At 42.0% G+C, this 57,671-nt stretch carries 47 protein-coding genes and 1 other RNA gene (2 of these 48 running past the window's edge); 30 read left to right on the top strand and 18 right to left on the bottom strand.

The features are described from left to right. Window positions 1–887, bottom strand: the 5' portion of a protein-coding gene (locus tag WA256_RS02475) for an FAD-dependent oxidoreductase (protein WP_130167033.1). It extends 283 nt beyond the left edge of the window; the window shows 887 of its 1,170 coding nt (coding positions 1–887); the start codon lies at window positions 885–887; the stop codon falls past the left edge of the window. 258 nt (window positions 888–1,145) lie between these two features. On the opposite strand from WA256_RS02475, the gene miaB reads away from it, so the two are divergent. From miaB to lnt, 5 genes are read left to right on the top strand one after another with little or no spacing between them, the layout of a single operon-like run. Continuing rightward, window positions 1,146–2,591 (top strand): tRNA (N6-isopentenyl adenosine(37)-C2)-methylthiotransferase MiaB, encoded by a 1,446-nt coding sequence (gene miaB, locus WA256_RS02470; protein ID WP_054551657.1) that lies wholly within the window; start codon window positions 1,146–1,148, stop codon window positions 2,589–2,591. Window positions 2,592–2,640: 49 nt separating this feature from the next. Next, on the top strand, window positions 2,641–3,693 hold the full coding sequence (locus WA256_RS02465; protein ID WP_054551658.1) for a PhoH family protein: 1,053 nt from the start codon (window positions 2,641–2,643) through the stop codon (window positions 3,691–3,693). Beyond that, on the top strand, window positions 3,690–4,145 hold the full coding sequence (gene ybeY / locus WA256_RS02460; protein ID WP_054551659.1) for an rRNA maturation RNase YbeY: 456 nt from the start codon (window positions 3,690–3,692) through the stop codon (window positions 4,143–4,145). Before WA256_RS02465 ends, ybeY begins: the two co-directional genes overlap by 4 nt. Before the next feature lie 22 nt (window positions 4,146–4,167). Further along, the gene (gene corC, locus WA256_RS02455; RefSeq protein ID WP_054551660.1) at window positions 4,168–5,052 is read left to right on the top strand and encodes a CNNM family magnesium/cobalt transport protein CorC; all 885 of its coding nucleotides are present in this window, start codon (window positions 4,168–4,170) and stop codon (window positions 5,050–5,052) included. Further along, a complete protein-coding gene (gene lnt / locus WA256_RS02450) occupies window positions 5,033–6,586 on the top strand; it encodes an apolipoprotein N-acyltransferase (RefSeq protein ID WP_304637662.1) in 1,554 nt (517 codons plus the stop codon). The genes corC and lnt overlap by 20 nt, the downstream gene beginning before the upstream one ends. 51 nt (window positions 6,587–6,637) lie before the next feature. On the opposite strand, the gene WA256_RS02445 is transcribed toward lnt, so the two are convergent. From WA256_RS02445 to WA256_RS02430, 4 genes are all read right to left on the bottom strand, one after another. Further along, on the bottom strand, window positions 6,638–7,552 hold the full coding sequence (locus WA256_RS02445; RefSeq protein WP_335988793.1) for a hypothetical protein: 915 nt from the start codon (window positions 7,550–7,552) through the stop codon (window positions 6,638–6,640). Window positions 7,553–7,908: 356 nt separating this feature from the next. Beyond that, window positions 7,909–8,385, bottom strand: coding sequence for an FKBP-type peptidyl-prolyl cis-trans isomerase (locus WA256_RS02440; protein ID WP_063527285.1), 477 nt, complete (start codon window positions 8,383–8,385; stop codon window positions 7,909–7,911). Then, the gene (locus WA256_RS02435) at window positions 8,382–10,784 is read right to left on the bottom strand and encodes a Lon protease family protein (RefSeq protein WP_055196909.1); all 2,403 of its coding nucleotides are present in this window, start codon (window positions 10,782–10,784) and stop codon (window positions 8,382–8,384) included. The genes WA256_RS02440 and WA256_RS02435 overlap by 4 nt, the downstream gene beginning before the upstream one ends. Before the next feature lie 69 nt (window positions 10,785–10,853). Beyond that, on the bottom strand, window positions 10,854–11,312 hold the full coding sequence (locus WA256_RS02430; protein WP_054551664.1) for a zinc ribbon-containing protein: 459 nt from the start codon (window positions 11,310–11,312) through the stop codon (window positions 10,854–10,856). Window positions 11,313–11,498: 186 nt separating this feature from the next. Here WA256_RS02430 and leuS point away from each other — a divergent pair, with 186 nt between their 5' ends. The 13 genes from leuS (at window position 11,499) to lipA (ending at window position 24,208) form a co-directional block, all read left to right on the top strand. After that, window positions 11,499–14,087, top strand: coding sequence for a leucine--tRNA ligase (leuS, locus tag WA256_RS02425; RefSeq protein ID WP_175079005.1), 2,589 nt, complete (start codon window positions 11,499–11,501; stop codon window positions 14,085–14,087). A 1-nt stretch (window position 14,088) separates the two neighbouring features. Further along, entirely contained in the window at window positions 14,089–14,577 is a 489-nt protein-coding gene (locus WA256_RS02420) for an LPS-assembly lipoprotein LptE (protein ID WP_062564351.1), read from the top strand. Beyond that, the gene (gene holA, locus WA256_RS02415) at window positions 14,577–15,617 is read left to right on the top strand and encodes a DNA polymerase III subunit delta (protein WP_062564350.1); all 1,041 of its coding nucleotides are present in this window, start codon (window positions 14,577–14,579) and stop codon (window positions 15,615–15,617) included. The genes WA256_RS02420 and holA overlap by 1 nt, the downstream gene beginning before the upstream one ends. 12 nt (window positions 15,618–15,629) lie before the next feature. Then, complete coding sequence (gene nadD, locus WA256_RS02410; RefSeq protein WP_063527533.1) at window positions 15,630–16,265, top strand: nicotinate-nucleotide adenylyltransferase; 636 nt, start codon at window positions 15,630–15,632, stop codon at window positions 16,263–16,265. Window positions 16,266–16,321: 56 nt separating this feature from the next. Continuing rightward, window positions 16,322–16,639 (top strand): ribosome silencing factor, encoded by a 318-nt coding sequence (gene rsfS, locus WA256_RS02405; RefSeq protein WP_054561829.1) that lies wholly within the window; start codon window positions 16,322–16,324, stop codon window positions 16,637–16,639. A 27-nt stretch (window positions 16,640–16,666) separates the two neighbouring features. Continuing rightward, entirely contained in the window at window positions 16,667–17,137 is a 471-nt protein-coding gene (gene rlmH / locus WA256_RS02400) for a 23S rRNA (pseudouridine(1915)-N(3))-methyltransferase RlmH (RefSeq protein ID WP_036967350.1), read from the top strand. A gap of 8 nt (window positions 17,138–17,145) precedes the next feature. Then, window positions 17,146–19,026 (top strand): penicillin-binding protein 2, encoded by a 1,881-nt coding sequence (mrdA, locus tag WA256_RS02395; protein WP_054561830.1) that lies wholly within the window; start codon window positions 17,146–17,148, stop codon window positions 19,024–19,026. Beyond that, on the top strand, window positions 19,023–20,129 hold the full coding sequence (gene rodA / locus WA256_RS02390) for a rod shape-determining protein RodA (RefSeq protein WP_062564348.1): 1,107 nt from the start codon (window positions 19,023–19,025) through the stop codon (window positions 20,127–20,129). The genes mrdA and rodA overlap by 4 nt, the downstream gene beginning before the upstream one ends. Next, window positions 20,129–20,896 carry a septal ring lytic transglycosylase RlpA family protein gene (locus WA256_RS02385; protein WP_335988781.1) on the top strand — a complete coding sequence of 256 codons (768 nt, stop codon included), beginning with the start codon at window positions 20,129–20,131 and terminating at the stop codon, window positions 20,894–20,896. Before rodA ends, WA256_RS02385 begins: the two co-directional genes overlap by 1 nt. 54 nt (window positions 20,897–20,950) lie before the next feature. Continuing rightward, complete coding sequence (locus tag WA256_RS02380) at window positions 20,951–22,111, top strand: serine hydrolase (protein ID WP_054551673.1); 1,161 nt, start codon at window positions 20,951–20,953, stop codon at window positions 22,109–22,111. A 183-nt stretch (window positions 22,112–22,294) separates the two neighbouring features. Further along, entirely contained in the window at window positions 22,295–22,573 is a 279-nt protein-coding gene (gene ybeD, locus WA256_RS02375) for a DUF493 family protein YbeD (RefSeq protein ID WP_054551674.1), read from the top strand. A 19-nt stretch (window positions 22,574–22,592) separates the two neighbouring features. Beyond that, complete coding sequence (gene lipB, locus WA256_RS02370; protein ID WP_082389180.1) at window positions 22,593–23,246, top strand: lipoyl(octanoyl) transferase LipB; 654 nt, start codon at window positions 22,593–22,595, stop codon at window positions 23,244–23,246. Further along, complete coding sequence (lipA, locus tag WA256_RS02365) at window positions 23,243–24,208, top strand: lipoyl synthase (RefSeq protein ID WP_054551675.1); 966 nt, start codon at window positions 23,243–23,245, stop codon at window positions 24,206–24,208. Before lipB ends, lipA begins: the two co-directional genes overlap by 4 nt. Before the next feature lie 58 nt (window positions 24,209–24,266). Here the strand turns inward: lipA and WA256_RS02360 are convergent, their stop codons facing one another. Further along, on the bottom strand, window positions 24,267–24,860 hold the full coding sequence (locus WA256_RS02360; RefSeq protein WP_062564346.1) for a TetR/AcrR family transcriptional regulator: 594 nt from the start codon (window positions 24,858–24,860) through the stop codon (window positions 24,267–24,269). Between the two features lie 175 nt (window positions 24,861–25,035). Between WA256_RS02360 and WA256_RS02355 the strand changes: the two genes are divergently transcribed. Together WA256_RS02355 and WA256_RS02350 are read left to right on the top strand one after the other, a co-directional pair. Next, complete coding sequence (locus tag WA256_RS02355; protein ID WP_269407602.1) at window positions 25,036–26,055, top strand: MBL fold metallo-hydrolase; 1,020 nt, start codon at window positions 25,036–25,038, stop codon at window positions 26,053–26,055. A gap of 127 nt (window positions 26,056–26,182) precedes the next feature. Further along, window positions 26,183–27,808 (top strand): M28 family metallopeptidase, encoded by a 1,626-nt coding sequence (locus tag WA256_RS02350; RefSeq protein ID WP_335988774.1) that lies wholly within the window; start codon window positions 26,183–26,185, stop codon window positions 27,806–27,808. A gap of 61 nt (window positions 27,809–27,869) precedes the next feature. On the opposite strand, the gene WA256_RS02345 is transcribed toward WA256_RS02350, so the two are convergent. The 4 genes from WA256_RS02345 to fabB all read right to left on the bottom strand — a co-directional run bounded on the left by WA256_RS02345 (window position 27,870) and on the right by fabB (window position 36,258). Next, on the bottom strand, window positions 27,870–32,420 hold the full coding sequence (locus tag WA256_RS02345) for a FimV/HubP family polar landmark protein (RefSeq protein ID WP_335988771.1): 4,551 nt from the start codon (window positions 32,418–32,420) through the stop codon (window positions 27,870–27,872). Window positions 32,421–32,740: 320 nt separating this feature from the next. Next, window positions 32,741–33,757, bottom strand: coding sequence for an aspartate-semialdehyde dehydrogenase (locus tag WA256_RS02340; RefSeq protein WP_054551679.1), 1,017 nt, complete (start codon window positions 33,755–33,757; stop codon window positions 32,741–32,743). A gap of 32 nt (window positions 33,758–33,789) precedes the next feature. After that, the gene (locus WA256_RS02335; RefSeq protein WP_335988768.1) at window positions 33,790–34,911 is read right to left on the bottom strand and encodes a 4-phosphoerythronate dehydrogenase; all 1,122 of its coding nucleotides are present in this window, start codon (window positions 34,909–34,911) and stop codon (window positions 33,790–33,792) included. Between the two features lie 132 nt (window positions 34,912–35,043). Further along, a complete protein-coding gene (gene fabB / locus WA256_RS02330) occupies window positions 35,044–36,258 on the bottom strand; it encodes a beta-ketoacyl-ACP synthase I (RefSeq protein ID WP_054561838.1) in 1,215 nt (404 codons plus the stop codon). 179 nt (window positions 36,259–36,437) lie between these two features. Here fabB and mnmC point away from each other — a divergent pair, with 179 nt between their 5' ends. After that, window positions 36,438–38,486, top strand: a complete 2,049-nt coding sequence (gene mnmC / locus WA256_RS02325; protein WP_335988764.1) for a bifunctional tRNA (5-methylaminomethyl-2-thiouridine)(34)-methyltransferase MnmD/FAD-dependent 5-carboxymethylaminomethyl-2-thiouridine(34) oxidoreductase MnmC — start codon at window positions 36,438–36,440, stop codon at window positions 38,484–38,486. 23 nt (window positions 38,487–38,509) lie between these two features. On the opposite strand, the gene WA256_RS02320 is transcribed toward mnmC, so the two are convergent. Beyond that, window positions 38,510–39,967 (bottom strand): OmpA family protein, encoded by a 1,458-nt coding sequence (locus WA256_RS02320; RefSeq protein ID WP_335988762.1) that lies wholly within the window; start codon window positions 39,965–39,967, stop codon window positions 38,510–38,512. 142 nt (window positions 39,968–40,109) lie between these two features. Between WA256_RS02320 and WA256_RS02315 the strand changes: the two genes are divergently transcribed. The 3 genes from WA256_RS02315 to WA256_RS02305 all read left to right on the top strand — a co-directional run bounded on the left by WA256_RS02315 (window position 40,110) and on the right by WA256_RS02305 (window position 43,151). Further along, complete coding sequence (locus tag WA256_RS02315; protein ID WP_248527536.1) at window positions 40,110–40,745, top strand: SDR family oxidoreductase; 636 nt, start codon at window positions 40,110–40,112, stop codon at window positions 40,743–40,745. A gap of 83 nt (window positions 40,746–40,828) precedes the next feature. After that, window positions 40,829–41,665 (top strand): substrate-binding periplasmic protein, encoded by an 837-nt coding sequence (locus WA256_RS02310; RefSeq protein ID WP_063529191.1) that lies wholly within the window; start codon window positions 40,829–40,831, stop codon window positions 41,663–41,665. A gap of 7 nt (window positions 41,666–41,672) precedes the next feature. Next, on the top strand, window positions 41,673–43,151 hold the full coding sequence (locus WA256_RS02305; protein WP_335988757.1) for a methyl-accepting chemotaxis protein: 1,479 nt from the start codon (window positions 41,673–41,675) through the stop codon (window positions 43,149–43,151). On the opposite strand, the gene WA256_RS02300 is transcribed toward WA256_RS02305, so the two are convergent. Beyond that, window positions 43,141–43,914, bottom strand: a complete 774-nt coding sequence (locus tag WA256_RS02300; RefSeq protein WP_335988755.1) for a sulfite exporter TauE/SafE family protein — start codon at window positions 43,912–43,914, stop codon at window positions 43,141–43,143. The genes WA256_RS02305 and WA256_RS02300 overlap by 11 nt on opposite strands. Before the next feature lie 205 nt (window positions 43,915–44,119). Here WA256_RS02300 and WA256_RS02295 point away from each other — a divergent pair, with 205 nt between their 5' ends. Continuing rightward, entirely contained in the window at window positions 44,120–44,836 is a 717-nt protein-coding gene (locus WA256_RS02295; protein ID WP_335988753.1) for an enoyl-CoA hydratase/isomerase family protein, read from the top strand. A gap of 320 nt (window positions 44,837–45,156) precedes the next feature. Then, window positions 45,157–46,170: a hypothetical protein gene (locus WA256_RS02290; protein ID WP_335988751.1), complete on the top strand. Its 1,014-nt coding sequence runs from the start codon at window positions 45,157–45,159 to the stop codon at window positions 46,168–46,170. A gap of 98 nt (window positions 46,171–46,268) precedes the next feature. On the opposite strand, the gene ssrA is transcribed toward WA256_RS02290, so the two are convergent. Continuing rightward, window positions 46,269–46,627, bottom strand: a transfer-messenger RNA (tmRNA) gene (gene ssrA / locus WA256_RS02285). Window positions 46,628–46,905: 278 nt separating this feature from the next. Here ssrA and WA256_RS02280 point away from each other — a divergent pair. Further along, window positions 46,906–48,531 (top strand): FapA family protein, encoded by a 1,626-nt coding sequence (locus tag WA256_RS02280; protein ID WP_335988749.1) that lies wholly within the window; start codon window positions 46,906–46,908, stop codon window positions 48,529–48,531. On the opposite strand, the gene rnt is transcribed toward WA256_RS02280, so the two are convergent. Next, complete coding sequence (gene rnt / locus WA256_RS02275) at window positions 48,515–49,195, bottom strand: ribonuclease T (RefSeq protein WP_335988747.1); 681 nt, start codon at window positions 49,193–49,195, stop codon at window positions 48,515–48,517. The two genes, WA256_RS02280 and rnt, sit on opposite strands and share 17 nt — an antisense overlap. A 216-nt stretch (window positions 49,196–49,411) precedes the next feature. On the opposite strand from rnt, the gene WA256_RS02270 reads away from it, so the two are divergent. Further along, entirely contained in the window at window positions 49,412–50,290 is an 879-nt protein-coding gene (locus WA256_RS02270) for a flagellar protein MotY (protein WP_304637957.1), read from the top strand. A 21-nt stretch (window positions 50,291–50,311) separates the two neighbouring features. Here the strand turns inward: WA256_RS02270 and WA256_RS02265 are convergent, their stop codons facing one another. Then, window positions 50,312–51,217: a DMT family transporter gene (locus WA256_RS02265; protein ID WP_335988745.1), complete on the bottom strand. Its 906-nt coding sequence runs from the start codon at window positions 51,215–51,217 to the stop codon at window positions 50,312–50,314. A gap of 406 nt (window positions 51,218–51,623) precedes the next feature. Between WA256_RS02265 and WA256_RS02260 the strand changes: the two genes are divergently transcribed. Next, window positions 51,624–52,826 (top strand): aromatic amino acid transport family protein, encoded by a 1,203-nt coding sequence (locus tag WA256_RS02260; protein ID WP_335988743.1) that lies wholly within the window; start codon window positions 51,624–51,626, stop codon window positions 52,824–52,826. A 59-nt stretch (window positions 52,827–52,885) separates the two neighbouring features. Here WA256_RS02260 and ggt read toward each other — a convergent pair whose 3' ends face one another. Beyond that, the gene (ggt, locus tag WA256_RS02255) at window positions 52,886–54,544 is read right to left on the bottom strand and encodes a gamma-glutamyltransferase (RefSeq protein ID WP_335988741.1); all 1,659 of its coding nucleotides are present in this window, start codon (window positions 54,542–54,544) and stop codon (window positions 52,886–52,888) included. A gap of 76 nt (window positions 54,545–54,620) precedes the next feature. Next, the gene (locus tag WA256_RS02250; RefSeq protein ID WP_335988739.1) at window positions 54,621–55,166 is read right to left on the bottom strand and encodes a GNAT family N-acetyltransferase; all 546 of its coding nucleotides are present in this window, start codon (window positions 55,164–55,166) and stop codon (window positions 54,621–54,623) included. A 49-nt stretch (window positions 55,167–55,215) separates the two neighbouring features. On the opposite strand from WA256_RS02250, the gene WA256_RS02245 reads away from it, so the two are divergent. Continuing rightward, window positions 55,216–55,584, top strand: a complete 369-nt coding sequence (locus tag WA256_RS02245) for a hypothetical protein (RefSeq protein ID WP_054551695.1) — start codon at window positions 55,216–55,218, stop codon at window positions 55,582–55,584. A gap of 41 nt (window positions 55,585–55,625) precedes the next feature. Here WA256_RS02245 and WA256_RS02240 read toward each other — a convergent pair whose 3' ends face one another. After that, a protein-coding gene (locus WA256_RS02240; protein ID WP_062564327.1) for a TonB-dependent receptor crosses the window boundary here: on the bottom strand, window positions 55,626–57,671 show its 3' portion. 177 nt of this gene lie beyond the right edge of the window; 2,046 of the gene's 2,223 nt are visible here — the last part of the coding sequence; its start codon lies beyond the right edge, outside the window; its stop codon occupies window positions 55,626–55,628.

The raw sequence follows: 57,671 nt of genomic DNA, 5'->3' as shown, positions 1-57,671 counted from the left end.
GCAAGCGGGTTAATTGTGTGCGCCGAATCACCCACTAAAACTAAACGTCCGTGCGAATAATCATTGGCGTGTTGGCGTGCAAGTGGAAAAACAGCATGCTCAAGTAATTCAAAGTCGCCCGGTAGCTCAGGAAAATGGTCAATGAGTTTTGCTTTAAGTTGCTCATTCGACAACTTTTGCCACTGCTTTAAAACCGCAGCCTCGTGATAACAAATTAAATTAGCATAAGGCGCCTGCATCGGTAAAAATGCTACTGGGCCGCTTGGCGTAAATTGTTGCCACGTTTTTACCTGCTGCGGGGCATCTAATTTGATTAACACGCCCATGCAATGCTGGCCATATTGCCAACCCGTTACACCTAAACCAGCTTTAGTCCGCAATTGTGACTGTCCACCATCTGCAGCAACAACTAAATCAGCGGTATATTGAGTATCGCCATAATGTAAGGTGATTGAATCAGCCGTTTGAGTAATATCCGTAATGGCTGATAGTTGCTCTATCACTTCGATGTTGTACTTGGCGAATTGCTGCCAAAGACTTGCTTGAATTAAATTATTTTCGATTAAATGACCTAAATGCGTTTCGCCAATCTCATGGCTATCAAACAATAAATTTTCGCCTTGTTGCTGGTAGGCCTCTAATTGTTGATAAGGTGCGATACGATTTTGTCTTAGCAACGGCATTGCACCAAGCTCATCAAGTAAATTCTCTGAAAAACGATTAATAGCCGAAATGCGAATATCTACCTTATCTGAGCTTAAAATTTGATCAGCATCGATAAGGTGCTTTTCAATAACGGTGACATCCCTACCCTGCTTGGCCAGTTTTACAGCAGTAGCAGCACCTACCATGCCGCCACCGACAACAATTACCTTATTTTTATTCATTTAATATTCGCTCATTTGGCTATTTAAATACGGGATAAATTGTAACGTAATTCAATATTGCGTGTCAGTGCATTTACCGCTTATGAATTTCAAAACAGTGACTTGTTTGATTTCACACCACAAAGATAAAAACTATACTTGGATCTGTGCGGGTATCCAGCTAAAATACGCGTCCTTTAAGTCGGCATACTTGCCACTTAATCCTGTTTCTAACACATTTTTGTGTCACTACCGAATTGAAAACGAGGCTATATTTCAATGAGTAAAAAGCTGCATATTAAAACCTGGGGTTGTCAGATGAACGAGTACGACTCTCAGAAAATGGCTGATCTACTAGATGCGACTAACGGCTATCAGTTAACTGAAGAAGCTGAAGACGCTGACGTGATCTTACTCAATACCTGTTCAATCCGTGAAAAGGCACAAGAGAAAGTATTCCATCAGCTAGGCCGTTGGAAACTATTAAAAGACGACAAACCAGAATTAATCATTGGTGTTGGTGGCTGTGTTGCATCGCAAGAAGGTGACTCAATTCGTCAACGTGCACCGTTTGTTGATGTAATCTTTGGCCCGCAAACATTACACCGCTTACCTGAAATGATTAAGCAAGTGCAAAGTGGCGACAGCAGCTCGGTAGTTGACGTTTCATTCCCTGAGATTGAAAAGTTCGACCGTTTACCTGAGCCAAAAGCGGAAGGCCCAACTGCGTTTGTATCAATTATGGAAGGTTGTTCTAAATACTGTACATTCTGCGTAGTTCCTTATACGCGTGGTGAAGAAGTAAGCCGCCCTCTTGATGACGTATTACTTGAAGTTGCCCAACTTGCAGAGCAAGGTGTTCGCGAAGTAAACCTACTTGGTCAAAACGTAAATGCGTATCGTGGTGAAACTCACGACGGTGAAATTTGTTACTTCTCTGATCTATTACGTTATGTCGCTGCGATTGACGGTATTGACCGCATTCGTTATACCACATCGCACCCAGTAGAATTTACGCCAGATATCATTGATGCGTACGCAGACGTACCTGAGCTTGTTGACCACCTACACTTACCAGTGCAAAGTGGTTCAGACCGTGTTCTTAACCTTATGAAACGTGGTCACACTGCACTCGAGTACAAGTCTACGATTCGTAAGTTACGTAAAATTCGCCCTAACCTAAGCATGTCTTCAGACTTCATCATTGGTTTCCCTGGCGAAAGTAAAGCGGACTTTGAAGCAACTATGAACCTTATCAATGATATTGGTTTTGATATGAGCTTTAGCTTCATCTACAGTGCGCGCCCTGGTACGCCTGCTGCTGATTTACCAGATGACGTAACAGAGCAAGAGAAAAAAGAACGTTTATACATTCTGCAAAACCGTATCACGCAAATGGCGCAGCAAATCAGTCGCCAAATGTTTGATACCGAACAGCGTATCCTAGTTGAAGGTCCTTCTAAGAAGAACCCAATGGAATTACGTGGCCGTACTGAGAACAACCGAGTGGTTAACTTTGAAGGCCCTCACTCAGTGATCGGTCAATTCGTTGATGTACGTATTACAGAAGCATTGCCAAACTCTTTACGTGGTGAGTTAATTCGTACAGAATCAGAAATGAACTTACGCCGTGATGTGGCACCTTCAGCTATTTTAAATAAAGCTGCTGAAGCTGAGGCCGCTACGGCCCCTAACGAAATTGGCGTTGCTACTTTCGTACCTTAGGGTGACACTTGGTGCAGGCACAGCCTGCACCCATCAATAGGAAGCAATTTTGAGTAATCAGTTAAAAACATTAGAGATTTATTTAGAACCCGCCGACAACAAACGCCTTTCATCTTTATGTGGTCCGTTTGACGAAAACATTAAGCAAATTGAACGCCGCCTTGGTGTTGAGATTGCACACCGTGATAATTTCTTCAGAGTAACCGGTAAACTGCACCTTGCAGCTGCGGCTGTTGAGATACTAAAAAACCTCTATATTGAAACTCAACCTATTCGCGGCCTGATTGGCGAGATTGAACCTGAAGCCGTACATTTGGCAATTAGCGAATCAAATGCGCTAGAGCAAGATGAAAACCCAGGTGTATATGGCAAAGACATGGTGATTAAAACTCGCCGTGGCGTTATTAAACCGCGCAATGATAATCAAGGCGTGTATGTAGCAAATATTTTGCATCACGATATTACCTTTGGTATTGGCCCTGCTGGTACAGGTAAAACTTATTTAGCGGTTGCTGCAGCCGTTGATGCCTTAGAGCGTCAAGAAATTCGCCGTATTTTATTAACTCGTCCTGCGGTTGAAGCAGGTGAAAAGCTAGGCTTTTTACCGGGTGACTTAAGCCAAAAAATCGACCCGTATTTACGCCCTTTATACGATGCATTATTTGAAATGCTGGGTTTTGAGCGTGTAGAAAAGCTAATTGAGAAAAACGTGATTGAAGTTGCGCCCCTTGCTTACATGCGTGGTCGTACGCTAAATGACGCGTTTATTATTCTCGATGAAAGCCAAAATACCACAGCAGAACAAATGAAAATGTTCTTAACCCGTATTGGTTTTAATTCAAAAGCGGTGATCACGGGTGATATTACACAAGTCGATTTACCGCGCGGTGCCCGCTCAGGCCTACGTCATGCCATCGAAGTATTAAACGGTGTCGATGAAATTAGCTTTAACTTCTTCCAATCACACGATGTGGTTCGCCACCCGGTTGTTGCTCGTATCGTTGAAGCTTATGAGCGAAACGATGAAGCAGAACGTTTAAAACGTGCAGAGAAGCAACGTGCGAAAGAAGCGCAAGCAAACCAACAAGAAGCAAACTCGTGACCGAATTAGATTTACAAATAGCCTGTGAGTTTGACGACTTACCAAGCTTTGAACAATTCCAGCTATGGGCTGACAAAGCCCTTAGCAACTACCGTGAAGATGCAGAGCTGACTATAGTGATCAGTGATGAAGCACAAAGCCAGCAGCTCAACAATGATTACCGCGGCAAAGATAAACCGACTAATGTCTTATCTTTTCCATTTGAAGCACCACCGGGCATTGAGTTACCTTTAGTAGGTGATTTAATAATTTGTCCGGCTATTGTTTTAGCCGAATCAATTGAGCAAGAAAAAACCTTTCACGACCATTTTGCCCATATGGTTATCCATGGATGCTTGCATTTACTTGGATTTGACCATATAAAGGACGAAGATGCACTTGAAATGGAAAGCATAGAAAAGCAATTACTTGCCGATCTGAACATCGCTGACCCATATCGAGACGATATTTAAATTAACGGAGCAATTAGACGCAATGAGCGACGACAACTCGCAAACTAGCCAGGGTTCTTCTGGCAAAACGTGGCTGGGCCGCATAGCCCAAATGTTGCAAGGGGAACCCCAGAATAGAGAAGAGCTGGTAGAAGTAATTGCCGATGCGCAAGAACGCGACCTTATCGACCCTGAAACCAAGGATATGATTGAAGGGGTGCTAGGTGTATCAGAGCTGAAAGTGCGGGACATCATGATCCCACGCTCGCAAATGGTAACCTTAGAGGTTGATACACCATTAGAAGAGCTATTACCTATGATGGTTGATTCAACACATTCACGTTTTCCTGTGGTATGTGAAGACAAAGACCATGTTGAGGGTATTTTATTAGCAAAAGATTTATTACCACTGATCATCAATAAAGATGAGCAACTGCCTTCTTTACGTGAATATTTGCGTCCTGCAGTTGTAGTGCCTGAAAGTAAACGTGTAGACACGCTGCTTAATGAGTTCCGTCAACAACGTTACCACATGGCGATTGTTATTGATGAGTATGGTGGTGTGTCTGGTCTTGTCACTATCGAAGATATTCTTGAAATCATCGTTGGTGAAATCGAAGATGAGCACGATGAAAGTGAAGACCTACAAGATATTCGCCAAGTTGCAAAACACGTTTACGCTGTGCAAGCGCTGACTGAAGTTGATGACTTTAATGAGTATTTTAAAACTGGTTACAGCACCTCAGATGCTGACACCATAGGTGGTATTGTTTTACATGCATTTGGCCACATGCCAAGCCGTGGTGAAACAATCGAGGTAGAAGGCTTACAATTTAAAGTCACTAACGCAGATAACCGCCGTATCTTACAATTGCAAGTCACCATTCCAAAGGCTGATGATAACGACAGTGAAGAAACTGCTAACTAACCTAAGTCACCTTGCAAAAGATAAAAAAGCCTGGCTCGCACTTGTTGCGGGCCTCTTTTTAACCTTAAGTTACGCACCCTATAACCTATGGTTTATAACTTTTCTTTCCCTTGGTGCTCTACTCTACTGCATTAACCCTCTCGCAAACGGTAAATTAGCCGCTAAACAAAGTGCTAAATATGGCTTTATATTTGGTTTAGGTTGGTTTGGTGCAGGTATAAGCTGGGTGCATGTATCAATAGCGACCTTTGGTGGCATGCCATTAATCGCATCACTTTCGTTAATGGTGCTGCTTTGTGCTTATTTAGCCCTTTATCCTGCATTAGCTACTTGGCTGGCAACACGCCTTGCTACAGGCCCATATAGCTTTATATGTTGGTTGCTCGCCGCTATCGCAACAACAGAATACTTACGTGGCACATTGCTAACGGGCTTTCCGTGGCTGAGTTTTGGTTACACGCAAACAGACAGCCCACTTAATTTTTTAGCCCCAGTGATTGGTGAGTTTGGGATTACGCTTGTATGTATATTAATTGCGTTTGCTTTATATCGCCTAGCAAATAAAGATGGTAAACCTCTTATCGTCTCTGTAGCCCTATTTGCTGGCTTATATGCGATTGCAAGCAGCAGCCAGCTACACTACCAAGACAAAACCATTAAAACTGTACTAGTGCAGGGTAATATTAAACAGCATCTTCGCTTTGAACCGTCTGAGTTCTGGACGACTATGAGCAAATACCAAGATATGACTCGCCTGCATTGGAATGCTGATTTAATTGTTTGGCCAGAAGCTGCTGTGCCTGAGCTTGAAGCATTATCAACCGAATATTTAACAGGCCTTGATAGTGCCGCAACGTTTAATGACACCGCGCTTATTACCGGTATCGTTGATTACCAATACGACACGCGTAACATTTTTAATACTTTAATAGTGCTTGGTAAAAAAGAACACGATGACAGTGAAGGCCACTATCAATATTTAGGTAAAAACCGCTATCAAAAGCATCAGTTATTACCTATTGGTGAATTTGTGCCGTTTCAGGACTTCTTGCGTCCAATTGCGCCACTGTTTGATTTACCTATGTCATCTTTCACTCGCGGCGATGAAGTGCAAAACAATTTACGCGCAAATGGTTTAAATATTTTACCGGCTATTTGCTATGAAATTGCCTTTTCTGAGTTGGTTCGTGGTAATTATCGCAGTGACTCCGACATTTTATTCACAGTGAGTAACGACGCATGGTTTGGTGACTCACATGGCCCGCATCAGCACATGCAAATAGCGCGTATGCGCGCCCTAGAGTTACAGCGCCCACTAATTCGTGTTACTAATAATGGTATTAGCGCCGTTTACGACCCTATCGCTAAATCACAATTAGCTATGCCACAATTTAAAGCTGATGTACTTGAGGCCAATATCACTTTGATTAAAGGCGATAGTATTTATAGCCAATACGGCAATTGGCCTGTGTGGGCGGTGGTGATATTACTCGGTACTGTTGGTGTGCTTGCTAGGATTAAAAATAACAAGTAAAAGTTTAGACGACAGTTAAAGAGTGGTAACTCCACTCTTTAACTTATAACGCTAGCATTGATAAGTGTATATTTTTTTATTTCCCTTCGTTTTGGTTTCCACAACTCGGCAGCTAACTCCTCCTTCTAGTGAGCTGGAGTATCTTTCAAACTTGGCGTGTTCATTTCTTTCGCTCTCATTTTTATCTTCGCTCTTAGCATTTGCGAATATAAAATCATGACCACTAATTTCGTCTTGGTTCAAAGGAATTGAGTTTTTAAATCCATCCCGCCCACCTAAAATATTAAATGACTTAATTACTGGGTTTAGTGTTACGCTAACAAAACCATTTAGGCTTTTAGCCAAATCATCACTATAAAAGTTTATACGAACATATAGCTTTAACTTATTCATATTCGGAAATTTAATTGTTCCCTTAGTTGGTAATAATATTTTTGTTAAAGCTAATGTCTCACCCGCAAAATAAAAGTCATAAACATCATTTCTAAAATAACTGGCAAGCAAAAAGTCATAGGGACTTCCCTTGACTTCAATCCCCTTTCCTATCGGAGAATTATCATTTACATTGGAATTAGTATACTTAGGAGTCGATATATTACGTTGAGTACTTTGCGCATTTTTAAGCATACTCTTTTCAGAAGCACGCGTTATTACACGTACTAACTCTTTGCGGTATTCATAGAGAAGGTCTAAATCAAAAGCTTCATCATTACTAAGCTCAGACAAAGAAACACTAACTAATGGCTCACCATAACGATCTTCAATGTAGTTAGTATCATATTTTAATGCTGTTTCATTAATCATATCGACCACAATGACAGCTTTAGTATCAGAGTTAACGCTTAGCCTTGCAACCTTGTCTTTTTGACTTTGAGAGCAATTATTGCAGATTTCAACTTCTGCCTGACCAAAAGCAGGCAAGGATATTCCCGAAAAAATAATAAACAATAATATAAGTTTGTACATTCAAAAATCCTTTTATTAATACAACTTTAAAATAACCAAAATACAAGAAACAACCTAATTTTCTGAAGGTTTTCTATGGGCTATAGAAGTTCATTTTAAAAAATGAGATGAGGCTTTACTACTTCAGCGCAAATAAAATACCCTAAAAGGGTACTGTAGACCTTTTATAGCGACCGAGCAATTTTGTCAACGCAAGATTAACTAGTTATTACACTGCAACGTGCATGTTCGAAAGAGCAAATTACTTTAAAAGTCTCAGCTACTTTACATTTAATAATGTTTGCATTGAGGTAAATCTGTTCAACTACTTTAGCAGGCAATTAAAAAAGGCTTCATGATGAAGCCTTTTTAACATTTTAAGATTCTATCTTAATCAACTCTACATCAAATATAAGTAGCGAACCTGCTGGAATGCTGCCGACGCGTTTACGGCCGTAAGCAAGCTGAGGCGGGATATAAAAGGTAAACTTATCCCCTTCGTTCATTAGCTGTAAGCCTTCGGTCCAACCTGCAATGACTTGATTTAAACCAAAGCTGATTGGCGAATTTCTTACCACTGAACTGTCAAAAACACTGCCATCCATAAGCGTGCCATGATAGTGAACCTTTACTTTACTGGTTGCACTTGGCTTTGTGTCATTCCCTGAACTTTGCTCAATTTTGTATTGCAGCCCAGATGCGGTTTCATGAACATCGTCAGCTTTACTATTGTTCGCTAAAAAGTCGGCGGCGAGTTTTTCATTTTCAAGGGCTTGTAGCTTCGCCTTTTTACTGTTTTTAAAAATTAAAAAACAAAAAGTACCAATGATCAGTAAAAGTATTAAATTAATCATTCTGCGTCCTTCTCATCATCATTGTCGCCATTTACGATATCTGCAATATTGGCAAGCCTTGCTAAGGCTAGCGCGTTAATAGAACCTTCAGGGTAACCTTCTGCGGTCATTTCACCTGCGTCTTTATCCATTAATAAGCTCAGTGCTTGATCAACGGTTTCAACGGCATAAATATTAAAGCGCCCTTTTTCAACGGCATCGAGTACTTCGTCATCAAGCACTAAATTAACTTGGTTTGATTTAGGAATAATCACCCCTTGCTCACCGGTTAAGCCACGCATTTTGCAAAGTTTGAAGAAACCTTCAATTTTCTCGTTTACGCCACCAATTGATTGCACATCACCATGCTGGTTAATTGAACCTGTCAGTGCAATAGATTGGCTAATAGGTAAGTTTGTAATGGCTGATATAAGCGCGCACAGCTCTGCTAATGAGGCGCTATCACCGTCGATGTAGCCATAGCTTTGCTCTATTGCGATATTGGCACTGAGCGTTAGGCTAAATTGCTGAGCATATTTATTACCTAAGTAACCAGTTAATAGCATCACCCCTTTTGAGTGAATGGCTTTACCCAGCTCGGCTTCACGTTCAACGTCAATAACGCCATCTGCACCCGCGTATACAGTGGCTGTAATGCGTGCAGGTGTACCAAATGAGGTATCGCCAATATGTAGCACAGTTAAGCCATTTACTTTGCCCACTGCGTGACCTTCGGTTGCAATTAAAATTTGCCCCTCTTTGATATCACTCAGCATGGTTTCAGAAATTTGCCCTGTACGGTATTGCTTACCAACAATGGCTTCATCTATGTGATGAGCATCAATCACTGTTTGGCCATCTTGTTTGGCATAAAAACTGGCTTCTGCCACTAATTCTAATACATCAGCAAAGCGAGCTGAGAGCTTGTTGTGGTGCTCAGCTTGGCGATAACTAAACTTTAATAACCTCGCCATTGCCGCTTCATTTACCGTGCAATTGAGTGTTTGCTGACAATACTCAGTCACCTTGGTAATAAACTGATATTGCAGTTTATCGCTACTTGGCAAGTAATAATCAAAGTCAGCAAGGACACGGAATAACTCTGCAAACTCTTCGTCATATTCACCAATGGTGTAATAAAGGTCGCGAGAGCCTAGCAGCACTATTTTTACATCAAGAGGAATAAGCTGAGGACGTAACGTAAAGCTACTTCCCACAGAGCTGTCTTGATATGGTAAGTCGTTTTTGATTTGATGCGTTTTTAAAGAAAGTTTAAGGCCATCCCACACTTGTGGGTTCGCCATGACTTTCTCGGCATCCATAATCAAATAGCCACCATTAGCACGATGCAGTGCACCTGGCTGAATTGAGCGGTAACTGGTGATAAGCGAGCCTTGCGAAGTCGCATATTCAATTTTGCCGAAAATATTGCCAAAGGTCGGGTTTGGCTCATACACCACAGGGGCTGCATCGCCCTCTTTGTATTCGACTAGAATGTTTGGCGCAAAGAAGTCTGTGAGCATCCCTTTACGGTCAAAGTCTTCTTTGTTTTCGTCGTTTTCATCATCGTCGAGCCATTCAAGTACCGCATCAATGATTTCTTCACGAATATCTTTTAAATAACGTAATACACCGATGTGTGTCGCGTATTTATGTTCAAGGGCTTTAATGAGTGGCTTAGTGGCAAGCTCAGCAGTTGATTTTTTAAGGTTACGTAGCTTTTCGGATGACTCTCGTTTCCAGCGAGGAAGCTCAATTAATGCTTCGATTAACGCATCTTCAAGCTTTTCGATAACCTCATAAAATTCGATACGCAGTGGCTCATCAAGAGCAGCAAATTCACTGTCGCTCAGTTGTTTACCATTCACTAAAGGCGCAAACCCAACAACGCCATTTTCTTCAATCAGTGCCACACTTTGTTCAAGAGCTGCAATTTCAACAGCAGTAATTGCCGCATCGTAAGTATCGGTGAATTCACGATCGATTGACTTTTTCTTGCGTTGATAACCCGGGTTGTCAAAAGCTGCTGGGAATGTATCGAGTACTTCGTCAATGAATGAATCTATATCGTCAGCTAATTGCTTTGATTGACCTGCTTGCATAAATAACGCGATTGGCTCGCGGTGGTCATCATAGTTGTTAACATACAACCACTCATTAGGCGTTGGGCGGTCTTTTGAATGGGCTGTGAGTTTGTCTTTTACTAAGGTGTAACGACCATGAGCCGCTTCACCCATCACATAAACATTGTAACCCGGTAATTCCATTCCGAGTGAAAAATCGAGGGCACTTTGTGCACGTTGTTGACCAATAAATGGCAACGCTTCTGGATATGGGTTTTGCATACAAGTCGCAACATGACTTGCTGCAATCTTAGGCGCTAACGCAGAAATAGGTAGAGGGATTAGTTTTTTTGTCATTCTAACTTCTTATTTCCCAGTCTTGACTGGGCATTATAGGTAACGCCCAGCACAAGCCTGCGTCACTGATTAAGGTTGTAATGCCTTACGGCGAAAATAAATACCGCCACATTCAGTACAAGGAGTAATTTGCGTAGCATGGTAAACATCGTAACTATGCTGACAATTTTTACATACTAATGTGCCCATGGCTATCCATTCTCCCTCTTGATAAACACCATTATGTTGAAAATCTTGGTTTAAGGCTTGCCATTCGAGTTGGGTTTTATCTTCAATGTGCGATAACTCATACCAAAGCGATTCTTTAAGCTCTAGCCATGCGAGTGAATCATAGTGACTGTCGTTTTCTTTGATGTGGTCGATATCGCGCTGCAGATAGTCACGATACTGATTAAGCTTTTCTTGTCCTAAGTCTTTAAGTGCCTGCTCTGACTCAACAAATTTTTCCATTGCATCTTTTAGCTCATGATCTTTTACGTCTTTAAGCCATGCACTTAAATCGCTAAGCCAAGATTTATAATCTGCCATCGTTTACTCCTTCAAAAATGATGAAAAATCAACCGTTATTCTAGTTGAGTATAGGTTAACCTGCCCTGAAAATATATTTCCTTGGAAAATTAACAAAAGCGCCTATTTGCCGCTGTGATTAGCATGTATTTTGGGTTATCCTTATCGACAATTTTTTATTAATTTGCAAGAAGTCTGGAATCGTAGATGCAAGAGCAATATAACCCGCAAGACATTGAGTCAAAAGTACAAGCCTACTGGGAAGAAAACCAAGTATTTAAAGTCACTGAAGATGAGAGCAAAGAAAAGTATTACTGCCTATCTATGTTCCCATACCCAAGCGGCCGACTCCACATGGGTCACGTTCGTAACTACACCATTGGTGACGTAGTATCACGCTTCCAACGCTTGCAAGGCAAAAACGTAATGCAACCTATGGGTTGGGATGCGTTTGGTCTACCTGCTGAAAATGCGGCAATCAAAAACAACACAGCACCTGCTAAGTGGACTTACGAAAACATCGATTACATGCGCGACCAGTTAAAGCAATTAGGCTTTGGTTATGATTGGGATCGTGAAATCGCAACATGTCACCCAGAATACTACAAATGGGAACAGTGGTTCTTCACTAAGCTTTACGAAAAAGGCTTAGTATACAAAAAGATGTCAACAGTAAACTGGGATCCAGTTGACCAAACTGTACTTGCTAACGAACAAGTTATTGATGGTCGTGGTTGGCGTTCAGGTGCTATTGTTGAGCAAAAAGAAATTCCACAATGGTTCATCAAAATCACTGATTACGCACAAGAGCTACTAGACGATTTAGATAAACTTGATCACTGGCCTGAGCAAGTTAAAACCATGCAACGCAACTGGATTGGTCGCTCTGAAGGTTTAGAAATCGAATTTAAGCGTGCCGATAACGAAGATACATTCAGTGTTTATACAACGCGCCCAGATACCTTTATGGGTGTGACTTACGTAGCAGTTGCTGCAGGTCACCCAATTGCACAAGAAGCCGCTAAAAACAGCGACGCTGTAGCTATGTTTGTTGATGAGTGTAAAAACACGAAAATCGCTGAAGCAGACATGGCAACCATGGACAAAAAAGGCATTGCAACTGGCTTTTATGCGATTCACCCATTAACAGGTAAGCAAGTACCAATTTGGGTTGCTAACTTTGTATTAATGGATTACGGCTCAGGCGCAGTTATGGCTGTTCCTGCACATGACCAACGTGACTACGAGTTCGCATCAGCTTATGGCCTTGAAATTGCCCAAGTTATCGCACCAGCTGCAGGCTCTGAAGAAACGGTTGATTTAGACAATCAAGCATACACAGAAAAAGGCGTGTTAGTTAACTCAGGTGAGTTCGATGGTCTTGAGTTTGAAGCAGCATTTAATGCCGTTGCAGACAAACTAGAAGCGCTGGGTGTAGGTGAGCGTAAAGTTAATTTCCGTCTACGTGACTGGGGTGTTAGCCGTCAGCGTTACTGGGGTTCTCCAATTCCAATGCTTAGCGACGAAAATGGTGATGAGCTTGCAGCAACAGAAGACATGCTTCCAGTTCGCTTACCAGAAGACGTTGTAATGAATGGTGTGACTTCACCAATCAAAGCTGATCCTGAGTGGGCTAAAACAACTGTAAATGGCGCGCCTGCATTCCACGAAACTGATACCTTCGATACCTTCATGGAATCGTCTTGGTACTACGCTCGTTACTGTAGCCCACGTTTTGACGAAGGCATGATCGAGCCAGGTGCTGCCAATTACTGGTTACCAGTAAACCAATACATTGGTGGTATTGAGCATGCAATCTTGCACTTACTTTACTCGCGTTTCTTCCACAAACTATTACGTGACTTTGGTTTAGTAAACTCAGATGAGCCATTTGAGCGCTTATTATGTCAAGGCATGGTACTAGCTGATACTTTCTATCGTAAAGATGAGAAAGGCGGTGATATCTGGATTTCACCAACAGACGTACAAACTGAAACAGACGACAAAGGTCGTGTTGTTAAAGCGTGGCACAAAGAAGATGGCGAGCCGGTATTCTCTGCGGGCATGAGCAAAATGTCGAAATCGAAAAACAACGGTATCGACCCGCAACAAGTTATTGCCGAGTACGGTGCAGATACAGTTCGTTTATTCATGATGTTTACAGCACCACCAGAGCAAACTCTTGAATGGTCTGATTCAGGTGTTGAAGGTGCAATGCGTTTCTTAAAACGTATTTGGAAATACGCTGTTGATGTAGAAACAGTAGGCTACCAAGCGCTTGATAAATCAGCATTAAACAACGACCAAAAAGTTCTTCGTCGTGAACTTCATAAAGCAATTGCAAAAGTGACTGATGACGTTGAACGTCGTCAAACGTTCAACACTGCAATCGCTGCTATCATGGAAATCTCGAACAAGTTACTTAAGGCACCACTTGCTGATAAACAAGATGTGGCAATTGCTAACGAAGCACTTGAAGCATTACTTATCATGCTTGCGCCTATCACACCGCACATGTGTCACCAGTTATGGCAAGACCTTGGCAAAGAAGGCGACATCTTAGATGCAGCATGGCCAACAGTTGATGAGTCAGCACTTGTTGAAGATGAGAAGCTAATCATTGTACAAGTTAACGGTAAGCTACGTGCTAAGTTAACAGTGCCTGCAGATGCAACCAAAGAGCAAGTTGAAGCATTAGCATTTGCTGAAGAAAACGTGACTAAGTTCACTGAAGGCGCGACTATCCGTAAAGTAATTTACGTACCTGGCAAACTACTTAACGTGGTTGCTAACTAAGATGGCAGCGCTTCAAGCACTGAAAAACGGACTAGCCCTTGCGCTAGTCTGTTTACTGCTGACAAGTTGTGGCTTTCATTTAAAGAAAGCCTCTAACTTGCCTGACGACTTGAAAGTAATCACCCTTGTTGGTGATGATGAAAAGTCAGCCTTATTCGAATTAGTTGAAAAAGAACTGATTGCGAGTAAAGTTGAGCTTAACCAAGTTGGTAAACACCCTGAATTAAAGATTCACAGAGATCGTTTAGAGCGTCAAATTCTGTCATTGTTTGATAATGGTCAGGTTGCTGAATATGAACTTGCCTACAGCGTAAGCTATACCCTGAAGCGCCCTGGACAAAAAGCGATTAATCAAAGCTTTGAATTGTATCGTAACTACCAAGACGACCCAGACAATGCCCTTGCAAAAGCAAAAGAGCTTGATTTGCTATTAGGCGAAATTCGTAAGCAAGCGAGTCGTCGTATTGTTCGTGAGTTATCACAACTGTAATGCGTTGTTATGCAAACCAGCTTCCTAGCCAGTTAAAAAAAGGCCTCGCGCCTTTTTACATGGTGTTTGGTGAAGAGCCTTATCAAATTGCTCAGTGCATCATGCAAATTCGTCAAGCAGCTAAACAGCAAGGCTTTGACGAGGTAATCAAATTTACTTTAATGCCGGGTTTTGATTGGCAAGAAATTGTTGCTCAATACCAAAGTATGTCACTGTTCAGCGCTCGTACCTTAATTGAGTTTGATTTAAACGAGCAAAAACCAGGTACGCAAGGCAGTCAAATCTTTAAGCAGCTTGTTGAGCTTGCTAATCCCGATACTATTTTGGTTTTAAAAGGTGCCAAAGCCAGCCAAGATATTCAACGCAGTGCTTGGTTTAAAGCCCTCGATAAGCAAGGCTTATTTGTTCCTTGTTACCCATTAACAGGTAATCACCTGAGCCGCTGGTTAGATGAGCAATGCTACCGTTTAAACTTAAATCTTCATAACAACGCGAAACAAAGCTTAATTGATGCCACAGAAGGAAATTTACTTGCCTGTCATCAAGAGTTAGAAAAGCTATCTTTGCTATATGGTAGTGAGCTAATTGACCAGCAAGCCGTTATGCAAGGGCTACTGAATCAGTCAAAATTTGATATTTTTGATTTAAGTGATGCTTTATTAAATGGCCACGCCGAACAAGCGGTTAAAGTAATGACTAAACTGGCTGCTGATAACACTGAAGCCATGAGTATTTTTTGGGCCATCAATAAAGAAGCAGCTAACTTACTGGCTATGCAACACGGGCGCTTGAATGGTGCCAATATGGCTGATTTATACAAAAAGTATAATATTTGGAAAAACCAACAAGCTGTTGTGCAACAGGCCTTAAATCGCTTGAACATCCAAGTACTCGAACAAATTACCAAACAATTAGCTCAGTTTGATGCCGCATATAAACAAGGCAACCTTGTAGCCCCCTACCAAGCATTAATGCAAATATGCTTAGTGTTTTGCCAACCTGTGGCGATACCTTTACCTTGCCACCCGGTCTTTGACTAAGAGTAACAATTCATGATTGCTATTTTTGGTGGCACCTTTGATCCAATTCACTTAGGTCATATTAATATGGCCCAGCAGTGTGTTCAGCAGTGCCAACTCGATACCCTTTACTTCATGCCTTGCGCTATTCCTGCTCATAAAGCCAAGCCAGGAATAAGTGATGAGCATCGCATTAATATGCTAAAACTTGCGATTGACGACAATCCGCATTTTGCTATCGATTACCGTGAACTAAACCGAGAAGGTGCGTCTTATTCTTTGCTGAGTTTAGAAGAGCTTCGTGCAGAAAACCCAGCAGCGCCGATTATGTTTTTAATCGGCATGGACTCATTCAATAGTCTAGATAAATGGTTTAAATGGCAAGAGATTGTCAAACTTTGTCATATCGTCGTGTACCAGCGCCCGGGGCAGCACTGCCAAGTATCTGGTGAACTTGCAGCTTATAAAGAGAATGCCGTAACAGAGCAACTTAGCCAGCTACAACAAGCCCCTGCAGGTAAGTTATTCTTTTTAAATGGCTTACAAGTTAATGCCGCCTCAAGCGAAATCAGAAAAAAGCTGCATTTAAATGACGGTATAGCGGAACTTTTACCTACCAATGTAAGTCAATACATTGCGCAGCATCATCTTTACCAAACAGATGAATAAATACTGCCTGCGTGATAAAATAACAAATTAAGATTATTTATTTTTGAGAAAACACTTTGGATTCTAAACAACTACTCGCATTTGCCCTTGATAAAGTCGACGATATGAAAGCCCGTGATGTGGTACAGCTTGATGTTCGTGGTAAGTCTGACATTACTGATTACATGTTAGTGTGCTCAGGTAACTCTAAACGCCATGTACAATCGATTGCTGATCACGTTGCTAAAGAAGCACGCCATGCAGGTGAAGAGCCTCTCGGTTACGAAGGCCAAAACGAAGGCGAATGGGTGCTTGTAGACCTAGGTGATGTGGTTGTGCATGTAATGCAAGACCAATCTCGCGACTTCTATGATCTAGAGAAACTTTGGGGCTAACCCTTAGCAAGGACATAGGTAACCATTTTGAAAATACAATTGATTGCTGTTGGCACCAAAATGCCAGCATGGGTTGAAACCGGATTCACAGAATATCAACGTCGCTTCCCACGTGATATGCCCCTTGAGCTAATTGAAATCCCCGCAGGTAAACGTGGTAAAAATGCGGATATCAAACGTATTTTACAACTTGAAGGCGAAAAGACCCTTGCTGCTATCCCTAAAGGCAACCGCATTGTAACGCTAGAGGTCACCGGTAAACCCATGGATACCCATCAGCTGGCAAAAAGTATGGAAAAGTGGCAGCTTGATGGTCGCGATGTTAGCTTATTGATTGGCGGACCAGAAGGCTTAGCACCTGAGTGTATTGCAGCGTCTGAGCAAAAGTGGTCATTATCAAACCTGACACTACCGCACCCGCTAGTGCGCATCATTGTTGCAGAAAGCCTATACCGAGGCTGGAGCTTGAATAACAACCATCCTTATCATCGCGAGTAGTAAAGCCAATGCGAAAACACAGACCCACGATTCGAGACCACTCGGCTGAGGCAAACTTATTTGCTCGCCGAGCATTTGTGGGTTTTGTGTTTGTTACACTGTTAATTGGTGTGTTGTTATCTAACCTATACAACATCCAAGTTATCGAACATCAAGACTATCAAACACGTTCGAACGATAACCGCATCAAAGTTATTCCAATTGCCCCTAACCGTGGGCTTATTTACGACAGAAATGGCGTATTACTGGCTGAAAACAAGCCAGTTTATAATTTAGAAGTGATCCCCGAGGAAGTTGATAACCTTGAAGAGGCACTGAGCGAAGTTGAAAAAGTTATCGAAATAACTGAGCAACAAAAAGCTGACTTTCTAGATGACATTAAGCATAATCGCCGCTTTAAAAGCCAAGTATTAAAAGCCCGTTTAGACGAAACCGAAGTTGCAAAGTTCTCGGTTAATCAGCATAAGTTTCCTGGCTTTAGTATCGAAGCGCGTTTAGCTCGCTATTACCCTTATGGCGATACCCTTACCCATGCCTTAGGTTATGTTGCCAAACTCAACAAAAAAGAACTCACCAAACTTGAAGCTGAAGACCAAGCTACTAACTACCGTGCAACGCACGACATTGGTAAGCTGGGTATCGAAAAGTATTACGAAGAACTCCTTCATGGTGTAGTTGGTTCACAACGCGTTGAAGTGAATAACCGTGGCCGAGTTATCCGTACTTTAAGCCTCACGCCACCTGAACCAGGTCACGACTTAGTACTGACTTTAGATATTGGCCTGCAACAAATTGCTCAACATGCCTTAAAAGATATGCGTGGTGCCATTGTGGTGCTTGATGCTAAAGATGGCGGCGTTTTAGCACTCTACTCCAACCCAAGTTATGACCCGAATTTATTTGTCCATGGTATCAGCAGTACAGATTACAAAAAGTTGTTAAACCCAGACCGACCGCTAATTAACCGTACCACGCAAGGGCGTTATGCACCTGCCTCTACAGTAAAACCTCATATGTCGATCCTTGCCCTTGAAGAAGGACTGGTAACCGAGCAAACACAAATTTGGGATCCGGGTTTTTTCCAAATTCCTAATGTGGAGCACAAATGGCGTGACTGGAAACGTTGGGGCCATGGTCATGTTGATGTTTATCGTGCTATTGAAGAATCATGCGATACCTATTTTTACGATGTTGCTTACCGTTTAGGGATCACCAAAATCAGTGACTTTATGACGCAATTTGGCTTTGGTGAGCTCTCTGGAATCGATATTCATGAAGAAACATCTGCCATTATGCCATCGCGAGAATGGAAAGAAGCCCGCTTTAGAGAGTCATGGTGGCGCGGCGACACCATTTCAGTGGGTATCGGCCAAGGTTATTGGACCGCAACACCAATGCAAATAGCTAATGCTACCAACATATTAGTGAACCGCGGGCTCGATCATCCTCCGCACCTTGTACAAGTCGCTAAAAAAGAAAACGAAGTAACGCAAATTAATAATGATGAAAAGCCACCTGTAGTATTAAAAAATCCTCATCATTGGCAAATTGCGCTAGATGCGATGCACAACACCGTACATAAAGTCACAGGTACGGCGCATAAAGCTTTTAAAGGGGCGAATTACGACCCAGCTGGTAAAACAGGTACTGCTCAGGTTGTGAGTATTGCTCAAGGTGAGCGTTACGACGCTAAATCACTTAAAGAGCGCCAACGTGATAACGCTATCTATGTTGGTTTTGCACCCTATAACGACCCACAAATTGTGGTCTCTGTGGTGGTTGAAAACACCGGTGGTGGTAGTACGGTTGGTGCGCCTATTGCGCGTCAATTAATGGATTACTACTTTTCAGCGAACCCGATTCAAATAGCCCAAAGTGACGCGCCATGATCCCATTAAATAAAAAACGCTCAATTTGGCAGCGCCTACACCTCGATTTACCACTTCTTATTGCCCTTATGACGATGATGGTAGCCAGCCTTGCTATTGTTTACAGCGCTAGCGGCCAAGACTCTGCCATGATGATACGCCACGCAACACGTATGTTTGGCGCTATCTTAGGTATGTTTATACTCGCGCAGTTTTCGCCTAACACATTAAAGAGTATGGTTATTCCGCTCTACTGCGTGGGGCTTTTAATGCTGGTTGGGGTGTTGTTATTCGGGGTTAGTTCAAAAGGCGCACAGCGCTGGCTTGACTTAGGTGTGACCCGTTTCCAGCCGTCAGAGCTAATGAAAATTGCCGTGCCAATGATGGTTGCATGGTATATCGGGCGTAACCATTTACCGCCAAGAATCATCCATTTAATTATTGGCTTTGCGATTGTAATGGTGCCAACCATTTTAATTAAAGAGCAACCCGACTTAGGTACCTCTATTCTGATTGCCAGCTCAGGGATATTTGTATTATTTTTATCTGGGCTAAGTTGGCGTCTTATTGGCTTTTTATCTGCTACTGTTGGTTTGGCAGCATGGCCGTTTTGGCATTACGTGATGCTTGATTATCAAAAACAACGGGTACTGACCTTTTTAGATCCTGAAAGCGACCCGCTTGGCTCGGGTTACCACATTATTCAATCGAAAATTGCGATAGGTTCTGGCGGCGTTGAAGGTAAAGGCTGGCTGCAAGGCACACAATCACAATTAGAGTTTTTACCTGAGCGTCATACCGATTTTATCTTTTCTGTACTGAGCGAAGAGTTTGGCCTGTTTGGGGTTTGTTTATTACTTTGTATGTACTTGTTTATTATTGGTCGTGGCTTATATATTGCGGTAAACGCACAAGATGCGTTTGGTAAACTGCTTGCCGGCGCATTAACACTGACCTTCTTTGTTTATGTATTTGTAAATATTGGCATGGTTTCGGGTTTACTACCGGTTGTCGGTGTTCCGTTACCTCTGATAAGTTATGGTGGCACCTCGATGGTGACCTTAATGGCAGGATTTGGCATTATCATGTCTATCGCCACCGATAAAAGGATGCTTTTAAAATAATGACACAGCGAGTTAATTACTTACTTATAGCGTTATTTTCTGTGCTGCTAGCAGCATGTAGCTCTTCATCTCAGCAAGGCCGTTATGCTATGGAGCATGATGCAGCCCCGCTTCGAAAACCAACCGAACTTGAAATGCAAGATGCCATAGTCACCCCGGTTGTTAAAAGTGCAAGCGCTAGTCGCCCTTACGAAGTCCGTGGTAAACGCTACACGCCGATGTTAGATGAAACAGGCTATGTAGAAGAAGGCATTGCTTCGTGGTATGGTCGAAAGTTTCACAATTATCACACCTCAAACGGCGAAGTGTACGATATGTTTGCGATGACAGCAGCCCATAAAACGCTACCGCTACCGAGCTTTGCCAGAGTAACAAATTTAGATAATGGAAAATCAGTAATTGTACGCGTAAACGACCGTGGCCCATTTCATGATGACCGGATTATCGATTTATCTTATTCTGCGGCCTATAAATTAGGTTATTACCGACAAGGTACAGCCCGTGTTAAGGTTGAGGCTGTTACCCTTGCCAATTCTGCCCCTCGTTTAAGCTACATTCAGGTTGCAGCGGGAAGTACTCTTGCTAATGTTGAAGCGCTCGCGTTTCAACTTCGTCAGCAATATCATGTGCCAACAAACATTATTGAAAAAGATGGAATCTATCGATTACGTCTTGGTCCAATAAAAGATGCCGCAGAAGCACAAGCAGTTTTAGAAAAGCTAAAACAAAACCAATTTCAGAACGCGTTCTTGCTTTACAGTGAGTAAGACCTTTAGAATAGGTCAACGCAACATGTTTAACTTTAACCATTAATGAGTACGATGAAATCTATAAAATATAAAATCTTAAGTGGCGTTTGTGGCCTTGTTTGCACTGCTAGCGTATTTTCTGCAACAGCCCAAATTATCCCTGCCCCACCTCAAGTTAATGCGAAAGGTTATTTCTTGGTTGATTTCACCACAGGTAAAGTAATTGCCGAAGGCGAAGCTGATACAAAATTAGCACCGGCTAGTTTAACCAAAATGATGACCAGTTATGTAATTGGTACTGAAATCAAAGCAGGTAATATTGCACCAACTGATATGGTTACAGTCAGTGAAAAAGCCTGGGCAAAGAATTTTCCTGAATCATCAAAAATGTTTATCGAAGTCGGTAAGCAGATCAGTGTTGATGACTTAAACCACGGTATCATTATTCAATCAGGTAACGATGCCTGTGTAGCAATGGCTGAACACATTGCTGGTAGTGAAAGCGCATTTGCTGATTTAATGAATGCCCACGCTGAAAAGCTTGGCATGACTAACAGCCACTTCGTGAATAGCCATGGTTTAGATACTAACGAACACTTCACGACACCACGTGATATGGCAACATTAGGTGCTGCACTTATTCGCGATGTACCAGATGAGTACGAAGTATACGCGAAAAAATCATTCACTTTTAACGGCATCAAGCAATACAACCGTAACTCATTGTTATGGGATGAAAGCATGAACGTTGACGGTATTAAAACTGGCCATACATCAGAAGCGGGTTATAGCTTAGTAACTTCTGCAACTAAAGATGACATGCGTTTAATAGCGGTAGTAATGGGCACAGAAAGCGAACGTGCTCGTAAAGTTGAAAGCAAAAAACTATTAAACTACGGTTTCCGCTTTTTCGAAACAATCACGCCATATAAAGCAGGCGACAGCTTTGCTGAGCAACGTATTTGGATGGGTAACAAAGAAAACGTATCGTTAGGTATCTTAGAAGATACACCTATTACTATTCCACGTGGTCAGCGTAAAAACTTAAAAGCGAACTTCGAGCTTGATAAAACATTAGAAGCGCCGCTTGCTAAAGGTACTAAAGTAGGCACGCTATTCTTACAGCTTGAAGGTGAAGAAATTGCACAATATCCACTAGTTACACTAGAGGAAGTGGAAGAAGGCAGCTTCTTTAGCAAGATCTACGATTACCTACGTTTACAAATTCAGTAATCTGGTCATAAAGTTTATAAACGCCTTGCACCGCAAGGCGTTTTTTTTTGTCTGAAAAATGATAGAATGCGCCCCATATCAGTCGCGCTGGGTCGAGTGCGTCGTAATCTAAGTTTGCTTAACGCCAAGAAATGGCAGAGAACACCTCTATTAAGCACACTCACTGTTTGAGGAGTCACCGTCGTGGTTCAACCTGTAAAAAATACTAAGTTTGACGAGTATTTAGATTTCCCATGCCCATTCACATTTAAAATCATGGGCTTAGCTAACGTAAATCTAACAGATCAGATCCTAGAAAAGCTGCAACCAATTGCACCTGGCGATTATGCGCCAAAGGTAAAACCAAGCAGCAAAGGTAATTACGAATCTGTAACGCTTGTAGCAACCGTTACAAGTAAAGAGCACATTGAAGAAATTTACAACGTGATCAGCAACATCGATGACGTACGTCACATGCTATAGGCCGATTACGGAGTAAGTCGTGAGCGAAAGAGAATTAATCGTTCGTCAACTAGGTCGTCAGCGTTACATGCCAATTTGGCAAAAAATGCAATCTTTTACCGACACCCGTGATGAGCACACAGCAGATGAAATTTGGCTTGTAGAGCACGAGCCAGTATTTACGCAAGGCCAAGCAGGCAAAGCTGAGCACTTATTAAATACCGGTGATATCGAAGTGATCCAAGTGGATCGTGGTGGTCAAGTTACCTATCACGGACCAGGCCAACAAATGATGTATGTGCTATTCAACTTACGTCGTTTAAACATTGGTGTAAGGGAGCTAGTAACCTGGCTTGAAGAGTGCATTATTGATACGTTAAAAGACTACGACATTGATGCCTACGCGAAAGCGGATGCACCCGGTGTTTACGTTAACGACAGCAAAGTTGCCTCATTAGGCCTTCGCGTTCGCCGCGGTTGCTCTTTCCACGGTTTAGCACTAAATGTAAGTATGGATCTAAGTCCATTCTTACGTATTAATCCATGCGGCTATGCTGGCATGAACATGGTGCAAACAACCGATCTTAACGGTCCGCAAAACCTCGAGCAAGCAGGTGCAGGGCTTGTAAAACACATGATTAAAAAGCTTAATGCTACTGTGGTTAAGCACACTGAAGGGTTTGAAAACGAATGAATAAACCAGTCAAAATGGAACCAGGCGTAAAACTGCGTGATGCAGAAAAAATGGCACTGATCCCAGTTAAAGTTTTACCGACTGAAAAAAACGAAATGTTGCGTAAGCCAGAGTGGCTAAAAATTCGCTTACCAAAATCAACTGAACGTATTGATGGTATTAAACAAGCGATGCGTAAACATGGTTTACACTCAGTGTGTGAAGAGGCTTCGTGCCCTAACCTATCTGAATGTTTCAACCATGGTACTGCGACTTTCATGATCTTAGGTGCTATTTGTACTCGTCGTTGTCCGTTCTGTGATGTTGCCCATGGCCGTCCATTAAAGCCAGACGCAGCTGAGCCAGAAAAGCTAGCGCTGACTATTAAAGACATGAAGCTAAGCTATGTTGTAATCACCTCAGTAGACCGTGATGATTTACGTGATGGTGGTGCACAGCACTTTGCTGACTGTATTCGTGAAATTCGTAAGCATAACCCAGAAATCACGATTGAAATTCTAGTACCTGATTTCCGTGGTCGTATGGACAGAGCCCTTGATATCTTAATCGAGACGCCGCCAGATGTATTTAACCACAACCTAGAAACAGCACCGCGTTTATACAAATTAGCGCGTCCAGGTGCTGACTATAAATGGTCACTTGAGTTGTTACGCCGCTTTAAAGAAGCACATCCAGATGTGAAAACTAAGTCTGGTTTGATGGTAGGTTTAGGTGAAGAAATTAGCGAAATCGAAGAAGTGTTACGTGACTTACGCGAGCATAACGTTGATATGCTAACAGTAGGTCAATACCTACAACCTTCTAAGCACCACTTACCGGTTAAACGCTATGTGCCGCCAGCAGAGTTTGATGCTTTAAAAGATTATGCAGACGAAATTGGCTTTACACATGCGGCCTGTGGTCCATTTGTTCGCTCAAGCTACCATGCTGACCAACAAGCAGCTGGTAAAGAAGTGAAGTAATACTTTTACAATTATTTAAAAGCCCAGCATTAAGCGGGCTTTTTTATGTTCCAAAATATCAGCGCCCATAACGCGCTAAGAACATTTTTACAGTTTCGCTTATTACTTTGTTATCGGAGTCGCCTTCTTGGCGCTCAAAGCCATACAGCAACGGATAAAAGATCAGCGACTTTAACTGATACACAAACTGTTTCGCTGCAAACTCAACATCATCAATAGTTAAAACCTGTGCTTGCACACCCGCTTCTAAAAACGCCACCAGATCTTGCATACAGCCCATGTTATTACTGGCTAATGATTTTGCTAAATCAGGCTGCTGTAACATCTGCATAAAAGCGACTTTCGCTACTTTTAAAAACTCTTCAGAGGTCAAAAGCGCCACTTCTTGTTCAGCAATGCGTGTTAACTGCTGTGCAATTGGCACAGCGGCATCAAATACAACCGCTTGCTCTTGGCGGACTTTTTCAAACATAAACACTAGAATGGCTTGAAACAACACATCTTTATTTTCAAAGTGATTATATACGGTACGCTTTGAGGCTCCCGCTAAGCTTGCAACCTGATCCATACTGGTATGCTCAACACCTTGCTGAAAAAACAATGTCTCAGCTGCATTCAAAATATCTAATCGTTTTCTCTGTGATAATTTCATGGACCCCTCCGATAAGGGTTACTAGTGTAACGCAAAAATAAAAAATGCACTAGATAGTTTACTTTTATAGCAAACCATGAAAAACTACACCGTGTAGTTTACTTATGGTGACGATATGAAATTTCTAAAATGGCTCGCAATCGCCACTCTATGCATTGTGATAGGAGTGTTTATTATGAATAATCAATTAGCCGCTGAAGGCGTGAGTGATAATAGCCACTCTGCGCAATTATCTGATGGCAAGTTCCACAATACTGCTGAGGTAGAAAGACCCAGCTTTAAGAAAACGCTAGGTATCTTCAAACGCTTTATTACAGAAAAGAAAATTGATGCAGAGCCAAAAGGTGAACTGCCTATGCACTGTGTTTCTCATGCACAGCTTGAGCGTTTATCTAATGACACAGTGCATTTTGTGAAATTAGGTCACTCCTCTATTTTAGCGAAAGTGTATGGCGAATACTGGCTATTTGATCCGGTATTTTCAGAACGCGCTTCGCCTTTTTCATTCATGGGGCCAAAGCGCTTTCAGCCAACACCTATCAGCATTGCAGAGTTACCAAACATTGCCAAGGTGTTTATTTCACACAACCATTATGACCACTTAGATAAAGCGGCAATTAAACAGCTTGTTGATAAAACAGATTCTTTTTATGTGCCATTAGGAGTCGAAAACGACCTGAAAAAATGGGGCGTTGATGAAAAAAAGGTGCATAGCTTTGATTGGTGGCAAGAGCAAAATATGGCAAATAGCCAAATTGTATTTACCCCAACCCAGCACTTTTCTGGCCGAGGTTTAACAGACGGCAATAAAACTCTTTGGGGCTCTTGGGCTATTAAAGTAAATGACAAGCGCTTTTATTTTAGCGGTGACTCTGGCTATTTTGCTGGCTTTAAAGAAATTGGTAATCGCTATGGGCCGTTTGATATCACTTTTATTGAAACCGGTGCTTACGACAAAGATTGGGCTGACATTCACATGACACCAGAACAATCAGTACAAGCTCACCTCGATTTACAAGGTGATGTGATGGTGCCAGTGCATAATGGAACATTCGATCTGGCCTTTCATGCTTGGTATGACCCACTTAAACGTGTCGCTAAAAAAGCAGGACAAGAGCAAGTATCACTGAGTACTCCGCTAGTTGGAGAGGTATTTAAAATTCAAGATACCGCCATTGATAAAGCGTGGTGGTAAAATTGACAGGATGAAAGGTGCATTATTATCCTTTCATCCTGAATAATTAGTTATTTATAGACTCTTTCTAGACAGCCCCCCTTCGCGTCCCATATAGTGAAACCCTGTGCAATCAACCAGAAAAACTATGACAACTCACCTTAAGTATGCAAGCTTGGCACTTGCAATTGGTTTATTCGGCTGCTCTGAGCAACCAACAACAAGCACTGATAAACCGAACGCTGAAAGCAATGAAGCCGTAAACATTGCCAATATACGCTCACATATTAAAACCCTCGCCTCTGATGAATTCTTAGGCCGCGGCCCTTTAACTGAAGGCGAAACACTAACCATTAACTATTTAGCCGACGAGTATAAAAAACTCGGCTTAAGCGGTAGTTTTAATGGCGAGTTTTTACAGCCAGTTACCATGGCAAAACTCACTCCAGATCAAAACATGACCTTACAAGTGGGTGATTTAAGCTTTAATGCTGGCAGTGATTTTACCGCCCGTACCCAACAAATTAACCCTGAAATCAACATTGATGGCTCTGATGTTGTGTTTGTTGGCTATGGTATTAATGCACCTGAATATAATTGGGATGACTTTGCAGATATTGATGTAAAAGACAAAACAATTATCGTGCTTGTTAATGATCCTGGTTTTGCCACGCAAGACGACACGCTTTTCACCGGTAATGCTATGACCTACTACGGTCGTTGGACTTACAAATATGAAGAAGGTGCTCGCCAAGGTGCAAAAGCAGTATTTATCGTTCACGAAACTGCTCCTGCCGCATACCCTTGGGGCGTTGTAGAAAGCTCGAACACGGGTAGCAAATATACCTTAATCGACCAAGATAAGAATGCTTCTGACATCCCTGTAATGGGTTGGATTGATGAGCAAGCGGCAAATGAAATTTTTGCTCAAGCAGGCCTTGATTATCAAACTGAAAAAGCCAACGCACTAAAAGCTGACTTTAAACCTGTCGACTTAAAAGCGAAAGCAGCGCTGACACTGAAAAGTGATATCTCTCAAGCGCAATCGCATAATGTTGTTGCAACGCTTAAAGGTAGCGAAACTCCTGATGAGTACATTGTAATTGGTGCGCACTGGGACCACTTTGGCACCAAGCAAACTGATGACGGCGTGAAAATCTACAATGGTGCTGTTGATAACGCATCAGGTAGCGCAGCAACGGTTGAAATAGCCCGTATTCTTACTGAAATGCATAAGAAAAAACCATTTAAACGCTCTATTATCTTTGCCAACTTTACGGCCGAAGAAACAGGGCTTATTGGCTCAGAACAATTCGCTACTGGCGAGATTGTACCAACCAAGCAAATGGTCGCGCTGCTTAATATTGATGGTATGAACGTGCTAGACGGCGTTGACTACATATTACAATACGGTAAAGGCATGTCTGAAATGGAAGACTACCTTGCAGATGCAGCGAAAGCACAAGGTCGTCATGTAAAAATGGACCCTCGTCCTCAAAATGGTTTGTTCTTCCGCTCTGATCACTTCTCTTTAGCTAAACAAGGCGTTCCTAGCTTACTATTTATGAGTTTAGGTGATACAGATCCTGATTACATCGCGCACAAATATCATAAAGAAGCTGACGACTATTCAGCAGATTGGTCTATGGGCGGTGTTGAGCAAGATATTGAACTGATTGTTGATATTGCTGCCAAACTTGCTGATAACGGCGATTGGCCTAAGTGGAAAGCCGAGTCTGACTTCAAAGCTCGTCGCTTACAAGACAAGCAATAACCTTCGCTTAGATATAAAAAACCGAGCTAGTAGCTCGGTTTTTTATTGTCAGTTTTACTTATTACTCGTTAATTTTAGCCTTAAGTGATTGTGCTTCTTCTTGCACTTCCTCTGGGCCATTGGCAATAACATCTTCAATGGCTTGCAGCGCTGAGTCAAAGTCGTCTATTTCGATATATGCTCGAGCTAAGTCCAGTTTTGCTGAGTAACCACCACTTTCGGCATCAACATCAGTTGGGTTATCACCCGCTAGTAAGTCATTAAAATCACTCAGTCCTACATCCATATCAACCTCATCATAAGGTTCGTGGTCGAGTGCTTCATCGTCACTTTGTTCAAGTAATGAATCGATATCTACAAACTCATCCGTTGAAGTAGTTTGTTGCTCCTCGGCATCTAATGCCTGTACTTCAGGTTCAACTGGCTGTTCGCTTTCACCCTGTAAGTCTTCATTTAATAGTGCATTAAAATCAACGTCGAATTCACTTGCATCAGCAATATCAGCTTCATCTGGCTCTGCTAGTTCATTTAACAGTGCATCAAAGTCTGTTTGAGTAAGGTCTGCCATAAAATCATCATCGATTTCATCGTCTGACAGCTCACTTAAATCAGCCTCGTCAGCTAAATTAGACTCGATATCAGCTAATGTTTGCTCAGCTTCTACGGCATCATCAAGTTCAATATCGTCCAATTCGAATTCAGGGAACTCTTCTAATTCGTCTTGGCTATCAGCCACCTCATCGTCAATTGGCGCTTCGCTCGTTAACTCTGTTGTGCCTTCACTCTGTGATTGATCCGATAAGTCGTCCTCAGGGTCAAGAATATCATCTTCTGTAAATTCATTATCAAGCAAGATCTCATCATCAAAATCATCGTCTAGCTGATCAAGCTCATTACCCGTTGCTAATGAATTAGCAAGGTCTTGCTCTGCCTGACTTAACTGTAATGGTGCATCTTCATCTAACTCACCAGAAATGTCTTCATCAGATTCATCCAATTCAAAACCGGCTTCATCTAGCTCAAGCTCTGGATACTCTTCCAACTCTTGGCTAGGAGTCACGGTATCTTGCTGTAATGGCTCTTCGTCGGCGGTTAAATCAAATTCATCAGTTAGGTCTTCATCTGCTAGCGGATCATCGCCTAAATCAATTTCAACTTCTTCTATGTCTTGCTCTGGTTCATCTATTGACCAGTCTGGTGCTTCGACATAGTCATCTTCTTCACCAATTTCATTTAATAACTCATCAACACTTTTCAGTGACGGATCATCAAACTCGTCAAGGCTATCATCTTCATCTAATAGCTCATCGCTATCTTCATTAAACTCTTGATTAAGCGCTTCATCGATATCAACTTCGTCACTATCATCCGTATCATCAACCAACTCTGATGCAATTGATTCAACATTCATGTCATCAACCGCTTGATCAGCATCGGCTAAATCTTCTAGCGACTCTTGTAGATTCTCATCATGATCTGCACTGTCACTCTGTTCATGACTTAAATCTGATATCTGTGCTTCAGTGTCTTGCTTCAGCTCATTTGTTTGCTGAATAAGCTCTTCAAGCTCATCATCAACGTCAGAGTCCTGCTCATCACTAGTGTCTTCATCAAGTAATGAGTCAATATCTGCTACATCGAGTTCATCGTCTTGCTCAGCATTGTCATCAATATCTGAGCTACTTTCATCTGTTAACTCAGGTTCTTCTGACTTTGCATAAACCTCATCAAGTAGTGAGTCTATTTCATCGGTATCAAACTCATCGCTTAAATCATCCGCAATAGGCTCTTCGGTAAGCTCTTCAACTGGTTCTTGTTCTGGCTCTTCCTGCGCTTCATCCAATAATGAGTCGATGTCGTCGACATCTAGTTCATCATCAAGCTCATCTTCGTCGATTAAATCGTCTGCACTAGGTTCTTCAATTGACTCTTCAACCAGCTCTTCAGATTCAGGCTCTTCTTGAGCTTCATCTAATAGTGAGTCGATGTCATCGACATCTAAAGCATCATCAAGCTCGTCTTCGTCGATTAAATCGTCTGTGCTTGGTTCTTCTACAAGCTCTTCAGGCTGCTCTTCAACAAGTTCTGCTTCAGGCTCTGCTTGTGCCTTATCTAGCAATGAATCAATGTCATCAACATCTAGTTCGTCATCAAGCTCGTCTTCGTCGATAAAATCCTCTGCACTAGGTTCTTCTACAAGCTCTTCAGGCTGCTCTTCAACAAGCTCCGCTTCAGGCTCTGCTTGTGTCTCATCTAGTAATGAATCAATGTCATTAACATCGAGGGCATCATCAAGCTCGTCTTCGTCGATTAAATCGTCTGCGCTAGCTTCTTCAGTTGGCTCTTCTTGAACTTCGTCTAACAGCGAGTCAATGTCATCAACATCGAGTGCATCATCAAGCTCGTCTTCGTCGATTAAATCGTCTGCGCTAGGTTCTTCTGCAAGCTCTTCAGCCTGCTCTTCAACAAGTTCCGCTTCAGGCTCTGCTTGTGCCTCATCTAGCAATGAATCAATGTCATCAACATCGAGTGCATCATCAAGCTCGTCTTCGTCGATTAAATCGTCTGCGCTAGGTTCTTCTGCAAGCTCTTCAGCCTGCTCTTCAACAAGTTCTGCTTCAGGCTCTGCTTGTGTCTCATCTAGCAATGAATCAATGTCATCGACATCTAAATCATCATCAAGCTCGTCTTCGTCGATTAAATCGTCTGCGCTTGGTTCTTCGGTCGGCGCTTCTTCTTGAACTTCATCTAATAATGAGTCAATGTCATCAACATCTAGCGCATCATCAAGATCATCGTTTTCTAATGCATCGTTAGCTTCAGCGGCTGGCTCTTCTGTTTGTGCTTCATCGATTAAGCTGTCGATGTCGAAATCATCTTCATCGATGAGTTCATCCGCACTTAGCTCTTCGGCTGGCGCTTCTTCTTGAGCTTCATCTAACAGCGAGTCAATGTCATCAACACCCAGCGCATCATCAAGATCGTCGTTTTCTAATGCATCGTTAGCTTCGGCTGCTGACTCGTCTGTTTGCGCTTCATCAATTAAGCTGTCGATATCGAAATCATCTTCATCGATGAGTTCAGCTTCAACGTTAGTTTTTGAGGCATCATTATTTTCATCGAGTAAGTCATCAATATCGTCTAGGTTTACGTCTTGATTAGAATCCGTGTTGTTTTGCTCATCAATTAAGCTATCAATGTCAAAATCATCTTCAGCGTCATCTTCTGCAAGCTCTTCACTAAGCGCTGCCATTTCATCATTGGCGTTATCTAACGAGTCATCTTCATCAGTATCAAATAGATCATCAATGTCATCAGCACTTAAAATATCACCCGATGAATCTGCTGGAGACTGTTCGCTATCTAGGTCAATTTCATCACCTAAACTATCGTCATCGGTTTGATCGAAATCTTGCTGTAAAAATGCATCTAAATCATCATCGTCAGCACTACTTGAAGACTCATCATTAAACTCGATGTCATCACTTAATAAACCTTCTAGTTCATCTTGATTTAAAACACTGTCATCTTCATCAAAACTATCATCAATGCTGTCGTCAAAAATGATGTCATCATCAGGCAGCATGTCTTGGTCTAAGTCGTCATCTAACCGCACACTCAAGTCATCATTGTCTTCGACCGGATCAGGAACTAGCGGATCAGTTTCTACAATCGGCTCTAAATCATCATCAGGGTTATAACTTGGGCTTTGTGGTAAAAATTCATCGTCATCGCTGGCATCTGTATCATCATTGGCGCTGTTACGTTTTTTCAAAAACATCACAACGGCTGCAATGATAAGTAATGCAGGAATAAACATTAATGCCCCGAGAACAAATGGGTTACTCAGTAAATTCGAAAAACTAAACCCACTGTCCTCTTCAATCTTTTTTGCTTTTTGCTGCTCTATGATTTCATTTTGTTTAGTGATCAGTTCTTTCAGCTGCTTTTGAATTTCACTGTCTTGGCCAAGTTGATCGCGAACGGTTTCAAGCTCTTTAGAAATACCGCTCAGTTGCTTTTTGAGCTTGTTGTTCTCAGCTAGGATTTCTTCAACATTTTCAACCGACGATTTAAACTGCTTTTGTAACTCTACTAGCTGCGTGCCCTGCTCCGTTTTAATAGTGTTGATTTCTTGCTTAAGTTCTTGTTTTGCTTCGTCTACATCAACTTTACGGGCTTGAGTTACTTTCTTTTGCGATTCATTAATTTCAGCTGTAGTCAACGTGCCGTTTTTCTTTTTTTCCCACAGCTCATCATCTTGTTCAGAACGCGCTTTTGCTAATGTCGGGTTGACCGCACGCATTTCTGCAATGGTTGGAATTTTTAGGTATGCGCCATCACGCATATGATTTAGGTTTTGATCTAAAAATGACGATGGGTTTTTGTCATACAGAGCTTGCATGACCTGATAAATGCTTACAGAGTTGTCAGGGCGAATTTTAGCGGCAATACGCCATAATGTATCGGTCGGTTTAATTGGACCAATAGAGCGCCCCTGCGCACCGTAATCGACACCTTTAGGGCCTTTAAGTGTGGTGCCTTCATCAGAGTATGTCGGTGTTACCACCAATGCAGACGCTAATATGAAGAGTGTTGCTAAACCGCGCATGCTGATCCTTTATGTTTTAAATGTTAACGCAGCAACCTTGGTTGCTTAAACATCAAGTAATTCTTGCAGAATTGATTCTTAATTATGTTTTCTTGCAAGCTCTATTCCAGCTGCAAACTATAACTTAGTTGCCTTGCAATATCTATTGCAACACCTTGATAGTAAATAGCTTAAATAATAGCGGCTGAGAGGCTTTTTTATTGTTATCGTTAAGTTTATACGCTTTTACAGCGTATGCGGCAATAATTTGGCAGTGAATTCACAAAAAAAGCGGCAAATTGCCGCTTTTCTTAAATTTAGCTCAGCCTAAATCATCAGATTTATAAATAATTTGCGATAAGCTCTTCAGCAATTTGCACACTATTTGTTGCTGCACCTTTGCGCGTATTATCGCTAACAACCCACATGTTTAAACCATGAGGATGCGAAATATCAGCACGTAAACGACCTACGTATACAGTATCGTTACCACTTGCGTCTGATACTGCAGTTGGATAATCGGCTAAGTCTTCAATAAACTCTACACCAGGTGCATCGTTTAATAGCTGCTTCACATGTTCGATATCTACTGGCATACGCGTTTCAATATTAATCGCTTCACTGTGACCAAAGAACACGGGAACACGAACACAAGTAGGGTTAACCACAACACTGTTATCACCTAAGATTTTTTGTGTTTCGTTGACCATTTTCATTTCTTCGCGGGTATAACCGTTATCTTCAAAGCTATCGATTTGTGGGATCACATTAAAAGCAATTTGTTTAGGGAAAACGGCATTATCCATCGGACGTGCATTCATTAAGTTTGCTGTTTGCTTAGCTAGTTCATCAACGGCTTCTTTACCCGCACCCGATACAGCTTGATAAGTTGATACGTTAATGCGGTCAATGCCATAAGCATCATAAATTGGCTTTAATGCCACCAGCATTTGAATCGTTGAGCAGTTAGGGTTTGCAATGATGTTGCGGTTTCTGAAATCCGCTAAGCTTGATGCATTCACTTCAGGAATAATTAGTGGCACATCGTAGTCATTACGAAAGTGTGAGGTATTATCAATTACCACACAGCCTGCGTCCGCCGCAATCGGTGCGTATTTTTCAGAAACACTGCCGCCTGCTGAAAATAAACCAATGTGAGCTTGGCTAAAATCAAACTCTTCAACATCAATTACTTCAATACTCTCACCGCGAAATTGAATTTCTTCACCAGCACTACGGCTGCTTGCAAGTAAAAATAATTGGTCTACCGGAAACTTACGATCTTCTAAAGTTTCGATAATCTGACGACCCACTAAACCTGTGGCACCTAATACGGCTACATTAAATTTTTGCGACATGTGTTTTCCTCTTTTGAATAAAGCAAATGGCTTTATTCGTTAATTCTAAATCCCAGTGCAGCTAATGCGCCTTCACATGCACTGTTGGCAGCCACCGACAAGGTACTAAACTCGCGTCGTGGCGGGTAATTCTTACGTAAACTATCAAAGCCTTCGCTTGCTAATTTACTTCGTAAAATGCCATCGTCGCGACGCACATCATAAATTAAGTGCACCAAGCGACCTATATCGTCTTGGTTAAAGGTTTCACCAAGCGTGACAGAATGGCTAATTGGCTCTGGTAAAAAATCGTCCAGAGACTTAAGCGCTGCGATGCCTTCAAGCTCACATACTTGCTGATACAGCATTTGTGTACCGCGGGCTTTGCCTTCAAGTGTATGCCCTGCAATATGCACACTGGCATAACGTACATAATCAAGCAGAGGTGTCAGTATATTGGGTTCGTTTTCCCAAACATCAAGCACACAATCTAATTTTGCGCCTTGCTCAAACGATGCTAGCAATGCTTGGTTATCAATCACATCACCACGGCTTGCATTGATAATCGTCATACCCGGCTTAAGTGCTTTTAAGCGTGTTTCGTCTAGCATGTGCAAGGTTTTATGCGGACCTTGTTTAACTAATGGCACGTGAAAAGTCACAATATCGGCTTGGGCTAGTAATGTGTCTAACTCAATATGCTCTGCAAGCTCACCGGCTTCATGTTTTGGTGGATCACATAACAATACATTCATACCAAGCAGGCTAAGCTTATCACGTAAACAGCTACCTATACTGCCAACACCCACTATGCCGATGGTTTTACCTTGTAATGAACTGGCATTTTCTTGGCTCAAGGCATACAAGCAGCTAATAACATATTCAGCAACCGCCACGGCATTACAACCTGGTGCGCTGCTAAATGCGATATTTCGCTCAGCAAGTAACTCGGTATCAATGTGATCAACACCTATGGTTGCTGTGCCTACAAATTTTAATTTATCTGCTTGAGTGAGTAAGGCTTTATCTACATTGGTAACAGAGCGGGTTAACAAGATATCGACCCCGACTAGCTGCTCGGGTTGAAGATTACGGCCATCAAATCGCTCAACATCACCAAAATCGGCAAAGTACTGCTCAACCAATGGCATATTTTGATCTGCAAGAATTTTCATTTGTGTGTCCGAGAGGCAGAAAGTGGCGCTATTGTAGCGAATTTATCAGTATTCGGATAGGTAACAACTAAGACTTTATAACAAATGAAAAAGCCGAGCTATTGCTCGGCTTTAAGCAAATACTGGAGAGGTTTAACCTTTATATTTGCTCATTACTAATGTGGCGTTAGTGCCACCGAAACCGAAGCTGTTAGACATAACTGTATTTAGTTCAACGTCTTTACGCTCAGTTACAATATTTAGACCTTCAGCTTGCTCATCTAGTTCATCAATGTTGATAGATGGAGCAACAAAGTTATGCTCAAGCATTAATAGCGAGAAAATTGCTTCATGAACGCCTGCTGCACCTAAAGCGTGACCTGTCATCGCTTTGGTTGCACTGATCATTGGTGAGTTACCACCAAATACTTCTTGAATAGCGCCAAGCTCTTTCACATCACCAACAGGTGTTGAAGTACCGTGAGTATTTAAGTAATCAATACCGCCTTCAAGATCTTGCATTGCTTGCTTCATACAACGTACAGCGCCTTCACCTGATGGAGCTACCATGTCGTAGCCGTCAGACGTTGCACCGTAACCTGTGATTTCTGCATAAATGTGCGCGCCACGAGCAAGTGCATGCTCAAGCTCTTCAACAACAACGATACCGCCACCACCAGAGATAACGAAACCGTCACGGTTTGCATCGTATGTACGTGATGCTTTCTCTGGTGTTTCATTGTACTTAGTAGACAATGCACCCATTGCATCGAATTCCATTGCTAGCGTCCAGTGAAGCTCTTCACCACCACCTGCAAAAATTACGTCCTGCTTGCCTAGTTGAATTTGCTCAACCGCGTGACCGATACAGTGTGCAGATGTCGCACATGCAGAGCTCAGTGAGTAGTTAACACCTTTAATTTTAAATGGTGTTGCAAGACACGCCGAAGTCGTACTCGCCATAGTACGTGGTACCATGTAAGGACCAACACGTTTTACGCCTTTTTCACGTAAAATGTCAGCCGCTTCAACTTGCCATTTAGATGAACCACCACCTGAACCCACTAATAAACCAGTGCGCTCGTTTGAAACTTGATCTTCACTAAGGCCAGCATCTGCAATCGCTTGTGACATTGAGATATAAGCGTATGCAGCAGCATCGCCCATAAAGCGCATTGCTTTACGATCAACAAACTCTTTAACATCAATATCGATTTTGCCAGATACGTTACTACGTAGGTTGTAGTCAGCAAACTCTTGGTTGAACGCGATACCACTACGGCCTTGTTTTAATGATTCTAATACTTCTTCTTTGTTGTTACCGATGCTTGAAACAACACCGATGCCCGTAATAACGGCTCTTCTCATGGGTAATTACCTTAGCTCTATACTAAATTGTGTTCTATTTTACGCTGAAATTACTTTCGAAGTGGTCAGCTTTCTAGCGTACACATGTACTCTGAATGTCTAGCTTATAAATAACGCCAGACTATTTCAAAGAAAACACGTAAAATAATGAAAAAAGTTTGTAGTTAATTAGTTAAACCATGATCAAAAACGCACATATTCATTTTAATCACCTTGGTACCCCTGTCGCCGATCAGTTTGACGATGTTTATTTCTCTAATGATGATGGCTTAGCCGAATCACATTATGTGTTTTATCAACAAAACCATATCCCGCAACGATTACAAAATCATGACCGTAACCACTTTGCGATTGCTGAAACAGGCTTTGGTACGGGGCTTAACTTTTTAAATACCTGGCAGCACTTTGCTGCTCACCTTGATAGGCAGCATGCAGAGCAAGAAGTTCAAAATCAACCCGACCATAGTGGTAAAAAAAGTGTTACCCGCCTGCACTTTATCTCTTTTGAAAAGTTTCCTATTAAGCGTGATGACCTTGCTCAAGCACTCAAAGCCTGGCCTAGTTTAAACAAGTATAGTGAGCAGCTAATTGCTCAATACCCAATTAATTTGGCTGGCTGTCATCGCCTTGAATTTGCAGGCGGCAAACTAATACTCGACCTTTATTTTGGTGACGTACAAGACAGCATTGACGCCATGAGCTACCCAAGCGAAGGAGTTGTCGATGCGTGGTATTTAGACGGCTTTGCACCAAGTAAAAACCCAGATATGTGGCAACAGAGTTTGTTCAACAAGATGCGTGCTATCTCAAGAGCAAATGCCACACTCGCCACTTTCACTGCCGCAGGCTTTGTCAGAAGAGGACTCATCGAAGCAGGCTTTAGCATGAGTAAAGCAAAAGGCTATGGTAAAAAGCGCGAAATGCTGATTGGCGAGCTCACTGAGCCTAATGAGCAACAATCAGGGCCTGCCTATTTTGCTCATCAGCAAAGTGAACTGAGTAATGTGGCTGTTATTGGCGGTGGTATTGCCAGTAGCAGTGTACTGTATTCACTGGCAAAAAGAGGCCTAAAAGCCACGCTGTTTTGCCAAGATGAAGCGCTTGCCATGGGCGCTTCTCACAATGTACAAGGGGCTGTTTATCCGCATTTGCAAGCGAAGAACTCACCGCACAGTGAAATGTTCGCTCATAGCTTTTTATATGCGATGCGTCTATATCAACAATTACTTGATGATGGTTTTAACTACCCTCACCAGTGGTGTGGTGTATTACAACATGCGGTTAAACAAGGCCTAGCTGATAAACATCAAAACCTTGCCGATAAAGAACTTTGGCCAGCTGAATTATTGCGTAATGTAAGCGCCGAAGAAGGCGACGAAATTGCCGGTGTAGAGACGGGCTACTCAGGTGTATTCTTTGCAAAAGGCGGCTGGGTAAATCCACCAGCCCTGGTTACAGCTCTATTTAATGCGGCAAATTCGTTAACTGCCACTACCAATAATAAAATGGACAGTCACTTTAATTGCCATATTGAAAAGCTCGAAAAAACCGCAGATGGCTGGTTATTACACACAAAAGAGCAAACATTTGGGCCTTTTAGCAATGTGATTAATTGTGCTGGTGAACACAGTGACCAGTTTAGCCAAACTCAAGCGCTACCTATTGTTGGTGTGCGCGGCCAAGTCTCGCATGTGCAAGCAAGCGAGCAGTCAAAACGCCTAAAGACCGTGCTTTGCCATAAGGGCTATTTTACTCCTGAATATCAGGGCCATCATTGCATGGGCGCAACCTTTGAAAAAAACTCGAAAAGCCGTGAAGTTAAAGAGCAAGACAACCACACCAATCGCGAACAACTATTAAGTTTTTACACAAACAGCGAGTTTGCAACGACCTTAGGTGAAATAACGGCAGCGAAAGCAGCTGTAAGGTGCACCTTCATCGACCATTTACCTATGGCAGGTGAATGGGCTGAACAAAGTGATTATGTAAGTGCGTTTGCTAATTTAAGATTAGGTAAGCGTTATCAGTACCAAACGTTAACGAAACCTCAGCAAGGCTTGCATGTGCTCACTGGCTTTGGCGCAAGAGGCCTGTGCAGTGCCCCCTTGTGTGCTGAGCATTTAATTGCTTGCTTAAACAATGAGCCAAGACCTTTTAGCGAACGCGTGAGTCAGGCTATTCACCCTGCTCGCTTTATTGTTCGCGACCTAATTCGTAATAAAATTTAAAGGGGCTAAAAAGCCCCTTTTGATTAATTACTTAATCGCTCAACTAGCTCTACGCGCCGGTTTAGCTGACGACCCAAATCATTTTTATTATTGGCAGCTGGCGCATAAGGGCCTACACCATAACCAATTAAGCGCGACTCTTTAATGCCGTATTGACTCACGAGCGCTTTAACAACCGCTTTTGCTCGATTAGATGACAACCCTAAATTATATTCTGGGCTCCCTTTGTCATCTGTATGACCAACAACGTACAAGTTTAAGCTGTTATTTTTATTTAAAACATCCGCAATTACTTTTAATGACTCGGCTGACTCTGGCTTAATGTCTGATTTATCATGATCAAAGTAAATGCCATAAATGGCTGCTTTACCTTTTTGCTCTAGTTGCTTTAACACTTGGTCCGGATTGGTTTTAACTAAATCTCCTTGTAAAGGCTCTGTTCGAATTATAACAAGCTGCACTCGCGTAGTGCCTTGGTAATTCCCAACAAAAAATGCGACATAGGTTGTTTGATTTTCTATGGTGCTTTTCATTAACTGATAGCGCGGCTGGCGATAATAGTTATAAACTTGTTTTACCGACAAGTGATCACCAAGTGCTTGTATTGCCTTTCGATCGTCACCACATGCTTGACGCTCGCAACTAAAAACAGTTTCAAAGCCTTCTTTTGTTAAGGCAGACACATAGTTATGAAAAACCTTAAGGGTTGATACTTTTCTAATTTCATAAGTAATACGAGTGATATCGCCTGTCACATCTTCAGCAGGTAGCGCTTTGTTTTTACGGTTAAATATTCCTGTTGGTAGTGAAAATTCCTCGTAATCAATTTGCTCGTAGTCTTCAATAAAACTACCAGGATAACGGCTAAGTAATGGATGATCGCTTGAGCCTCTAATATCGTCTTTAGGTGCTTTGGTAACTGGATTTGATTGCTGTTTTGCAAAAGCAGCTGTATTGGCTTTTATCAGACCTGTTTCAAGCTCTTTAATCGCAATTGAGCTACTCATAACACGCGTTTTACTGTTGTACTGGCCAACAAATAACGACACTGCAAACTCAGGCTTTTCACCTTTAGTGGCAAGCAGATAATATGGCTTACGATGATAATTATAGAGCTGAAAGTAACCGACTTCCTCTGCAAAATCACTGCTGTCACCGCAAGCGTCTAGCTGACAAGAATAAACAATATTAAAACCATCACTGAGTAAAGCTTGTTTATAGTTTTCAAATACTTTGAGAGTGGCAACATTGTTTATTTCGTACAATGTGTGGTTTACATCGCCAATAAAGTCTGTGTAACTAAATCGCTCTGATGACTTTTTACTGCCATCAAACTGACTCATTAACTGTGTCTGTTCGCCACTGAGTTTAACCGACTTTTCAACCTCACTATTTGGATAAGGTGATAACCATTGATTAGCAGATACTGCATTGCAAAAAACCAATGTTACCAACCCTAAAAGTTTAATAAATATTTTCACTTTAAGTCCTTTTAATTGAGTTTGTACCTAATTCAATACTATGCCAAATAATACTTTTTTATTCAAAGTTTGCTTGTACCCCTTTAAAAATAAATCCACACCCCAAGGTCTTTAGTTACACAGCAATTAGAAGGAGTTTAATATGAAGACCTTAATCATTGGCGCAACGGGCCAAATAGGTAAAATGACCACCGAAAAAATGCTGGCAAGTGGCCATGACGTAGTGGCTCTGGTTAGAGACAAAAGCAAACTGACTGCGCTTGAAAGTAATAATTTAACGATTGTAGAGCAAGACCTCGAAAACGATTTTAGTCGTGCCTTCGAGGGTGTTGAACAAGTGATTTTTAGCGCGGGCTCCGGCGGCGCAACGGGTGCTGATAAAACCTTACTGATAGATTTATGGGCCGCAGTTAAAGCGATTAATTATGCGGTAGATGCCAAGGTTAAGCATTTTATTATGGTCAGCTCTATTGGTGCTGATGCCCCAGACAACATTGAAAGCAGTATAAAACCGTATTTAGTTGCAAAGCATATGGCTGACCAACATTTAATCAATAGCGAATTAAATTACAGCATTGTCAGACCTGGCACGCTATTAAATGATGCAGCAACGGGGCTATTAACCACCACGCGCCCTGCAACGCGCCAAGATGCGGTGATCAACCGTGAAGATGTAGCAGATACCCTGCTATACCTTGCTGAACATACACCGAAAAAACCACAAGTGTTTGAATTGTTTAATGGTGATAAGTCAATCGACAGCCTACTAAGCAATTGAATACGTATGCATAAGAAATAAGATTGAGAAAGCGCGTAAAGCACTTTAGTTTATTGTTTACATAATAATAACAAAGGTGCTTTATGCGTCATTTTGCTTTACTTTTTTGCTTTGCTTTTACGTCGGCTTGTTTTGCCGCACCGGTAAAAGTTCAAAGCTACAGTGGCGATACCTCTCTTCCCCACAAATTACTGATCAGCGCCATCGAACGTGCTGGCTTAGAGTATATTCACCCTTATGAAACCAATAAAGATATCTCTAATGCACGTATCTTAAACGATGTAAAAAACAACCAGCTGGATGTGATGTGGAGCATGACATCTACTCAGTTAGAACAGGATTATAAAGCTGTTTATATTCCCTTGTTTCGTGGCTTACTTGGCATGCGAGTCGCGATTGTAAAAGCACAAAATCGCGAGCTATTTAGCTCAGTAACTAGCTTACAAGATTTAAAACGTTTTACCGCTGGGCAAGGTAAAACTTGGCCAGACACGAAAATATTAAAAGCAAATCAACTGCCCGTTGTTACCACATTAAAATACCCTAACTTATTTCCAATGCTTGAAGGCGAGCGCTTTGACTACTTCCCACGTGGGGTGAATGAACCTTGGGATGAAATTGCCAATCACTCAGAGCTTAACCTCACTGTTGAGCCGCACTTAGTTATTAAGTACACCGCACCACTTTACTTTTTCGTCAACAAAAACAACCACACGCTGCATAAACAGCTAAATGATGCGCTAAACGAGATGATTGCTGATGGCACATTTAACGCTATGTTTTTGGCAGACAGCCAAGTACAAACGGTTTTATCAAAAGCCAACTTAAGCTCGCGTCGCGTAATTGAGCTAGATAACCCAACGTTATCGTCGAACACACCTAATAAAAATAGCCCTTTGTGGTTTAACCCATTTCAATGAGCGCACAATGAAATCATTAAAATATAAAATGACCTTGGCACTGTCTTTGTGCCTTTTACTGAGCGTGATCTTCGTGATCAGTGCAAACTACCTGCTGGCAAAGTCGAGTCAAACACAACAATGGCAAGACGACATCACGGCCCTTAATGAGCAAATGCAGGTTATTTTAGCCGAGCCGGTATTCTCTTATGATGAGCCGTTAATCAATCAGATTATTAAAGCCTTTTCGCAAAACAAACATGTACATAGCATTTCAGTGACAGATCATCGCAATAAGCCACTGGCCGCTATCGCTAAACAAAGCAATAGCGCATCGGTTAGTAAAACTATTGATTTGCACTATTTAGATAATTTAATTGGCCACATAAAAATTGGTTACTCACAAAAAGCACTGCATAGCACCATTGCTGAGTCGACACGCACCATGTTTATTACCTTGCTGGTCTCTTTTATCACCTTGGGGGCAGTGATTATTTATATCGTGCGGCTATTAGTGATAAAACCAATCGATAGCGTAAATAGCCTTGTTGATGAAATTGTCAAAGGTGAAGGCGACCTAACAAAACGTATTAGCTATCAATCTAATGATGAAATAGGCTATTTGGTCGATGGTTTCAATCGATTTATAGCGCAGGTGCAAGAAATCATCACTGAGCTAGGCAGTACAGCCAGTGAGCTTGAAATGATAGCCAGCACAGTAAACGAAGCCTCAGTGCGCTCTAAAAACGAAGCCGAGCTTGAATATAACCGCACAGATTCAGCAACCAATGCGCTTAGTCAGTTAAGTGAAGCAACCAAAGAGATTGCACAAGGGGCTAATCAAACTGCACAGCAAACCACCGACGTTCATCGCTTATGCCAACAAGGCGAACAAAATATGAATGCCAATGGCAACATGGTTGACGAATTAGCTGCACAACTTGACCATACATCAAACGTAGTTAAACAACTAAACGCCAGCAGTAATGAAATCAGCCAAGTGCTCGATGTTATAAAAAGTATTGCCGAGCAAACCAATTTACTGGCTCTAAATGCTGCTATTGAAGCGGCTCGTGCGGGGGAATCTGGTCGTGGCTTTGCTGTGGTGGCCGATGAAGTAAGAGCGCTTGCTAGTAAAACCTATGATTCAACGTCTGAGATTGAGTCGATTATTGTATCGCTACACAAAAATACCTCTGATTGTGTAACCGCAACGGAGCAAAGCAAGTCACTGAGCGATAAAGTGAGCCAAGCGAATCAAAAAAGCCAAGCGGTGTTTAAAGATATTGCTAAACAAATCAATACCATTAATCAAATGAACGAAAGCGTGGCAGCAAGTTCTGAAGAGCAAACCAGTGTGACCGCTGATATCTTAAATACCATGCAGCTCATTAACCAAGGCGCTAAGAGCCTATCGCAAGAAGCTCAGCACCTTGATAACACCATAGGCCAACTCAATGAATTAGAACGCGGCATCGTTGCCAAACTGGGTTTGTTTAAATACTAAAAGCCATAACTCCCTGCCACGCAAGTTGCAGGGAAAGCACCGTTAACACTAAACGAAAAATCTTTTTAAATTTATCTGACGAAATGCGGTGCAGTAACTTAAGGCCAAGCCAAGTACCTAATGCACCGCTCAATATCATGAGCATAACCAGCGGCAACCACTGCCAAAATGCAAACCCCACAGCCCCATATAAAATCGCCTTTAAGGTATGTTGTACTGTCATGCAGCTTGAAAAAGTAGCGGTAAATTTAAGCTTATTATAATTATTTACATATAAGCAGCTGCCAACCAAAGGCCCGCTTGCCCCTACAAACATCGAGATAAACGTGGTCCAAAGTCCAGCGAGAACACGCCATAACTTTGAGGTTTCTCTGAGCTTTGGCGTCACACCCCAAAGTAAATAAAGCACAAATGCAGCAACCACTATTTTCATTAATTCAAGGGGTATTGATGTGACAATCGTTGAGGCAACCAGCGCACCTAAGACTCCCCCTAAAGAGAAGTACACAAACATTGCACCATCAATATGTTTAAACGTGAACAAAAAGCGGTTTGCATTAGAGCCTAACTGCACTAACCCATGAACAGGAATAACCACACTCATAGGAAGCATGGATGCCATGATCACCAGCAGCATTAAGCCGCCGCCCGCACCAAAAGCTGCTGAAATCATTGAAGTAAAGCCCGCAACCACAATGAGCATTATTGTGCTGATCGGGCTTAATAAATCTCCACCTAAAAACTGCCAACTGATCAAATCCATTGTTACGCTTTAAATAGTGTGTTTGAGCTAAAGCTACCATGACTCACCACTATTAGCGATATATTGGAAAATAGTTTCGACTAAAAGACCATATCAACCAAAAGAGAAGTGCCCCTAAATTCACAACTGGTCAGACTTGTGGTTTATTTTGTTAAACCTATGGGTTATAACTATGCCCACAACACAATAAAATTGAAGGCACAGCATGACACTGATGAATGTAAGTACACAAGGATCTGTTGCTATCTTAACTATGACAACAGCTGAAAATCGCCATAACCCTGCTTTTGCAGAGGCTTTTTTAAATTGCCTTGACGAAATCGAACGTAACCCTGAACACAAAGCACTGGTGATCACTTCAAGCAGCGAAAAATCATGGAGCTTGGGCATAGATACCGATTGGCTTATGCCCGCATTAAAAGCACAAAAATTTGCAGAAGTAAGTGGCTTTATGCACTCGATGGATGCGGTATTTAAACGCTTATTACTGTTCCCAATGCCAGTAATCGCAGCGATAAATGGCCACGCTTTTGGTAATGGCGCCATTTTATCGTGCGCTTGCGATTTTAGGTTTATGCAAAGCGACCGTGGTTTCTTCTGCTTCCCAGAAGTGGATTTATCAATCCCGTTTTTACCGGGCATGCTCGCCTTTATTAAAAAAGCCATTCCAGACTATCGTTTTAACGAGATGATGCTAACTGGCCGCCGCGTTACCGCAGGCGAACTTGCCACGGATCATGTTATTGAACAAGCCTGCCCAAACAACGAAGCTTTATTTAATACCGCCCTCGAATTTGCCAGCCAGTTCGATAAAAAACGAGCGATTTTCGCCGAGCACAAAAAGCGCCTACACAAACACATCATCGACACCATTGATATAGAAAACAAACCGATTATTGATGCCGTTCAGTTGGTTGTTTAGAAAACAAAAGCTTTAACTGGACAAAGGTGTCTTCAAGTTGAAGGCACCAAAAATTTCACAAAGTAACTAGCAGTAATACAAAAACAACTTAAAGTTCTAAAACCAAACCCGTAAAGTATTTAAATTAGATCTAATAAAAAGAAACTAAATATCTTTAAAAAATTTCTAGCTGCACCATAAATATTGCGTATTTTAAAACCAAAATGCCTCAAAAACTTGAATCCCCCTTATTTTAAGCAAAGCTTTATCTCAAGCAGTTAATTTTTTACCTCGCTATATGTAGTAAGTATAAATTAGTAAAAAGTATTAAGGAGATAAATATGAGATATGGAATATTATTAGTCTTATTAACATTCTGTGGTTGCACGACTAATCACTTCTCAGAAGCTATTTTATATAAGCAAAAAAGTAATAATATCTACGAAATCCCATCAACCGGAAATAATCCAATTTACGTCGACACTGATTCTGTATTTCAATTAAAAATTGATTACCTTCAGCCTGGCTGGATCCATAACGGTGAGTCAAGTCCTACCTTAGACGATGATAAATATAAAGGATTCGAAAAAAAAATAACCTCCCACCTTTTCGGGAAAGAGCTTTGGCTCTTAACAAGGATTGAGAGTTTGTCAGCAGAAGATGTATTAGAGAGACAAAGCAAGACCTACTACAAAACGACAAACATAAAAATAAACTCAGAATCTTATGCTAAAGTGGCATTAGATACTTCTGAGAAAATTGTGTTTACTCATGGTGCAGATAACCCTTATAGGATTACATTCAAATTATATGAGGTTGAAGGGTTTGATTTAAAAAAAGCTGCTGTAAAAGCTTACGATGACAGCCCTGGTTTAGCTGGCATTTTTATTACAATAGGCCAAACAATTAGCTCTACTTTAGGCAGTTTAGCAGGCTCAATTGTTACTGACCTTTGGAAAAGCGCATCTGAAGAGCAACTTTTCATAGAAAGGATTTTACTTGAAAACGATGCAACTCTGGAGTTTCAAGGCACTATACATATACTCAGGAAAGATGGTGTCCTTGGTGTAAACCTTCCCTTGAAGAGAACTTCTTATGTGCTATACGACAAGTTTAAGTCCGAAGGCTGGGATACTAATTATTCAGATAAATCAAGCTACGAAAAAATGAAAATGGAGAAAGATACAGACATCGATATTAGCCAACAATTCGCCAACAAGATTGATAAACGCTCCTATATAAAACTAGAACTGACAGAAGCTATATCAGGCCCAGCAACAGAGGGGTTAAAAGCAAATGGGTTTATTTCTACTCAAGAGCATATATCGTTTATTAACTCTATTAAAGTGGATTAGTCAAATGGCAAATCATTTTTAATTCGAAGTAAAATTGCATTTTTATAAATATTTTAGGCAATAAAAAAGGCCGCTCTGAGAGCAGCCTTTTTCATATTTGGTGGAGCTGGGGGGATTTGAACCCCCGTCCGAAAAGCCTCAACCTTTGGTACTACATGCTTAGTATCGTCTTTTAGTTAACCTTATACAGCTCGGACGAACACGATCTGCAAAGGCGAGGCCGCTTAGTTTTAGCCCTTCAACCCCGGCCAGGGTTTCCGTAGCGAGTCCGTGTAGGGTGACACTTCAGAACCGGGTCCACAGACATACACCGGAGAAGTGCTAGCGGGCTATTATGCCGCTAGAGCGTAGTTATCGTCGTTTGCGATTACTTTAAATTGCGGCTTTTTTACGAGGCCAACCGCACCTCGACATGCACCTCGGGCGTCTTGAATTCCGTCGAATCCTAATCAGCCCCTGAATTTGGTATCTCATTCAGAGTGTTCATGCAGTATAACTGAGTAGCCTATTCAGACTCAAGGCATTAATCGGGAAATTTTTGCTAAGTGCCTTTGAATGCTGAATTTTCAAGCAAGAAAAATCAGTTTTTATACATATTTTCACATTTTAATCATACAAATTCTTAACATAGTACAAAAGTTGTGCTGAAATAGGAGACGTTGTTACCCTTCTTCAAAAATAACCTGTAACAACACATAACTATAATAACAGGCAGTTTTTTACAGGGCTTTTCAGATGTCGATGTTTTCATTCGATGAACAAAGCGGCTATGTCTCTTTGTGTGAGCATCCTCGTGATGCGGGTTTTCCTACTACGAGTTCTCAATTAATTGAATTACTTGAGCAATCTCCTTATGCCAGCTACGAATTTATTGATGCCAATATAGGTAAGTTGTTTATACCTAGCAGCCAATATCAAAGCCAATCGTTAGTGGTTGCTAAAGCCGTTGATGCTCAGCTTGAAGTAAAAGTTGATGCTAAAAACATGGTGGTTGAAGCAAGCCTAACAACAGCCCGTGGCGGTAAAATTGTCAGCATGGATATGGCGCAAGAGGTGCTTGCTGAGGCCGGCGTGATTAAAGGCATTAGTTTACGTGCCCTCGATACTTTTTTAGGCCAACAATTTAAGCAACCACCCGGCGCCCATTACACCGCGATTGTTGCCCATGGCCGAATGCCTAAAGAAGGCACCGATGCTAAATTCGTGCGCTTATGCTCAACAGCACAAGACCGCGTTCTTAGTCCGCAAGCGACCTCTGGCGGTAAAGTCGACATGCGTAATTTAGGTGCCATTATTACCGTTAAACCCGGCACGCCATTGATGCAAAGAGTTCCTGCAACACCCGGAGAAGATGGTTTTACGGTGTTTGGTGATGTGATGCCTGCAAAACCTGGTAAAGACTTACCTCTTGAGCCATTCGAAGGAACGCGAATTGATCCTAATAATAGCGATATGTTGATTGCCGATGCTAAAGGCGTGCCCGTTGCCCTACCCCGCGGAATGCGCGTGGACGACGTATTGTGTTTTCATCATGTTGATGTAAGTACAGGCCATGTCGAATTTGATGGCAGTGTCATTATCAGCGGTGATGTAAAAGATGGTATGCGCGTCAAAGCCACGGGTGATATCACTGTATTAGGCTTTGTTGAATCAGCCACAATTGAAAGTAAAAGTGAAGTCACCGTGATGCTTGGGGCTGTTGGCAGAAAACGTGAAAACGTCGAAAACTTTACCTGTAACATAACGGCTTCGCGCACTATCTCAGTGGGTTATGCTCAGTACTGCCATATAAAAACAGAGCAAGATTTATTCATTGAACGCCAAGCTTTACATTGTGATTTAAGCGCTCGCCGCCTTATTCGAGTCGGCAAAGCCAATAACCCGCGAGGCAAAATTATTGGTGGCAATATTTTAGATGCGATGCGAATAGAAACCGGTGAGCTTGGTGCGCCATCAGGCACTAAAACACGGGTTTTCATTGCTCAGTACTGGCATGATTTACGCCAAAAGCAGCAGCAAATTAATGACTTTGAAAAGTTATTAGCGACAAAAGCAGCTGCCTTACAGCAAGCACGCAAAAAGGCCAATAAAATACCCGACCCAGCTCAACGGGCGCATTATATCAAAAAGATCACTGCCAGCGAGCAGCAGATTAAAATTAAAACAGCCAACACAAAGAAAAAGAAACACTTAGTGAAAATTAAGATTGCGCGTTTATTAGCAACAAGTCGCTTAAAAGTGAATGAATTAATGCATCCAGGGGTGGAGCTTAAGATAGCGCAAGAGAGTAAACAGTTTTCACGTATTTACCCTCCTAACATGGTGCGTTTTTTTGAAGGTAAGATCACTCAGTCGTTTTAACGGCTGAGTCTTGCTCTTCTTCACTTGCTTCGATTTCAGGCAATGGCCAACCGCCGAGTTGTTGCCAGCGATTAACGATTAAACAAAACAGTTCTGCTGTGCGTTCGGTATCATAAAGTGCTGAGTGAGCTTGTTTATTATCAAACTCAATACCTGCCGCCCTACACGCTTTAGCTAATACTGTTTGCCCTAGTGCAAGACCTGCCAATGATGTGGTATCAAAACTAACAAATGGATGAAATGGCGTGCGCTTAATTTTACAACGCTCAATGGCGGCATTTAAAAAGCCGTGATCAAACGCTGCATTATGTGCTACTACCACTGAACGCTGACAACCCGCTGCTTTTTGTGCCTTGCGCACGACTTTACAGATTTCTTTAATCGCTTCTTCTTCAGGCACCGCACCACGCAGCGCAGAAAAAGGATCAATACCATTAAACTCAATGGCCGCTTGTTCAATATTCGCGCCTTCAAATGGCTCAACATGAAAATGCACAGTATGATCAATACTTAACACGCCGTCGTCATCCATTTTAAGTACAGATGCAGCAATTTCTAATAACGCATCGGTTTCTTTATTAAAACCTGCGGTTTCAACATCAATCACAACAGGAAAAAAGCCACGAAAGCGTTTTGCGAAAAGAGTTTGTTCAGTATTTTCCATAGTCTTCTTGGTTTGCCAGTGTAAGCTGGCTATTATGTCAAAAACCACGGCTACTCTGCTAGAGTAAATAGTGTGAAATCGCAGATTCTTACTGAGTTTTTAGGCACATTACTTGCTTTATATTAATCAGCTAGCCCTGTGTTTAGTGTGCTGAAGCAATTAAACACAAAAATTGCCAATTATTTGGCATTGATGATTTGTTGGAGAATTACCGTGATGAAGCTTTCATTACTTCCTTTAAGCCTAGGCCTATTTACCTCAGTTGCAAGTATAAATGCGCATGCAGCCATGCGTGAGTATACCGCTAATGCTGATATGTCGAACTGGCAAATGGTTAAAACATCTCGCTTAGAATGCCAATTAAATCATGAAGTTCCTTACTATGGTGAAGCAATTTTCAGCACCACTGCCAGTAAAAATAAAGACGTAAACTTCAACCTTGATATGGTCGTACGCCCAGACAACTACAGTATTGCTGGCCTAAAAGCCGTACCACCTAGCTGGCGTGCAGGTATGCCTGCTCGCGACTTAGCAAATATGAAGCTATTACGTAAGTTTGACGGCGAGCTTGGCAACAAAACCGCTTGGGAAATGCTCACCGAACTTGAAAAAGGTTACCAACCGACATTTTATTACCAAGACTGGCAAAACAGTGCCGATAAAATTGCCGTTGGTTTATCGAGTGTCAACTTTAAGCAAGCTTATTGGGCGTTTTTACAGTGCCGAGATGCAATGCTGCCTTACAGCTTTGAAGATATTTCGTTCACAGTGATGAACTATGAGCCTAATACCAGCAAGCTGACTAAATCATCACAAAAACGCTTAGATAAAATTGGCGAATACTTAAAGTACGACACCAATATCGAATCTATTTCAATATCTTCTTACACCGACAGCTACGGTGGCCGCTGGAATAACCTCGAGTTATCAAAAAAACGCGCTAAAGCGATTAAGGATTACATTGTTAGCTTAGGGGTTGATGAAAGCAAAGTAGATACCGATGGTTACGGTGAAAAGCGCCATGTTGCCAGCAACGACAACATTTTAGACCGCAACAAAAACCGTCGTTTAGTCATTCAAATTGCAAAAATGTAGCCGCCGAAGCGGCTACTAGCCTTAACTCATTTCTACCGATTTCACGCGCTTAAAGCGCTTTAGCCACTTATCGCCAAACTGAAAAAATGCGAGGCTAATCATAATGATGGTCGCGCCAACAATCAGTGCTTGGTCAATGGGCTCATCATTAAGTAAACCACCAATCGCGATTGCAAAACTTGGTGTGATCAGGGTTGTTAATGCGACCGTGCTGGCGTTCAACTTCTGCAATACATGAAAATACGCCAGCGCGCCAATTAATGAACCAAACACGCCTAAGTAAACAATTGAGTACAGTGATTTTGCACTCCACATCTGGCTATTAAGTTGGCCATCTAACAGCAACCAAGTAATAAAAAACAGAGGTGTTACAAAAACCAACGCGCCAAATGTGGTAGCCATTGGATGAATAGCAATTCTTACCCGTTTGATCATCACACCGCTCAAACTAAAAAAGCACACTGCCATAAATACATATAACAGGCCACTAAGCTGCTCTACTCCCCCTTGAATATGGCGTTGGCTTACTAAAAATAAACCAATTAAGGCACAGCCAAGTGCGCCAAGCTTAATGGTGCTGAACTTAGGTTCGCTCAAAATCTTTTGCGCAAGTAAGCCCGATAAAATTGGTGCAAGGCCAAACATTAATGATATTAACCCAGAAGGCACTGTTTTAGCGGCCATGTAACTTAATAACATGCCGCCAAAAATACCTATGCTTGAATAGCCATAAAGGAATAAAGCACGGCGATGCCAAGGCACTCGGATATTGGCAACAGCAACGACAAACGAAGCCAACACCAGCCCCACCAGCATGCGTAAAAACACAGCCAGGGTTGGTGCTACCGTTTCACTACTCCAAACAATACCCAGTGGTGTTGTTGACCAAATCACCACCATTAAAAAATATGAGGCTTTAACAGGCACAAGCTTATTCCTTTAAAAAGGCGAAAAAAGCGGAAGAGAATTTAAATGGGAAATAACCAACCGCTTAGAACGCGGTTAGTAAAACTTACTTAATTAACCGCAGCACATAACAGACCATACGACTGATGAGGTCAGGCGCATACAATTGTTTGTTGGTCGTTGGTTTAGCTGCATCATGGTATTTAATAAAGTAAGTAGAAGAAGCTTAAGAATCCGCCTAAATGGTGATTTTGTCAACACGAATACTCATGCTATTTGGCAAAAAGTTATTTGCTGATTTCAACAGCCTGTTTGCACATGTAAATCATAGGTTACATTTAATTTCTTTGATTTATAACAAAACTATTTAAGTTTTGTTAAACAAGTTATATCTTGCTTGCCTCTCACGAAGTTTAAGGGGCAAAAAGTGCTTAAAAATAAAACAATAGGTAGCATGTTAATTGTTGCTGGCACCACCATAGGTGCAGGGATGCTGGCATTGCCTATCGCCTCCGCAGGGCTTGGTTTCACAACAGCGTTATCACTAATCTTTTTAACTTGGGTTTTAATGACCTACACAGCATTGCTGATGCTAGAGCTCCATCAATATGCCGACAGAGATGCAACCCTCAATACGTTAGCTAAGTCATGGTTGGGTAAACGTGGGCAATGGGTCGCTAACTTTTCAGTGATGTTTTTGTTTTACGCATTATGCGCTGCGTATATCGCAGGTGGTGGTGCGCAATTACAAGAAAAGCTCAACAATGGTTTATCGCTTTCTTTAGCACCGCAAGTTGGCTCAGTTATTCTGGCTGTTGTGATTGGAACTGTGGTGACACTAGGTACTAGCAAAGTCGATAAACTTAACCGCGTACTGTTCACCATTAAAGTGTGTGTATTAGCCAGCTTATTTTATATGCTGACGCCTTATGTTCACGGTCAACACTTACTTGAAATGCCAATTGAACAAGGTCTGATTTTATCTGCAATCCCGGTGGTGTTTACCTCGTTTGGTTTTCATGGCTCTATTCCATCGATTGTGAAATACGTGGGTTTAGATATCAAAACACTTCGTAAAGTAATGGTGGCAGGTGCAGCCCTGCCTTTAGTGATTTACATTTTTTGGCAGTTACTTAGCCAAGGCATGATGAGTCAAAGCGACTTACTACAAAGCCAAGGGTTACCTGGATTCGTAAGCAGTGTCGCTAGCATTGCTCACAGCCCACATGTTGCCACAGCAGTAAACATTTTTGCTGATTTAGCGTTGGCCACGTCTTTCTTAGGGGTGAGTTTAGGTTTATTCGACTTTTTTGCTGATGCATTTAAAAAAGGTGATGGTAGTAAAGATCGTATCAAAACAGCCATGATCACCTTTATTCCACCGCTAGGCTTTGCGCTATTCTATCCACAAGGGTTTATTATGGCACTTGGCTACGCCGCCATTGCGCTGGTTATTTTAGCGGTGTTTTTACCGGTTGCTATGGTCTATAAGCAACGAAGCAGCAAACCTGATGCGGGTTACCAAGTTAAAGGCGGTAATATTGGCTTAGCACTGGCCGCCCTGTTTGGTGTGCTTATTATTAGTGCTCAAGGTTTGCAAATGGCTGGGCTTATTCCAGCGATTGGTTAAACAGCCCACCAAATCAAAAAAGCACCCGAGGGTGCTTTTTTGTCTGGTTTAAAGTTTAATTAAAACACCATTGCCTTACCACGGCCAGATGCTTCAGAGGCTGCATCTAATTTACCGTCTTTATTGATGATCACATGCATGTCACCAAAATGGCGTTCATCAAGTGTATAACCCATCTTCTCAAGCGCTTTAACAACCTTTGGTTCAAGACCTGTGTGGTATCTAATCACATTTTTAGGCCATAACTGGTGATGAAAACGTGGGCTGTCTACCACTTGCTCTGCAGTCATATCAAATTCAACCGCATTTAAAATAGACTCATACACAGAGCTAATAATCGTGGTGCCACCCGGAGAGCCCGTTACCATTTTAACTTTATTATCCTGAAGTAGAATGGTCGGTGTCATTGAGCTCAACATACGTTTATGAGGTTGAATTTCGTTAGCTTTACCACCAATTGCACCAAATACATTCATCACACCTGGCTTGGCACTAAAGTCGTCCATTTCATCATTCAAAATGAACCCTGCGCCCGATACAACCACACCACTACCAAAGCTTAAGTTGATGGTCGTGGTATTCGCTACCGCATTGCCCCACTTATCTAGAATAGAAAAATGCGTTGTTTGCTCACTTTCGTGTAAACCTGGTTTGATGTTCTCAGTTGTCGAAATGGCATCTGGGCGAATTGTACTTGCTCGATTGCTGAGGTAATCATCTGCAAGTAGAGCTGTTTTTGGCACCTCATAAAAATCTGGGTCGCCTAAATATTCTGCTCTGTCGGCAAATACGCGTTTACCTACCTCAGCCAAAATATGAACATAGGTGGTCGAGTTGTGCTCAAGCGTTCCTTTTGGTTTTGCCAAGTCGTACATTTTTAGCCACTGCAAAATAGCAATACCACCTGAACTTGGCGGTGGCGATGTGAGCACTTCGTAACCGCGCCAGTTACCCTTAATTGGTGTACGTGACTTAGCTTGATAAGCTTTTAAGTCTTGCTCAGTAATAATGCCGCCGTGCTGCTTCATAAATGACGCTATGATCTTTGCTGTCTCACCCTCGTAGAAACCAGCTTTACCTTGATCACGAATACGTTTTAGTGTGGCGGCAAGTTCCGGCTGTTTAAATACCTTATTTGCTTTAGCATCGGCAAAGTAATCAGCAAAGTTAATGTTTACCGACTTTTTGGCCATTCGCGCAATATAACGCTCGATACTCGCAGCTAGCTTAGGATGCACAATAAAGCCCTGCTCTGCTAATTTAACCGCAGGCTCTAGCAGAGTTTTCCACTCTAAGCTGCCGTGCTTTTGATGGGCAAGCCACATTCCAGCAACACTGCCCGGAACACCACTTGCGTGAATACCGTACACAGACATGTTATCAATAACATCACCTTTATCATCAAGGTACATATCGCGATGAGCTGCAGCAGGGGCTGTTTCACGGTAATCAATAAAATCACCCTTGCCATCTTTTTGGATCAGCATAAAGCCACCACCACCGATATTTCCGGCTTCTGGTAAAGTCACTGCTAATACAAACTGTGCCGCAATTGCCGCATCAACGGCGTTACCGCCTTGCTCTAAAATAGCCCGAGCCGTATCACTGCTGTAGCTATCAGGCATTGCGACAGCGGCTTGTTTTGCAAAGCTTGACGGATGAAAGAATATCGCGGTAACGATCAACAGATGTGCCGCGTATTTGACTAAATTTGCCATGGTACTTCCTTTTTCTTGATGTTATTTTGACCATTTAGACATGTGAAACCCTTAAGGTCAATTAGTTACGATTAACTTAGCTAAGCTGCTCTTTAGGACATGAATAAAGTACTGCAGGTAATTCACCGTGCTCATCTTTATGGATATAGTTTTTTACAAACTTAAGGCCCAGCTTTTCCATCACCTTTATTGAGCCTAGGTTATCTTTTAGTGCTGTGGCACTGAGCGACTTTACTTCTTCTGGCTCGCTTACGGCTTTAGCAATGGCAAGTGCAGCCTCAGATGCATAGCCTTTGCCCCAGCTCATTCTTTTAAAGCGCCAGCCAATTTCTAAATCACTAAAATCAGGTTGTTCAAAAAAGCCCATGGGCCTGACTAATACCCAACCGATAAAGGTATTGCTCTCTATGATATTTACTTGCCAAAGCCCCCAGCCTTTTTGCTCATTTCGATACGCATTCAAGCGTGGAATAAACACCTCTTTAATGGTCTGCATAGTGGATACTTTGCCGCGAGTGAGATGTTTCATTACCTCAGGGTCGTTATCGAGCTCATAAAGTAGCTCGGCATCATTTTCATCCATTAACCGAAAACTTAATCGTGCTGTTCTAGCTATATTCATTTTTTATTGCTTATACTGCTTTATAGTTGATTAACTATTAGAGAAAAATATGAACAAATTAGCAAGCTTAGTTTTATTAGGCTGTATTGCCTTAACAGGTTGTGATGACGCAGAGCAGGCCAAGAAAGATGCCAGCGAAGCAAAAGAGGAAGTAAAGCAAGCCCTAAATGATGCTTGGAGCGACGTAAAAGACGCCACCAATGAGTTTAACGACGACTCACTGCAAGAGTTACTCGAAGAGAGTAAGAAAATGGGCTTAAGCATGTATGACGACGGTAAAGAAATTGCCTTAGATGCATGGATTGAGAGTAAAGAAGCGGCAGGTGAGCTGTCTGAAAAAACCAAGCAAAAAGCAAAAGAACTGGCTGAAGAATTAAGAGAAGCGCGCGAAAAACGCGAGCAAGAGAAAAATAATTAAAAAGAAAGGGCAAGTATTTACTTGCCCTTTTTTGTTAGTAATTAAAGCTCAAATTCTTTTTTGAATTTTAAGCCAAATTCACTGCGGTCGTTGCTGCGCATTACGCCAACAAAACCAGATTGTTGTAAACGACCCACATCGTATACTTCGTTTAACACGTTCTCACCGTAAAGAGTCACTTCAAAGTCACCGTTCGGGTTTAAGTAAGAAATGTTGAAACCCACTAATTCACGAGAATCAATGTGTTCACTTTGGTTGTAAACTGATTGACCTTGCATATCGCTACGGTATGAATAGTTAGCGTTTACTGCCACTGTGCCACCGTTACTTAAATCAATGAAATAAGAAGGTGCGACCATCACAGTCCAACGTGGTGTTAGTGCTGGTGAATCACCTTTACCAATACCTAATACGCCGTCATCTACTTCTGTGATTTCTGAATCTAAATAACCAATTGCGCTACGTAGCGTAAAGTCATCAGTAAATGCGATTGTTGTCTCAAGCTCGATACCTTGTGCTTTAGACTCACCCGCATTTTCTACGATAGTAACGAAACCGCCACCTGCAGTTGGATCTGAGAATGGTAATGCCAGGTCTGTGTAATCAGTAACAAACACAGCAAGCATCATAGATACATCTTCATGTACCTGACCTTTTAGGCCAAGCTCATAGTTAATTGCTTTTGTTTCATCGAAAGAAACAAATTGATCAGGACCACCAAATGGACGCGGTGGGAAACCACCTGTTTGATAACCTTTTTGGATTTGGCCATACACGTTCATGTTATTGCTAAGCTGGTACGACGCATTTAAATCCCATGTTACCGCATCAAAATCAGCACTCACGTATTTACGTGTCGCAAACGTTGGGAATAAGGCATCGGCTTCTTTTTTATCTTTCGAATAACGTAGACCACCGCCCACAGTTAAATCGTCGCTTAGGTCATAGCTTGCATTGATATAAGCTGCGTATGAGTTAGTCTCTTGGTTGATATCAAAGTAACCGTAATCACCAAAAGACGCTGTAGTACCATCATTCAGAAGACCATCAGGTGTGTTGAATGGGCTAAATACAAACGGGCCAGAGCTTGTGAAGCCATCTTCATTAAAGAAGTATAAGCCTGATACAAAGTCCATGTTATCGAAGCTACCGTTTAACTGGATTTCGAATGAATATTGATCTGCGCCGCCTTCTTCAGGGAACTCTGATAAGTTAAGGGCAACAGCGTCATCATCAAGACCCCCTTCGTATTCTGAGCTACGGTAGCTGGTGATGAACTTAGCTGTATACGTATTATTGATATCCCAGTCAGCTGTTAATGAAGTACCCCAGCCTGAATAAGCCGTCGACTCAATACCCGCTACCGTCGTTGCTAAGTCATCAGGATCGCTTGGTAACATGTCTTCTGTAAGTAATGGGAAATCACCATTGAATGGATCATTCGGATCAAGTGGCGCCGTTAGTTCAATTGTGTATGGTGATTGGCCTGATTCGTTATCAACACCATCAATTGAGAACACAAAAGATAAATCGCTACTTGCTTGCCATTTAAGCGCCATACGACCACTTAACTCTTGCTCTTCACCAATTTCTTTTTCTGGGTTAGCAAGGTTAATCGCTTCACCTACACCATCGCGTTGCTTATAAGACACGCTTGCAGACATGCTTACAGTGTCGGTAAGGCTGTTATTAAAGTAAACGTCACCGGCTAAACGACCACGGCTACCTACTTTTGCCGTTGTCGTTACAATGCCTTCGTCACCAGGTTGCTTAGTAATAATATTTACTGCACCACCTAATGTGTTACGACCGTACAAAGTACCTTGTGGACCACGTAATACCTCTACACGCTCAACATTTGGTAATGATAAGTTTGAGCCCATTTGACGACCAAGGTAAACACCATCTAAGTAAACACCTACTCCCGGATCAGTTGTGATCACGTGGTCTTGTAAACCAATACCACGAATAAACACAGATGCATGTGCTGCATTACCTACACCGTAACGAGTGATGTTTAGGTTAGGTACGTATTTACCGATGTCTTCTAGGTTGCTCATGTTCGCTTTATCAATCAGGTTTTCACC

Origin of the sequence: Pseudoalteromonas sp. CH_XMU1449-3 (assembly GCF_037027245.1) — a bacterium.
GTDB lineage: Bacteria > Pseudomonadota > Gammaproteobacteria > Enterobacterales > Alteromonadaceae > Pseudoalteromonas > Pseudoalteromonas shioyasakiensis.
The sequence above is the reverse complement of the archived record's forward strand: the minus strand, read 5'-3'. Positions and strand labels throughout refer to the sequence as shown.

What these genes read in the sequence shown, in the direction of transcription:
- miaB (WP_054551657.1), top strand. Translation starts at nt 1,146, where the DNA reads ATGAGTAAAAAGCTGCATATTAAAACCTGGGGTTGTCAGATGAACGAG.
- corC (WP_054551660.1), top strand. Translation starts at nt 4,168, where the DNA reads ATGAGCGACGACAACTCGCAAACTAGCCAGGGTTCTTCTGGCAAAACG.
- WA256_RS02445 (WP_335988793.1), bottom strand. Translation starts at nt 7,552, where the DNA reads ATGTACAAACTTATATTATTGTTTATTATTTTTTCGGGAATATCCTTG.
- WA256_RS02440 (WP_063527285.1), bottom strand. Translation starts at nt 8,385, where the DNA reads ATGATTAATTTAATACTTTTACTGATCATTGGTACTTTTTGTTTTTTA.
- WA256_RS02435 (WP_055196909.1), bottom strand. Translation starts at nt 10,784, where the DNA reads ATGACAAAAAAACTAATCCCTCTACCTATTTCTGCGTTAGCGCCTAAG.
- WA256_RS02430 (WP_054551664.1), bottom strand. Translation starts at nt 11,312, where the DNA reads ATGGCAGATTATAAATCTTGGCTTAGCGATTTAAGTGCATGGCTTAAA.
- leuS (WP_175079005.1), top strand. Translation starts at nt 11,499, where the DNA reads ATGCAAGAGCAATATAACCCGCAAGACATTGAGTCAAAAGTACAAGCC.
- WA256_RS02420 (WP_062564351.1), top strand. Translation starts at nt 14,089, where the DNA reads ATGGCAGCGCTTCAAGCACTGAAAAACGGACTAGCCCTTGCGCTAGTC.
- holA (WP_062564350.1), top strand. Translation starts at nt 14,577, where the DNA reads ATGCGTTGTTATGCAAACCAGCTTCCTAGCCAGTTAAAAAAAGGCCTC.
- nadD (WP_063527533.1), top strand. Translation starts at nt 15,630, where the DNA reads ATGATTGCTATTTTTGGTGGCACCTTTGATCCAATTCACTTAGGTCAT.
- mrdA (WP_054561830.1), top strand. Translation starts at nt 17,146, where the DNA reads ATGCGAAAACACAGACCCACGATTCGAGACCACTCGGCTGAGGCAAAC.
- rodA (WP_062564348.1), top strand. Translation starts at nt 19,023, where the DNA reads ATGATCCCATTAAATAAAAAACGCTCAATTTGGCAGCGCCTACACCTC.
- WA256_RS02385 (WP_335988781.1), top strand. Translation starts at nt 20,129, where the DNA reads ATGACACAGCGAGTTAATTACTTACTTATAGCGTTATTTTCTGTGCTG.
- WA256_RS02380 (WP_054551673.1), top strand. Translation starts at nt 20,951, where the DNA reads ATGAAATCTATAAAATATAAAATCTTAAGTGGCGTTTGTGGCCTTGTT.
- lipA (WP_054551675.1), top strand. Translation starts at nt 23,243, where the DNA reads ATGAATAAACCAGTCAAAATGGAACCAGGCGTAAAACTGCGTGATGCA.
- WA256_RS02360 (WP_062564346.1), bottom strand. Translation starts at nt 24,860, where the DNA reads ATGAAATTATCACAGAGAAAACGATTAGATATTTTGAATGCAGCTGAG.
- WA256_RS02355 (WP_269407602.1), top strand. Translation starts at nt 25,036, where the DNA reads ATGAATAATCAATTAGCCGCTGAAGGCGTGAGTGATAATAGCCACTCT.
- WA256_RS02350 (WP_335988774.1), top strand. Translation starts at nt 26,183, where the DNA reads ATGACAACTCACCTTAAGTATGCAAGCTTGGCACTTGCAATTGGTTTA.
- WA256_RS02345 (WP_335988771.1), bottom strand. Translation starts at nt 32,420, where the DNA reads ATGCGCGGTTTAGCAACACTCTTCATATTAGCGTCTGCATTGGTGGTA.
- WA256_RS02340 (WP_054551679.1), bottom strand. Translation starts at nt 33,757, where the DNA reads ATGTCGCAAAAATTTAATGTAGCCGTATTAGGTGCCACAGGTTTAGTG.
- WA256_RS02335 (WP_335988768.1), bottom strand. Translation starts at nt 34,911, where the DNA reads ATGAAAATTCTTGCAGATCAAAATATGCCATTGGTTGAGCAGTACTTT.
- fabB (WP_054561838.1), bottom strand. Translation starts at nt 36,258, where the DNA reads ATGAGAAGAGCCGTTATTACGGGCATCGGTGTTGTTTCAAGCATCGGT.
- mnmC (WP_335988764.1), top strand. Translation starts at nt 36,438, where the DNA reads ATGATCAAAAACGCACATATTCATTTTAATCACCTTGGTACCCCTGTC.
- WA256_RS02315 (WP_248527536.1), top strand. Translation starts at nt 40,110, where the DNA reads ATGAAGACCTTAATCATTGGCGCAACGGGCCAAATAGGTAAAATGACC.
- WA256_RS02310 (WP_063529191.1), top strand. Translation starts at nt 40,829, where the DNA reads ATGCGTCATTTTGCTTTACTTTTTTGCTTTGCTTTTACGTCGGCTTGT.
- WA256_RS02305 (WP_335988757.1), top strand. Translation starts at nt 41,673, where the DNA reads ATGAAATCATTAAAATATAAAATGACCTTGGCACTGTCTTTGTGCCTT.
- WA256_RS02300 (WP_335988755.1), bottom strand. Translation starts at nt 43,914, where the DNA reads ATGGATTTGATCAGTTGGCAGTTTTTAGGTGGAGATTTATTAAGCCCG.
- WA256_RS02295 (WP_335988753.1), top strand. Translation starts at nt 44,120, where the DNA reads ATGACACTGATGAATGTAAGTACACAAGGATCTGTTGCTATCTTAACT.
- WA256_RS02290 (WP_335988751.1), top strand. Translation starts at nt 45,157, where the DNA reads ATGAGATATGGAATATTATTAGTCTTATTAACATTCTGTGGTTGCACG.
- WA256_RS02280 (WP_335988749.1), top strand. Translation starts at nt 46,906, where the DNA reads ATGTCGATGTTTTCATTCGATGAACAAAGCGGCTATGTCTCTTTGTGT.
- rnt (WP_335988747.1), bottom strand. Translation starts at nt 49,195, where the DNA reads ATGGAAAATACTGAACAAACTCTTTTCGCAAAACGCTTTCGTGGCTTT.
- WA256_RS02270 (WP_304637957.1), top strand. Translation starts at nt 49,412, where the DNA reads ATGAAGCTTTCATTACTTCCTTTAAGCCTAGGCCTATTTACCTCAGTT.
- ggt (WP_335988741.1), bottom strand. Translation starts at nt 54,544, where the DNA reads ATGGCAAATTTAGTCAAATACGCGGCACATCTGTTGATCGTTACCGCG.
- WA256_RS02250 (WP_335988739.1), bottom strand. Translation starts at nt 55,166, where the DNA reads ATGAATATAGCTAGAACAGCACGATTAAGTTTTCGGTTAATGGATGAA.
- WA256_RS02245 (WP_054551695.1), top strand. Translation starts at nt 55,216, where the DNA reads ATGAACAAATTAGCAAGCTTAGTTTTATTAGGCTGTATTGCCTTAACA.